This window comes from Mycobacterium sp. UM_WGJ, from assembly GCF_000455125.1.
Lineage (GTDB): Bacteria > Actinomycetota > Actinomycetes > Mycobacteriales > Mycobacteriaceae > Mycobacterium.
The window spans coordinates 57,672-111,709 of record NZ_AUWR01000018.1; the positions used below are offsets into that span (position 1 = coordinate 57,672).

The following is a 54,038-nucleotide window of genomic DNA, read 5'->3' on the forward strand; positions in this document are numbered from 1 at the left end:
CGCGACGGTTGAAGTCGGGATCTTTGCCGGCGATCTTCTGGCATTCGTCCCAGATCAGCGAATGCACACCCAGCTTTGGCTTCCAGTGGAACTTCACGAACGTCCCCTCGCCGCTTGAATTCACGAAACGGAAGGTGTGCACGCCGAAGCCCTGCATCATCCGGTAGCTGCGCGGCAGGGCGCGGTCCGACATCAGCCACATAATGGCGTGCAGCGTCTCGGGCTGCAATGAGACAAAGTCCCACAGCGTGTCGTGCGCGGACTGGGCCTGCGGAATCTCGTTGTCCGGCTCGGGTTTCACCGCATGCACGAAATCCGGGAACTTGATGCCGTCCTGGATGAAGAACACCGGAAAGTTGTTGCCCACCAGATCGTAGTTGCCCGCCTCGGTGTAGAACTTGGTGGCGAATCCGCGGACGTCGCGCACGGTGTCGGCCGAACCGCGGGAGCCGGCCACCGTGGAGAACCGCACGAACACCGGCGTCTTGATGCCCGGCGTGGTCAGAAACCGTGCCGCGGTGTACTGCGCGAGCGAGTCGTCATAGGGCTCGAAGTAGCCGTAGGCGCCCGACCCCCGGGCGTGCACCACCCGCTCGGGAATCCGCTCATGGTCGAAGTGGGTGATCTTCTCCCGGGCGTGAAAGTCCTCCAGCAGAGTCGGCCCGCGCTCACCGACAGTCAGCGCGTCGTCGGTGTGGTCGACGCGCACCCCCTGCTGGGTCGTGAGGTATCCGGACTGCCGGTCGACCCGGTAATCGTCGAGTTGTCGCTGCTTGCCGTCACGGTCCTCGTTAGCCACCGCTTTTCCTCTCGTCAGTATTCGGGAAGTCCCTGGGTGGGTATCCCAGCCGGGTCATCCGCAAACGGCCAGGACCACCCACGAGCGAGAGGAGACGAGCGTGAGCGCCCAATCGGCTGTGTTGTTCGACGTTGACGGCACCCTGGTCGACTCCAACTATCTGCACGTACACGCCTGGCGGCGTGCGTTCGACGAGCTACACTTCGAGGTGGAGTCGTGGCGCATTCACCGGGCCATCGGAATGGACGGGTCCGCGCTGGTGCGCCTGCTCTCCGACGACGCTCCCGAGGACGTCCGAAGCCGTCTCAAAGACCTGCACTCGCAGTTCTACCTACAGTCATCGGCGCTGCTGTCGCCGCTACCGGGTGCCCGGAAGCTGCTGGAACACATAGCGGCCCTTGGTCTTCCGGTGGTGCTGGCTACCTCGGCCCCCGAGGACGAGTTGGCGGTGCTGCGCAAGGTGCTTGGCTGCGACGACCTTGTCGCAGCGGTCACCTCGTCGGCTGACGTCGACATCGCGAAGCCGAATCCGGACATCATCGAGATTGCACTGGACCGGGTCGGTGCAGCGGCGGAGCGCGCCGTCTTTGTGGGCGACGCGGTTTGGGATGCCCACGCATGCGTGCGCGCGGGAGTGCCCAGCATCGGTCTGCTCAGTGGCGGCGTCTCCCGCGACGAACTGGAAACGGCCGGTGCGGCCGCGGTTTTCGACAACGCCGCGGATCTGCTGGAGCACCTCGATCAGTCGCCGATCGCCGGCTTGGCTGAGGGGCGAGACGACCATGGATGAATCCACGTTCCTGACCACCCTGACCCGGGCAGTCGGGGCGCTGCATCGAGCCGATGTACCGTTCGCCCTGGCCGGCGGCGCGGCGGTATACGCCCGCGGCGGTCCGCACTCCCACCACGACATCGACCTGCTGGTCGAACCGTCCGAAGCCGAGCGTGCGGCGATAGTGCTCGCCGAGGCCGGTATGTCACGGGTTCAGCCGCCGGAAGACTGGCTGCTCAAGGTCTTCGACGGCGAGGTGCTGGTGGACCTGATCCATCACCTCGGCGAGACCCCGATCAGCGCCGACACCATCTCCAACGCCCCGCCGATTCAGGTCGGGTCGGTGATCGTCCGGGTCATCACCGCCACCGAACTGATGGTGCAGAAGCTCGCGGTGCTGGACTGTCACCGTTGCGATTTCGCCGAGCTTCTCATTGTCGCGCGAGTCCTGCGTGAACAGGTGGATTGGCCGCAAGTGCGCCGGCGGCTGCGGAATTCCCCGTTCGCCGAGGCCTTCTGCCACCTGCTGCGTGGGCTGTCCATCGTTGACGACGACAACATCGAGCGGCCGCAGCCACCCGCCCATCTGGTCGCCGTCGTACGGCGGAGGCTCGCCGAAGACCCCGCGATCGGCGAGCTGGGGATCGGCATCGAGATCAACGACGACTCGGTGCGCCTGACCGGATCGGTCAACGGGCCGCAGCGCCGAGCGGCGATCGAATCGGCTGTTCGGCGCATCGTGGGTGCGCGAAATGTGGTGAACGAGATCGAAGTGGTGCAGCTGTTCGAACCCGCAGAGCAGGTGACCGGGTGATTCGGGTAGCAGCCGTGGGTGACATTCATCTGGGTGAGGACTCGCGCGGCACCATGCACTGGCACGACATCGACGCCCGTGCCGACATGCTGCTGGTCGCCGGCGACCTGACCCGCCACGGGACCACCGCCGAGGGCCAGGTGGTCGCCGACGAACTGCGGGGCTGCCCGGTGCCGGTGGTGTGCGTGCTCGGCAACCACGACTACCACCAGAATCAGCAGAACGAGATCACCGCGGCACTGCGCGACGCCGGGATCGCCGTCCTGGAAGGCGAGACCCACACCATCGAGGTGCACCGGCAGCGGGTCGGCGTGGCCGGAGTGAAAGGGTTCGGTGGCGGCTTCGCCGGCAGATGCGCGACAGCCTTCGGGGAGCCCGAGATGAAGGCGTTCGTCGGCGCCACGCAGACCGCTTCCGATCAGCTGCGTGACGGTCTGCGCGCACTGCGCACGGACTATCGGATCGCACTGCTGCACTACTCTCCCGTCGCCGACACGCTGCACGGCGAGCCACCGGAGATCTATCCATTTCTGGGCTCGTGTCTGCTGGCCGAGGCCATCGACGAATCCGGAGCCGACCTGGCGGTGCACGGTCACGCCCACGCCGGAACCGAGAAGGGCCGCACCGCCGGTGGCGTCGCGGTACGCAATGTGGCCCGACCACTGCTCCGCGCGCCTTACAGCGTGTATCAGGTCAGCGGCAATCCGATAGCGGCGGCCAGCGCTGCCAGCGCGGCGAACATCCACGCGACGTAGTCCCCGACGTGCCCGGAGTGTGCGGCGCGCAACGCACTGAGCGCTGGTGCGGCAACAGCGGTGGCAGCCCGACGCACCGCTGGAGTCCAGCGGTACAGCCCGGCGGCCGCCACTCCCGCCGCCGCGAGCGCGCCAAGGGCGCTCATACCGGCCCCGGCCACCGACCAGCCCGGACCCGACGCAGCGGCCACCGCGCCCGCTTCGACGAAACGTGCCGCGGCGCTCTGCGCTCCGCGCGCGACCCCGGGCAGCAGGCCGGCAGCCAGGCAGCCGGCCAGCAGCAACCCGATCGCCACATACATGCTCAGCGGTGTTCGCCGCAGCCAGGTGTCGGGTTCCTCATCGCCGCGGGTGCGGCGCCCGGAGGCCACGTCGTCGGACGGCTCGGTTCGTCCGCCGATACCGGTGAAACAACGGATGCCGGCCCGCAGCACGGCGCCGCCCGTCAGTGCCGAAACCCCCAGGAACAGTGCCGATCCCCACCCGCTGCCGACGGCCTCCTCGCAGAGGGTCTTGCCGAGTGCCGTGCCGAACGGAGGCAGGCCCGCCAGGGCGACGGCCGCGGTGCCGAAGCAGGCCGCCAGCAGCGGCTGGCCCCGGCCGCGTCCCGCCAACTCCCATTCGTCGACGCTGTGGTGACGGTCCAGCAACACCCCCACGATCAGGAACAGCGCCGACTTAGCCCCGGCGTGGCCGACCAGGTAGACCGCCGCACCGGCCACCCCGTGGGCGCTCAAGGTCGCGGTGGCCACCAGCGACAACCCCATGTGGCCGATGGTGGAATAGGCCAGCAGCCGCTTGAGGTGGCGCTGCAGCAGGCACATCACCGCGCCGACGGCTGCGGTCAGCGCACCCGCCACCACGAAGACCCGGCTGATCACCGAAGGCGGCAGCACACCGGCGAACACCTCCCAATACGCCCGCCACAGCCCGTAGAGGCCCAGCTCGACCATGACCCCGGAGAACAACACGCACACGCCGGCCGGGGCGACCGCGTGCGCGTCGGCCAGCCAGAAGTGCAGCGGCACAATGGCGGCCTTGACCAGCAGTGCCGCCGACACCAGTACGAAGGCGGCCACCACCAGGGCGTCGGGCGGGCCTCCCGCGGACGTCGAGCGCAGTGCCGCACCCAGCTGGGCCATCCCCAACTGGCCGCCACGGGCGTAGAGCAAGGTGATGCCGATCAGGGTCACACACGCGCTCAGCGACTGAATGATCCCGAAGTTGAGTGCCCCCTGGATCGCCGAGCGATCCTCGATCTTGATGCCGGTCAGGGCGTAGCCGACCGCACCCATCAACTCGAGGAACACGAACAGGTTGAACAGGTCGGATGCCAGCACGAAGCCGTTCATCGCCGCCAGGAAGATCAACAGCAGCGCGCCGAAGCGCGTGCCGGCCTCGTCGAGACCGCGGCGACTGTAGAGCGCCGCGCACACGGTCAGGGAGCCGGCCAGCACCGCCAGTCCCGCCGAGAGTGGATCGGCGGCCATGGCGATGCCGACCGCCAGGCCGGAATGCGGGGGCCAGTCACCAACCCAGGCCACCACCGTGCGGCCCGACGCCGCTACCAACGCGCAGCCGGCACCCGCAGTGCAGGCCGCCGCGACCGCCAGCACCAACGTATTGGCCACCGACCGAGTCACCCTGCCGCTCAGCGCCAGCAACAGACATGCCGCCAGGATCGGCACCGCGACCAGCAGTGGCAACAAAGCGGCGTTGGCGGCCGGCACGGTGATTCAGCCCCGCAATGCCGACAGCTGATCCGGATCCAAGGTGTGGTGGCGCTTGTGGACCTGAATGGCCAGTGCCAGAAGCAATGCGGTGACGGTGGCCTGAATGACGATGTCGGTGAGTGTCATCGCCTGGACCACGGGGTCGACCACAGCAGTCGGCCCGGGAGAATCGACGAAGATCGGCGGCGCCGCGCCGTGCTGGTAGCCGACGGTCAACAGCAACAGGTAGGTGCCCGCCTGCGCCACCGACAGGCATACCACTGCGTGAATCAGGTTGTGGCTGCGCATGATTCCGAAGGCTCCGACCAGTACCAGCCAGCCCGCCACGCCGTATATGTAGCTGCTCACGATCCCTCCCGTCGCGGTGCGACAGTGATCTCCTGGGCCAGGAACTGCGCCAGCAGTACGGTCATGCCGCACGCCACCGCGATACCGACCGCGGCGTTGAGCAGCGGTACCGTCCCCGCGGACAGCAACTGGCCTCGGGTGCCGGTCGGCAATACGTTGAGCAGGAATGCTCCGCCGGCGACCAGGGCGGTGACGCCGATCGCGGCGAACGCTGCTGCGCCCAGCGCCTCCCCGACGTCGAAGACGTTGACCGGCCGCAGCCGATCCAGCGCCCGGAAGCTTCCGGTGATGTAGAGCAGGTGCAGACCGGAAGCCAGCAGTACGCCGCCCTGGAAACCCCCACCCGGGGTCAGATGCCCGTGCACCACAACGTCGACACCCACCGCCAGGGTCACCGGCAGCAGGAGATATCCGACGAACCGGGTGGCCTCCAGGGCAGTCCGGCGACCTGAGTTGTGATACTCGCGCTCCTCGACGGCCGGCCGCAGCAGGGCCATCACACCGGTCACCGAGGCGACCAGAATGGTCTCCTCACCGAGCGTGTCCAGCGCGCGCTGGTCGAAGTTCACCGATGCCACCACGTTGGCGGTGGCGTGCGAAAACGCTGCCCGCACCGCAAGATCGCGGTAAACGTGATGCGCCTGCCCGAACGCGGGCAGGTCGGCGAATCCCAGCGCCAGCAGAATCCCCAGTCCGGCCGCCCCGGCCAGGAACAGCGCTGTGCGCCCAGCGTGGCTCACCGGCCGATCTCCCGGTGCCGGCGCTGCACCGTACGCACGGTGAGCATCACCATCAACGGCACCACCACACCGCCGATCAGCAACTGGGACAACGCCACGTCGGGCGCCTGCAGCAGCACGAACAAGACCGTGAGGGCCAAGCCGAAGACCGACAACATGATCGCCTGCCGCTGCGGCTCGCCGGTCAGCGCGACGATGGTCCCGATGATGCCGACCGTCGTGAGCGAGAACAGGACCAGGGTGGTCATGACGGCGAGTCGGCTTCCACCACACCGGCTTCGTGGGCGGTCAGCCGGGCGGTGGCCGCCGACATCACCGGCGCGGTCAGCAACACCAGCGCGGTGATCAGCAAGACCATCACCGACGCTTCGGAGAGGCCGCGTTGCACGATCAGCCCCAGCCCGGTCAGCGGGAAGCCGACAGACGTGGCGACGCTGAGCAGGTGCAGCCGGTCCAACACCGCACCGAGCGCCGCTGCCCCCACCGCGCAGCTCGCCATGACCGAGATGCCACCGAAGATCAACACCCAGGCGATCATGGCTTGCTCGCCAGCAGCCGGGTGTAGACCAAGGTTCCGGGAAAGGTGATCAGCACCAACACCAGTGGAACGATCAGGGTCCAGTCCTGGTGCCACGAGGCGGCCAGCACCATCAAGGTGGCAATGGCGCCGACACCGGCGAATTCCAGCCCGACCAAGCGCCGCCGGGGTGCACCTCGCGAGGCCATCCACACTCCCGGCATGAACACCCCGGCCTGCAGCGCCAGTGCGGCCAGCTCGCCCGGGCTCACCGCTGCACCACCCTCTCCAGCGCGCCCGGTCGCTGCCCGACCCGGTGTACCCGCACCGAGTGCGCAGCCGCGTCGAGCACCACTGTTCCCGGGGTGGTGGCCAGCGTCATGGTTGCGGCAGCACTGCGGGCGGCCGCCACCGCTGCCGGCTCCCGGGGCAATGTCACCGAGCCGACCGTCGACCGGGGACGCCGTGACGGGATCAGGACGTAGGCCCACACCTGGGCCGGTTGTGCCAGCAGCTCACTGGCAACAGCAGGCGCCCAGCGCAGCCATGCCGGTCGAAACCGCCAGTTGCCGCCGTTGGCCCGCCGTGCGGCGCGGGCAGCCACCGCACACGGCAGCGTGCACACGGCCGCGGCGACCAACTCTTGGGTGGTCCGCGCTGTCAGCGTCACCACCCACACCGCGCCGGTGGCCAGCCACCACAGCAGCGTTTCGCCTAAAACTCCCGTCAGCGGGCTATTTACCGCGGACACGGCGGTTGTGCTTCTTGATCGCCGTGACCAGTTCGGATTTCCGCATCGTCGATCGTCCGTGAATGTCCAGCCGGCGGGCGACGTCCAGCAGATGCTGCTTGCTGGCGTTTGCGTCGACGCCCTCCGCGGACGGTCCGGAGTTGTTCGGGCCGCCTCCGGCCGCGCGCTTATCCGACGGGCCGCGCTTCTTTTTGGGCTCCCAATGGTCCCCGACCTTTTCGAAACTGTGCTTGAGCGCCGCATAGGCGACCCGGTGCGCGCGCTGCTCGCTGCCGTACTCCTTGGCGGCGGCGTCGTGCGCTTTGGCGAAGGTGCGTTGCGCCTTGGCGCCGGAGCGCTGCAGCGTGCTGGGCAACTCGCCGCGCTTGACGGTGCCGCTCTTCGTCGTCTTGGGCATGAGACCTCCAATCACCGACTGCGATCGGAGTTGGTTACCCCCTGCCACGGCTGAGCAACCATTTCGGGGGCGTCCACATTCGTCGGCACGACGATCAGGCAAGCCGAATAATCGTGAATGCTGAACGCTTGGGTCAATTGCTCACCGGCAGTGCCCCATTCATCTCGGTGTACTTCGCGGGTATGCGCGGGGCCGACCGTCACCAGCCCGTCGGATCGACCTGTCCCGCGGCATCTGAGGCGGCCGAGGGCTGCTGCAGCGCCAAGTCGTCCTCGTCCAGTACGGTCAGTGGGCAGTGGCAGCGTGACGTCAGCTCCGCGCCGACCGAGCCGAACAGCAGATGCCACAACCGCCAACGGCCGCTCGATCCGACAACGACCAGATCAGCTCGCCGGGACAAATCCTCCAGCGCGTCAACCGGATCGGTGAACTCCACTTGGGTGTTCAGCTGCGCGGGCGCGCCGTCCGAAGCGCTGTCCGTGGCGACACCGACGGCGTCATCGACAATCCGTTGGACGCGCCGGTGCGGCAATTCATGCTGGCCGAACACCGCCCATCGGGCCATCAGAGGCGACAACCGGGTGGAGGCGGCGTGCACCAGGGTCAGCGGTAGCGCACGGCGTTCGGCCTCCTGCGCTCCCCACCGCACGGCGGCCCGCGATGCCGCGGACCCATCCACTCCGACGACTATTCCGGCACCTGCTGTATTCGAAGACATAGTGGGCGCTGATTAGCCATCGCGCCTTTGCGTCAAACCCCTACGCGTCATCGTTTCTGGCTTGGTATCAACGTGCCGCTGGGCCGCGCCGGTCAGCCGGCCGAACTGGCGTCCGCCTACGTGCTGCTTGCCTCGGACGACGCCAGCTACATCTCCGGGGCCCGTATTGCTGTCACTGGCGGCAAGCCCATCCTGTGAGGCAGCTCAACGCGGGCGCCGCGCGGCCAGTACGCCGGCTCCGGCCATCCCCAGCGCGGTCGCGGCGACCAGACCCGGGTGCCGGGCCGCCCAGATCTGCGGGCTGTGCGCGTGTGAGGAGTCGTCGAACTCCCCGCGCGCCCCATGGTCGGTGGCGGCGTCCACCGGCTCCCACAGGTTGTGCGTCGCCTCGCCGTCGATGTATTCGCTGGTCTGTTGCGAGTCGTAGCCGGTGCGGGCCAGGTAGCGGTCGAGCAGCGGCGCGGCGAACTTCTGCGCCAGCAGCGTGGCCACGGTGCTGTCGCCCACCCAGTACTGCTTGTGACGCGGACGCGCGGCGGCTCGCAGCACGGTCCGAGCCACCAGCTCTGGTTGGTAGATCGGCGGCACCGGCTGCGGGTGCCGGGGCAGTCGGGAGAGCACCCAGGAGAACTGCGGGGTATTGACCGCCGGCATCTGCACGATAGTGATGTTCACCCGGGACCCGTCGTGTAGCAGTTCAGACCGCACTGACTCGGTGAATCCGTTGATCGCGTGTTTGGCTCCGCAGTACGCCGATTGCAGCGGGATGGATCGCTCCCCCAGCGCGGAACCGACCTGCACGATGGTGCCGTGATCGCGGGGCTTCATCTTCGCCAGCGCCACCATGGTGCCGTAGACGAAGCCGAGATAGCAGACCTCGGTCACCCGTTTGAACTCCTCGGGCCCGATCTCGGTGAACGGGGCGAACACCGAAGTGAAGGCGACGTTGATCCAGGTGTCGATCGGACCGAACTCGGCTTCGACGCGATCGCCGGCGGCTTCGACGGCCGAATAGTCGGCGACGTCGGTCGGAATGGCCAGCGCAGCGCCGCCGGCCTGTTCGACATCGCTTGCCGCGCCGCGCAATCCCGCCTCGCCGCGAGCGAGTAACGCCACCTTGGCTCCGCGCTCGCCGTACAGCTGCGCGACGGCGCGACCGATGCCGGCGCTGGCTCCGGTGATGACGACGGTCTGAGTCATCGAACCCCCTTGTGTGTCGGTTTCTTCCCGGCCAGACGCTCGGCGAGCCGGGAGGCCAGTGCCATGATCGTCAACGCCGGGTTGGCCGAGCCCTGGGTCGGACACACCGAGCCGTCTGCGATGAACAGATTGGGCACCTCCCAGACCCGGTGGTCGGCGTCGACGACAGAATTCTCCGGTGCGGTCCCCATCCGGGCGCCGCCGATCAGGTGGGCGTAGCGCTGAATGGTCAGCACGTCCTGCGCCCCGGCCGCGTGCAGGATGTCGGTGATCACTTTGGTGGAGTACTCCATGTTCGCCTTGTCGTTGTCACACCGGGTGTAGTCCATTCGGGCCACCGGGATGCCGTAGCTGTCGGTTTCATCGGCCAGCGTGATCCGGTTGTCCGGCAGTGGCAGTAGCTCGTTCAGCACCCCGATCGTGCTCCAGTGGTTGTAGTCGCGCATGTATTCGCGCAGCGCCCGACCCCAGTGTCCGTCGGCAAGCACATGTTCGGCCCATCCGATGGGCAGTGGTGACACCGTCTGGATGGAGAATCCGCGGGCGAACCCCCGGGCGGCGTCGGTCTCGTAGAACTGTTCGCTGGACACCTCCGGCGGAGGTGCCTTGTACATCCGCAGCTCCTGCGACCAGCGGCCCGCGGTCTGGGCGGCGCCCTGCACCATGACGTAGCGCCCCACCATGTCGGTGTTGTTTCCCAACCCGTGCGGAAACCGAGGGCTGATCGAATTGAGCAGCAGCCGCGGGGTTTCGATCGAGTAGCAGGCGACCGCGACCACTTTGGCGCGTTGCAGGTGCTCGGTGCCGTGACGGTCGTAGTAGACGACACCGCGAGCTGCCCCGGTGTCGTCGAGCTCCACCCGGCAAGCCATGCACTCCGCGCGGATCTCTACCCCGTGGGCCAGCGCATCGGGCAGGTGGGTGACATAGGGGCTGGCCTTGGCGTTGACCTTGCAGCCCTGCAGACAGTATCCGCGATAGATGCAGTGCGGCCGGTTTCCGAAGGTGCCGTTGACGATTCCGACCGGGCCCACTCGCATCTCGATGCCCAGATTGCGCGCGCCCTCCCAGAGCTTTGACGCGGCCCCGGAGACCGGGTGCGGCGACGCCGGGTAGCGGTGGGGATAGCCCCAGGGCCAGTTCTGTCCTGCCACCGGCAGTTCGGCCTCCAGCACCTCGTAGTGCCGGCGGATGTCCTCGTAGTCGATGGGCCAGTCCACCCCGACCCCATCGAGGCTGCGGGTGCGCAGATCGCTGGGGTGGAACCGAGGGCAGTACCCGGCGTAGTGCACCATCGAACCGCCGACTCCGCGACCAGAGTTGTTCTTGCCCAACTCGATCGGGTCGGCCCCGCCGATGATGCGCTTCTGGGTCCAGTACAGCGCGTGGGAGCCGGCTTCATCGGAGACCCAGTCGGTGTCGGGATGCCAGAACGGGCCCGCTTCGATGATCACCACGCGCCAGCCCGCCCGTGCCAGGCGCTGCGCCAGCACCGATCCGCCGGCCCCGGCACCGACGACTACCAGATCGACTTCGTCGTCTGTTGCATAGCGGCGCATGGTCTTCTCGCCGGGCAGTTGGCGCGACTGCACGTCCAGCAAGAACCGTGAGTCGTTGTCGGGAGGGCCCAGCGACCCCTTGAGCAGGCCCCGCCAGAAATCGCCCACTACGATTCCTCTTCTTGCACCAGTTCCACCGGGTCTTTGGCGACGGCACCGCGGGTTTCGAACGGTTCCCGCACCGCCGACGGTCCGCTCGGACCGCCTAAACGCATGAAGCCGCGCGGGTAGGCCGGCCCCCCGAAACCGATCTCGTTCCACGCCCATGGATGGGAGTAGAACCCCGTCAGCATCATCCGCATGCACACCGACCAGGCTCGGTTCACGTTGAGCTGTGACCAACTTCCGCCCTGCAGTTGGCCACGGGAGAACTGCCCCACCAGCGCCAGTTGGCTGGGCACGTCGGCCAGTGCCAGCGACGCCTTGTCGTACTGCGCGCTGGCGGCCTCGTCCAAGCCGCGGAGCACCAGATGCCAGGTGTCGCGATCATCAGGCATGTCCGCGTACTGATATCCGTCGAGTTGCCCGTCGGCGAGTTTGGCGTCGACGAACTCGGCCACCGGAACGCGAGGTTCGCTGTCTTGCGCCAGCACAATGTCGCAGAACGCCCGCAGCGTGGGTTCCTCCTCGGCGGTGAAGAATCGCAGCGGGCCGGGCGGATCCAGCCGGGCCAGCACTACCTTCCGGGTGGCCGCATCCCAGCTGTCTTGCGTCTCGAGCACGTCGAAGTCGGGGTAGCGGCCGATCATCTGCGGTGTGGTTCCGCGGCGTTGCTTGGGCAGCCACGACGGGTGCGGAGGTTGGCGATCTGCCCGCCGATTCGGCAGGTGATCGGGTCGCGAGGTGTCCGCCATGGGCACCTCAGCGTTCGCGGCGCAGCACCGCGGCCAATAGGCCCATCCCGCCGACCATGGCCATCAGGCCGGGCGCTGCGATCGGCGGCCCCATCGGGACGTTGTAGGACGCCATCTTCCAGCCGCCGGGCTTGCGAGCCACCCCGCGAGCATGCAGGTACTCACCCAGCAGGCCGTTGGCGGCGTACACCCCTGCGGTCAACGGCAGCCAGCGCTTGGCCCAGCGGCGCGAGGACACGCCACCGATCCCGGCGACCACCACCGGCGGCGTGACCAGAACCGGGCTCCACATCCACTTGTTGCCGAACCCGGCCTTGTAATGCTCAAGATAGATTTCCGCGGTCGTGACCATCGCGGCGACCGCCGTCAGCGCCGACAAAGACCTTTCGAAGCGGCCATGCGCGACATTGCGCAACATCCGATCGACGATATCGCCAGCTTCGCCGATCCATTCCTCGTGGCTACCCACCCGCACACCGGACTCGCCTGTTTCCAGCAACATCATCTGCGCACCCCCGTTCCGTTCGCCGATGTACCGCTGAACCCGGCGATACCCCGGCCCCGTGGCGACCAAACATCGTCCGGACTGATTTCCAGGTTTGGACAACCGTCGAACGGGGAACTGATCGGGTACAGATGAATGGAGGACGGATGCGATTCGGTGGACTGGCCGGGGCAGTTGTGCTGATCTGGCTGCTAATCGGCGTGTTTGCGGCATGGCAGCGCGACTACTTCCACGGGAGCCAAACCAGTTGTGCTAATGCCGGAACGATCGCTGTCACGACGTTGGCAGGTCCTTTGAACTACCTCGGGTTCAACCCGGTGGTGTCCGACTGTCATTTGCCGCAACCCTCATCGTTGGGTGCGGTCGGTTTGATTGTTTAAGAAAGGGATTGGTGATGATTGTCCTCGGAGTGATCCTGCTCATTCTGGCGCTCATTTTCAAGATCAACATCCTGTGGACGATCGGCGTCATTCTGCTGGTTGTCGGCGCGGCACTGTGGATTCTGGGGGCGGTCGGTCGCCCGGTCGCGGGTCGGCGTTACTGGTATTGAGCCGACCGCGGCGTGCCCACACCCAGTCGGGCGTGCTTCGAACAGTAGGCCTGGGGTGGCTCTGCGGCCCGTTCACGTCGGATGACAGGGGCACATGCGATGACTGTCGGTGCCGGCACTGATCGCGGTGTGTTCCGTCATATCGCGCTGTTGTACCGGTCACCGCAGGAGTATCTGGACTACCTGGTGGCCTACGTCACCGACAGCGTGGCCGCCGGAATTCCGGTCTTGGTGGCGGTGCCAGAACCCAACCTGTCGCTGCTTCGTGACGCCCTGCCCGCCGGAGCAGTCGAGTCGGTGAGCCTGTCCGATATGGCCCAGGTCGGGCGTAACCCCAGTCACATACTGGGCGGTGTCATGGAGGCGTTCGCCGCCCGACACCCGTCGGGACCGGTACGGATGGTCGGCGAGCCGGTCTGGAGCGGTCGGTCGAAGCTGGAGTATCCGGCCTGCGTGCAGCATGAGGCGCTGGTCAACGAGGCGTTCGCCGGCCGGGATATCACCGTGCTCTGCCCGTACGACGCAGCAAGTCTGGACGCCGACATTCTCGTCGACGCTGAGATCACCCATCCAAGGCTGGGCCGTTTCGGACACCCGGAGCGCAACAGCGCCGGCTTCGCGCCCGAGGCCGCGTGGACGCGCTATAACGAGCCGCTGCCCGGCAGCCCCATGGCGGCGAGCTATACCCTGCACCGGCTCACCGACCTGGCCGGCGCCCGCAAATTCTCCGCCAAGTACGCCCGCTGGTTCGGATTCTCGACCGCCGACATCGCAGACCTGCAGCTGATCGTCAACGAGCTGGCATCCAACAGCCTGCAACACGGACTAGGCCCCTGCACTCTGTTGCTGTGGGCGGCGGACGACCAATTGATCTGTCAGGCACGCGATGCCGGCCGCATGACCGACCGGCTGGCCGGCCGGCGGGCGATCGTCAACGACTACGACCACGGATGCGGACTGTTCGTGGTCAATGCAACCGCGGACCTGGTACGTATCCACACCGCGGCGAGCGGTACCACGGTGCAGGCGCATCTACGAATGAGGAAGTTGGCGTGATGGGGGCGTATCGGGCGGACCGGACGGGCGAGTACGGCCATATCGGTTGGGAATACCAGGACCATGCTGATTTCCTGCACCGCGCGGCAGAGTATGTCGCGGACGGTCTGAACCTCGACCAGCGAGTCGCCTACGTCGGCGCGGACGATCCGGCCACCATGCGAGCCGCCTTGGCCGCCGCCGGGCTGGGAAGTGGCTCGCGAGAGGTACACGTAAAGACCGTGCCGGAGCACTACCTGTTCCGCGGTGATGTCGTCGACGCTGAGCGCATGACCGAACGCTATGCGGCGGCAGCGGTCGCCGCAGTCGCTGCCGGCTACAGCGGCCTTCGGCTCGTCATCGATGTCACGCCCGTGGTGCGCACACCCGCACAACGCGACGCCCAAGCGGCCCTGGAATTCCTTGGAGACCGGCGAATCTCCACCCTGCCGGTCGCGGCGATGTGCGGTTACAACGTCGCTGAACTCGGTGATGCCGCGGCCGGGCTGTTGTGTCTGCACCCGGCGGCCGGCCCGAGCGCGGTGCCGTTCCAGTTGTATGCCCAGCCCGCTGGGCGCAACGCCATCGCACTAGCCGGCACACTCGACGCCGCCAGCGAGCCGCTGTTCCTCACCACCTTGCAGCGGGTCCTGCCGCTGCTGTCCCAGGACGTCCTCGAGATCGACGCGCGGGAACTGGAATTCGTCGGGCACCGGCAACTCTGCCTGCTCGACCGCTACTGCGCCGCCCACGGCCGAACAGCGCTACTGCGCAGCGATCGGGCAGTCGTGCACCGGCTGGTCAGCCTCCTGGACTTCGCCAACGTTCGCATCGAGACGACGGCGTGACGCTTATCGCCCAGTGGTACCTGATCGGCCTCTCGGCCGGCGAGGCCCGCTGCCGGGGAGAGCACTGACGGCAGCGGGGCCTCGTCGAGCCCTGCGGTGACATCGCTTGCAGCTCAGCGTACTTCGCTGCCACATCGGTGGCTATGCGCACGCAGGCCCCGGTCTGCGTCGAACGCACTCACAATAGTCGGATAGCTGTGAGCGACGCACGTGTCACCGCCCGCTGTTGATCGCCTAATACCATCACCTCCCTTTCCGACAACCATTTGACGAAGGCCGTCGCCCGGCCCCTCTCGATCAGACGTCAATGGCCCGCTCGCCGTGGCCACTCGCGATCTTGATCCGCCGGGGCTTCGCCTTCTCGGCGACCGGAATTGTCAACCTCAGCACGCCGTCTTGATAGCTGGCCTGGATCTGGCTGGCGTCCAGATTGTCGCCGAGGAACAGTTGGCGGCTGAACACACCGCGTGGCCGTTCCGCGGACACCATCTCGCGGCTCTGGTCCAGCCCAGGACGCTCGGCATGCACCGTCAGCACGTTGCGTTCGACATCGAGATCGAGGGAATCCTCTGCCACCCCAGGCAGGTCGAACTCGACGATGAACTGGTCACCGTCACGCCAGGCATCCATCGGCATGACCGCCGGCCGTGCCGCGGTGCCCAGCACCTGCTGGGTCCAGCGGTCGAGATCACGGAACGGGTCGGTACGCATCAACATCATCTCCACCTCCTTGAACTGCGGCAGATCATCTATGTCCACCGACATAGATTTTTATATAGCAGCTGTGGTAGCTTTGCGCAAGCGGAGTCCGAAGATTTTCCTACGAGTGGAAGCGACGAGCAGTGGCCGACGCGATGAATGCCCGGTCCGGGCTTGGGGTGTACGGCATCTCGGTGGCAGCTGAGTTGTCCGGAATCGGTCCGCAGACCTTGCGGCTCTACGAGAGCCGCGGCCTGCTGACCCCGGCGCGCACCGCGGGCGGGACGCGTCGCTACAGCGATGACGATATTGCGCGGCTTCGACGGATCACGGAGCTGGTAGACATCGGCATCAACGTGGCGGGTATCGGGCAGATCCTGGGCCTAGAAGCACGTAACGCCCGGTTGGAGTCCGACAACAGCAGACTGGAATCCGACAACACCCGGCTCAAATCGGACAATTCCCAACTGAAAACGGACTATGCACTGCTCGCCGCCCAACGCGCGGACCCACCCCGAATGCGGAAACGAAAGGGTCATGATGACCAACCCTGAACGGCTACCAGCGACCGAAGAAGTCCCGGAAGCAGATCTCGCCGAACAGCGCATCGCCGTCGACGCCAGCGACGACGACCGACTGGATCCGACCGTCCTAGCTAACGCCGGCGACACCGACGCCAATCCGGCGGACGTGATCGATCAGGCCATCAGCGTTCCGCTGCCCGAGGAAGACTACGACGCCGACCGGTAAGTCGGCCCGCCCGGCAGCTATTCGGCCTTGACGACCTCGGCCTCGGCACGGCGAGAGGACCGGTTCCGGCGGCGATGACTGGTGTCACATAACGGGTAGTTGCCGCTGCGCCCGCACGTGCAGATGGCCACCATGAACCGATCCGATTCGACCACTCCATCGGGCGTCTCGATGCGCACCGGCCCCGACACCAGCACCGGGCCGTTGCGGACCGGCTTCACCAGGCGCGTACCGTCGCCGCTCACGGCTTGTCCGCCCGGATCACCACCAGCTGCTCTTCCCGGCAGCCGCGGGGCATTCGCCCGGTTCGTTCCAGCCAGTCGGCGCGCGATGAGAGCACTGGGCCGAACGGAATCCATTGGGACGCCACCACCTTGGCATCCATACCGCTTTCTCGTAACACCTTCAGCGACCGGCCGGCGTCTGCCAGTGCGGACTGTACAAGCAGCACCGAACCGCCGCTGCGTAGCAGCGTGGTGGCCGCGCGGCACAGCGGGTCGAGGATGACCCGGCCATCGATGCCGCCGTTCCACGACCACTCCGGGCCGCCCGCGGCGGGGATTTGGCCGCTGTGGCGCGGGCTGGGCACATAGGGCGGGTTGGACACGACCAAGTCGAAGGGTTCGCAGGCCAGCGCGCCGGTCCACGGGCCGTGCCGGATATCCACCTCGACTCCCGCGGCACGAGCGTTGTCCCGCGAACAGCGCACGGCGCGCGGGCAGATGTCGTACGCGGTGACGCTGTCGGCGCCCAGTTCAGCAGCCGCGATCGCCACCACCCCGGACCCGGTGCACAGATCGAGTACCCTGCTCCGCCGGGCCAGGCCCGAGGATTCCATCGTGTCGATCAGCAGGTGCGAATCCTGCTGCGGGGCATAGACGCCCGTATGGGTCAGCAACTGAGGCCTGCTAGGGCAGGTAGCGGTGATGGGGTTCACTTAGCCGGTTTACCCGGCCACAGCGGCGGACAAACGCCGATGATGATCACGCGCGGACTGCAGGCACTGCTCAGTCCACGTTCGCGGGCATACCCGATCCGCGTCGCGGGTAGTCATCATCGATGACCTTGCGCGCAGCTTCCGCGATCCCGATCGAGTCCGTGAACGTCTCGGCCTACGCGATCCCCACCGACGCCCCGGAGTCCGACGGTACGCTGAGCTGGGACTCCACCACCTTTGTGCTGGTCAGCGTCCGCGCCGGCGGGCTCGTCGGAACCGGCTACACCTACGGCGGAACGGCGGTGGCCACCGTGGTGGAAGCCAAGCTGGCCGGCGTTATTACCGGCGAGGACGCGTTGCAACCGCCGGCCCGGTGGGCCGCGATGCAGCACGCGGTGCGCAACCTGGGCAAACCGGGCGTGGTCGCCGAGGCGATCTCGGCGGTTGACATCGCACTGTGGGATCTACGGGCCCGCCTGCTCGATGAGCCGCTGGTCATCACCCTCGGCGCCGTCCACGACACCACCCCGATCTACGGCAGCGGCGGATTCACCTCCTATGCCAACGACATCTTGTGCGAGCAGTTGTGCGGCTGGGCAGACGCCGGCATCCCCCGGGTCAAGATGAAGGTGGGTCGCGACCCGGATGCCGACGCCAACCGGGTGTCGGCGGCGCGCGCCGCGATCGGCGACGGGATCGAGTTGTTCGTCGACGCCAACGGCGCCTACCACCGCAAGCAGGCCCTGTGGTGGGCTCATCGCTTCGCCGATTTCGACGTGCGGTGGTTCGAGGAACCGGTCAGCTCTGATGATCTTGAGGGCCTGCACCAGCTGAGTCGCAACGGGCCGCCCGGGATGGACATCACCGCCGGAGAATACGGTTACCACCTGCCATATTTCGAGCTGATGCTGGCCGCCGGCGCGGTGGACTGCCTGCAGGCCGACGTCACCCGTGCGCTCGGTATCACCGGTGTGCTCAAAGTCGGTGCGCTCTGCGACGCCCGCGGCGTCGACCTGTCGCTGCACTGCGCGCCGCAGATCAGCGCTCAGGTCGGCACGGCACTGTGGCATCTGCGCCATCTGGAGTACTTCCACGACCATGTCCGGATCGAAGGGCTGGCCTTCGACGGTGTGATCACCCCCGAGCCCGGCGGGGTGCTACGCCCGGACCGCACCTCCCCCGGACACGGGCTGAGCGTCAAACAGGTCGACCTCGACGAGTTCCGCGTCGCCTGAATCCGAAGGCAGCGGCTGCTATCCCAGCCGCGAGGCGCAATTGCTTTTCCAGCCCGATCACGTTGACCCGGTCTACCGCCGCCATCCCCGCTACGAACCGGGTGTCCGGCCGGGCGGGAACCTGCCCGGTATGGCGATGTTTGAGCAAACTCATTAGTCGTCCGTGTCGCGCAGATCGCGCACCGCCTGCCTGGCCGACTCGGTGAACTCGTGGATCTTCTGCTTGGCGTTCTTGGTGGCGATGTTGACGCGGTCCGGGTCTTTGATCATCGCCTTAGCGGTGTTCTTCGCGATGTCCATCCGGATCTGCGGCGGCACCGGTGCGATATCCGGGTCGACGACCACCTCCAGCACCACCGGGCTCGAGGCGGCCAGCGCCTGATCCCAGGCATGCCCGATGTCCTTCGGGTCATCGCAGCGGATGCCGGTCAGCCCCAGCAGCTTGGCAAACTCGGCGTACGGCACATCCGGAATGCTTTGTGACCCTTCGAATTTCTTCTCCCCGCCCATCGCCCGCTGCTCGAAGGTGACCTGGTTGAGGTCCTGGTTGTTGAACACACAGAAGATCAGCGGGCCTTTGGACAGCCGCTCTTTATACCGCTTGACGGTGATCATCTCGGCCATGCCGTTCATCTGGAAGACCCCGTCGCCGACCAGGGCGATCACCGGCCGGCCCGGGTGCGCCAGCTTGGCGGCGATCGCATACGGCGTGCCGGGTCCCATGGTGGCGAGATTGCCGGCCAGCGACGCGGCCATTCCCGGCCGCAGCCGCAGATGCCGAGCCCACCAGTTGGCCACCGAGCCGGCATCGGTGGTGATGACGGAGTTGTCGGGCAGCCGCTTGGACAGCTCATGCACCACCAGCTCGGGGTTGAGCGGGCTGGCCTTGTCGTGGGCCCGCTTGTCGAGCACCCGCCACCACTCCTGCACTTCGCCTTCGATCTTCTTCCGCCAGGACCGGTCGTCTTTGCGCTTGAGCAGTGGAATCAGCTCTTGAAGGGTGTCTTTGGAGTCGCCGATCAGATTGGCATCCATCGGATACCGGACTCCGATCATCCGGCCGTCGTGATTGATCTCCACACCCCGGCACTGGCCCTCCTTGGGAAGCCATTCGGAATAGGGGAAGCTGGAACCGATCATGAACAGGGTGTCGGCGCCCGACATCATCGCTTCGCTGGCCGTGGATCCCAGCAGCCCGATCGGACCGGTCACATAGGGCAGATCATCGGGCAGCGAGGCCCGCCCCAGCGAGGTTTTGGCGACCCCGGCGCCAAGCAGCTCGGCCACCTGCACCACTTCGTCCGACGCGTCGGCCGCGCCGGCCCCGATCAGAATCGCCACCTTCTCGGCGTCATTGAGGATGTCGGCGGCCTTCTGCAACTCCGGTTGCGCCGGAAGCATCCGTGACCGAGACCAACCGACACTGCTGAACACCGCGCCGTGCATCCGTGGCGGCGACGGCACCGCGTCCTCTTCGGCGACGTCCTCGGGCAGGATGATGGTGGCGACCGTCCGATTGGTCAGCGCCACCTTGCAGGCCCGGTCTACCAGGTGGCGCGCCTGTACCGGCGCCATGCAGGTTTGGATGAAGTCCGACGAGACGTCTTTGAACAACGACATCGGGTCGATCTCCTGCTGGAAAGCCGCACCCAGCGACATCCGCTTCTGCTGGCCGACGATCGCGACCACCGGCTGGTGGTCGAGTTTGGCGTCATAGAGCCCGTTGAGCAGGTGGATCGCGCCACCACCGGACGTGGCGAGACAGCAGGCGAGTTCGCCGGTGAACTTGGCATGGCCGGTGGCCATGAACGCACCCATCTCCTCATGGCGGGGCTGGATCAGCTCCGGGTCCCCGTTGGCGCGATCCAAGGCGCCCAGCATCGAGAGGATGCCGTCACCGGGATACCCGAAGATCCGGTGCACCCCCCACTGACGGAGCCTGTCGAGGATGAAATCCGCGGTTTTCGGCATTGGTCGCTCCCTTCAACACGAAACGGTTACCCGCCCCTTGTTTTGTCAAACGGCGGGGTGCACCAGCGGTGTCCCACCTCTGGTCACGGCGTCGCGGGCCACCCGCAGGTCATCGACGAACGCTTGGTAAGCCTGTGCATGCTGGTCGCTGCGGTCGCGCAGCACCGCCGAGGGATGAACGGTCGCCAGGACCCTGGGCCGACCGTTGGAACCCGCCAGACCAGGCAGGCACCGCAGCTCACCGCGCCCGGTCGAGACACGGAACGACGCACCCAGCAGCGACTGCGCCGCCGTGGCGCCCAGGCAGATCACCACTTCTGGCCGCACCGAGTCGATCTCAGCGATCAACCACGGCCGGCACGCCACCACCTCGGTGCGGCCGGGCTTCTGGTGGATCCGGCGTTTGCCCTCGCGGCGAGTGAACTTGAAGTGCTTGACCGCGTTGGTCACATACATTTGCGCCGGGTCAATGCCCGCGTCGCGCACCGCACGGTCCAACAACCGCCCGGCCGGGCCGACGAAAGGGTGACCCTCGAGATCTTCGTGATCGCCCGGTTGCTCACCGACCAGCATCAGCGGCGCACCCCGGCGCCCCTCACCGAACACGGTTTGGGTCGCGTCACGGTAGAGCGTGCAACCGCGGCACTGGGCAGCCGCCTGACGCAGCGCGCCCAGCGTCCGCCGCTCCGGTAGGTAGCGCTGCGCCCCAGTCTCTTTCGTCGCTACCATTACGCCGACTCCGCGAGCTCGGGCGCGATCTCGGATTCCCAGAAGGCGAAGAAGCTCTCCTGGTCCGCTCCGATCTGCTGAACGTATACTTCGTCGAAACCGGCGTCGACGAACTCGCGGATTCGGTCCAGATACGGCTTCGCTTCCGGCCCAGCAGGAACTGATCGTTCCACTGCCTCGGCGGTCACCAGGCTCGACGCCTGCTCGAAATGCGCTGGTGTGGGCAGGTTCTGACCTAGTTCGCCGGGAAGCTGCTCAATCGGCCAGGTGGCGTGCGCGGTACGCACCGCATCCTCTTTCGATGCTCCGTAACAGACTTTGAACCCCGCTTGAGCGGGCTTGCCCACACCGCCGGCGTGATGGAACTCCGAAACCAGCTCCGCCGCCGGCATGCTGCACTGGTAGCCGTCGCCGATCCGGCCCGCCAGCCGCGCCGAGTGCGGACCGTAGCCCGAAACATAGATGGGAGTCGGCCGTGGCGGCAGTGTGTAGAGCCGGGCGTTCTCCACGGTGTAGTAACGCCCGTGGTGGTTGACCTGCGCGCCGGTGAACAGTTCACGGATCACCGCGACCGCCTCGTCGAGCATGCCGCGCCGGATGGCGGCCGTGGGCCAGCGGCGACCGGTGATGTGTTCGTTCAACGCCTCGCCGGTACCGACGCCCAAGGTGAAGCGGCCGTCGAGTAATGCGGCACTGGTCGCTGCCGCCTGCGCGATGACCACCGGATGGGTCCGCACGATCGGGCAGGTGACCGCGGTGGTGATCGGCAGCGTGCACGCCTGCGACAGCGCGCCGATGACCGACCACACGAACGGACTGTTGCCCTGCCGGTCGTTCCAGGGATGGAAGTGATCGGAGATCCACAGCGCCTCGAAGCCCGCCTGCTGCGCCCGGACAGCTTGGCGAACCAGCTCGTTGGGAGGGAACTCCTCGCACGACAACGCATAACCCAGAGTCGTCATGAGTCATGACATACCCGTCGTGGCGGGGGCTAATCGTGGTCAGCGGTTCGGAATCATCTTCGCGCGTCCAGAGCGCGAGCCTGAGCATCAACATCGCCGGCGTACCTGCCGCGCTCAGATCCGTTGCCCACGCAGGCCATTCCGGCGCCACCGACCGGGACTGTGGATTTCACCGCGCCCGCAGACCCGGGTGGCAGCGTGTCGGCGAGCCGAGCCAACGCACGTTCCACGGCACACAGGTCAGCGCCGCCGTCTTCGCACGCAAGGTCGCTATCGGCAATCGCAGATAGTCCGGCGGCGAAGCGGCGGGGCCAGATGGAAGACGGCTTCCCACCGGCCCGAACCGGGCCGGGTCGGCAAAGAGCAGCCGCGCACACAGCCGACTGCCGAGAAACCCGGCACCGCCGGTGATCAGTACCCGCCTCAGCGCTCGCATGGCAACCACATCCGGATGGGCCCGACCCCCCGATCGGGCCCATCTCGGGTCGGCGTCAGGCCTTGCTGGTCCAGATCAGCACGTCCTGCACACCGTCGTTGTAGACCACTCCGTCCGGCGGTGGGCCGGTGACATCGAAGTAGATCTTGCCGTTGGCGGCAGCCCCCTGACCGATCGGCCCGGGATTGATGCCCCCGGGCGTCGGCACCGTGTTGATCACGCGGTAGGTCTCACTGTTGGCCGCCCTGGCGTTGAAGTCCGAGACGACGGGGGTCACCGTTCCGCGGTCGGCACGCGCCGTCACGTCGGCTTGATACAGCTTGCCTCGGGGTTGGTAGCCCGGAATGGTGATGTTGGCCGGCCCCAGGTTGCTGACCGTGTAGGACGTTGCCATCGCCCCATCGTTGAGCTGTTCGGGCGTGCCGAACGGTTGGATCGCCGGCTCGGCCATGGCGGTGGTCGCGGAGAAAACACTCACCGCGGCGATTCCTGCCGCGCCGGCGGCCGTCTTGGCTGCAGTCTTGGAGAGCTTCACTTCTGACTCCTTCCATCGAGTCGATATTTCAGTGGCGGTCCGCTTTGCTGGAACACACCTGCCGCAACGCGTACCCTGCCCGGCCGACGGGGAAACCCGGTGGTAGTTGCGCAGCGTCTGGAAATTGTGGATAGTTACGTCGCTCGGGCGTTCAGGATGCAGCGCCGGTCTGGATCGTCCGTGCGCTCATTCCTGCGATTCCAGGCTGCGGTTTGCCCGCCGGCCGTTGGAATCAGCTCATACTGTTGGAGTACGAGAAGGCGGGTATGCGGTGGTCGGGGATGTCAACGCGTCGTTCACGACGCCAATGGGCGATGACTCCGAGATCCACAGTGATCTCGACCTGGTAGTCGGCCACGGCGAGCCGCAGCGGGTCGGCCGGTTCCATTACTGGCTTGGCGAGCAGCGCTGGGAGTGGTCGGATACGGTCGCCCGCATGCACGGCTACGAGCCGGGCACGGTGACACCCAGCACGGAGTTGCTGCTGCAACACAAACATCCCGAGGACCGCGCCGAGGTGGCCGCGGTGCTCGAGCGTGTCGTGCAGGGCGAGCCGTTCAGCAGCCGGCACCGGATTATCGACACCGCTGGGCAGGTGCACTGGGTGATCGTGGTCGGGGATCGCATGCTCGACGACCACGACAGGGTGACCGGCACGGCCGGCTTCTATGTGGACGTCACCGATGTGTTGCAGGCCGACGTCAGCGCTGCGGTCTCCGAGGTCGCCCAGTCACGTGCGGTGATCGAGCAGGCCAAGGGCGTGCTGATGGTGGCGTACGGGATCTCCGCCGAGCGCGCGTTCGACATTCTGGTGTGGCGCTCTCAGGAGACCAACGTCAAGGTGCGCGACCTGGCAGCCCGCTTCCTGGCTGCTTACACCGGCAGGCTGCCGGCCGCTGCGCTCTCCGATCTGGACCACACTCTGTTGACCGTTACCTGAGCAACGCGCGAAGACTACGCTGAACAGCACCGCCCGCTGAGGTTGCCTATGCAGCCGGAGTGGGTAGCCACCTGAAGGTGGAGAGTGCGATGGCAGGGAACACCGGTCCCCTCAACGTTGTCGGCGTAGGCGCGTCGGCCGGCGGGGTGGAGGCGCTGAAGAGCTTCGCGGCAGCGTTGCCCCAGAGTTTGCCCTGCGCCGTCCTGGTCGTCCTGCACATTCCACCGGGAGCGCCCAGTGTGCTCGCCCGAATCCTGGACCGGGCCGGCCCGCTGGCGGCAGAGACCGCGAACCCGGGGACCCCGATGGAGCACGGCAAGATCTACGCCGCCGCGCCCGGCCACCACCTCCTGGCCGACGACGGGCGGATGGCACCGTCGGAAGGTCCCACCGAGAACGGGCACCGCCCCGCCATCAACGCGCTGTTTCGATCGATCGCGCTGGCCCATGGCCGGCGTGCTATCGGAGTGCTGTTGTCCGGAGTACTGGACGACGGTGTGGTGGGGTTGGCCGCCATCCGATCGCGCGGCGGGGCGACGATCGCCCAATCCCCCACCGATGCAATGTTCCCGGCCATGCCGAACAACGCGATCAACGCAGGCGTGGTCGACCATCAGGCGCCGGCGGCAGAGATCGGCGACCTGCTGGAGAAGCTGGCTGATCGAGAGCTTGAGGAAACCGAGATGGAGCCCGACATCAGAATGGAGCTGGAGAACCGCATCGCGATGGCCCGGCCCTTCGCGACCGATTTCGACACCGAGCAACTCGGTCCGCCGTCCGGCTACATCTGCCCCGACTGCAACGGTGCGTTGATCACAGTGAGCGACGGAAACTATCGCTGCCACGTCGGTCATGCCTGGACCGGCGACGCGCTGCTGCGGGCCCGCGACAGTGAGGTCGAAAGCGCGCTGTGGGTAGCGGTTCGCAGCCTGCAGGAGAAGGCCAAACTGTCGCGCCGGCTCGCCGATCAGGTCCGCCCCGGCATCTTGAGCGACCACTACGAGGTACTGGCCCGGGAGGCCGAACACGCTACCTCAGTCCTCGGCCGGCGGTTGGCCGCCGTCTACGGTGCGCAGGAGGACGGCCCTGAGTAGCGCACCGAGTCAGCTGACGGTGACATTGGCCACCGTCGCAGGGGTGTGTCTGTTGACTGCTACCGGGACATTGGACAGCAGCACCTACCTCGAGCTGCGCGACAGCGTGATCAAGGCGGCTCTCGACGAACCCCCCGCCGTGCTGGTCGACGTCAGCCGGCTCGATGTCCCGGCGCCCTCGGCGTGGTCGGTGTTCACCAGCGCTCGCTGGCATGTCAGCACCTGGCCCGATATTCCGATCCTGCTGGTCTGTCCGCGACCGAACGTGGCCGCCCGGATCTCGAGCACCGGCGTGACCCGCTACGTCGCGGTGCACGCCGATGTCGAGTCCGCGGTGGCGTCGCTGGCGGATGGCCCGTATCCACGGCGCCGGGCCCGTATCGCCCTTTCGCATTCGCTGAGCAGTCTGCGCGGTTCCCGCGACTTCGTGGCCGAGTGGCTGACCCACTGGTCGCAGACCCCGCTGATCCCCACCGCGAAAGTGGTCGTCGATGTGTTGGTGGAGAACGTGCTGTGCCACACCGACAGTCCGCCCGTGCTATTGCTGGAATACGCCGGCTCCACAGTCACTATCGCGGTCCAGGACACCAATTCCAGCCCGGCGATGCTCCGCGAAGGCGTCGACGGCGGCCCCGAGTGGTCCTCCGGCCTGGCGGTGCTCAGTGCCCTGTGCAGCGCCTGGGGCAGCAGCCCCACTCCGAACGGCAAGACGGTGTGGGCGGTACTGGGCCCGGAGGACCGGCTTTGACCTTCACCGACCCGGACCCTCGCGCGAGTAGTGTTTGCGGTCGCGGGAATTCTCCGAGCGGACGGGGCGAGATGGACGGGCAGAACGAAGGGCCGGACGAGGCGTTCGAGGCCCTGTTGCGATACCTGCGGGACTCCCGGGGCTTCGACTTCACCGGCTATAAACGCGCTTCGCTGATGCGCCGGGTACGCCACCGGATGAGCCAGGCCGGATACGACACCTTCGAACAGTATCTCGACGTCCTGCAGGCCAGTTCCGACGAGTTCGCGGCGCTGTTCAACACCATCTTGATCAATGTGACGGCGTTCTTCCGAGACCCCGACACCTGGGAATACATCAGCACCGACATCATCCCGCGGATCGTGGCCGAGCGGGGTCCCGACGACCCGATCCGGGTCTGGAGCGCCGGTTGCGCCTCCGGCCAGGAGGCCTACACCCTGGCGATTCTGCTGGCCGAAGCACTCGGCACCGAGGAGTTCCGGCAGCGGGTGAAGATCTACGCCACCGACGTCGACGAAGACGCCCTCAGTGAGGCCCGGGCGGCCACCTACGACGCCAAAGCCGTCGAATCGGTGCCGCCGCAGTACCTGGACCGCTACTTCGAACAGGTCAACGGACGGTACGTCTTTCACAAAGACTTGCGCCGCGGGGTGATCTTGCGGTCGCAACGACCTGGTCAGGGACGCGCCGATCTCGCGGGTGGACCTGCTGGTGTGCCGCAACACCTTGATGTACATGAACGCCGAGACGCAACGCAATGTGTTGGGCCGCTTGCATTTTGCATTGTCAGCGCAGGGAACCCTGTTTCTCGGCCACGCCGAGATGCTGCTGAGCCACAGCGATCGCTTCAGCCCCCTGAGCCTCAAGCATCGGATCTTCCGCAAGGCGGCCGGCTCGCACAGCGGCCTGGATCGCTACGACCCGGCGGCGTCGATGTACGAGCGGCACGGTGAGCTTGCCGGTCTGGTGACGGTGCGCGAAATGGCATTTCGGGCAAGCCCGGTGGCGCAGATCGTGGTGACCGGCGAAGACACCGTGGCGATGATCAACCAGCAGGCCGAGACGATGTTCGGACTGTCCGCCCGCGATATCGGGCGACTGCTGCGCGACTTGGAGGTTTCCTACCGCCCGGTGGAGCTGCGTGCCTATCTGGAGCAGGCCAAGGTGGACCGGCGTTCGGCCCGTGTCCAGGACGTCAGCTGGCAGCGCCCCGGCCTTGACACCATCTGGTTCGAGATCCATATCAACCCCCTGGTGGACGCCGAGAACGGCCTGCTGGGCGTCTCGATCGTGTTTTTCGACGTGACCGCGACTCGGGCATTGGTCGACAAGGTGGTCGCGACCAACCGGCAACTCGAGGCGGCCTATGAGGAGTTGCAATCCACCAACGAAGAGCTCGAGACGACCAACGAAGAGCTGCAGTCGACGGTAGAAGAACTGGAAACCACGAACGAGGAATTGCAGTCCACCAACGAAGAGCTCGAAACCATGAACGAGGAGCTGCAATCGACCAACGACGAGTTGCACACCATCAACGACGCGCTGCGGGAACGCAGCATCGAACTGGACGACGCACGCAACTTCCTCGATTCACTGGTCAATTCGGTGCATCTCGGCATGGTGGTGGTGGACCGGGAGATGCGGGTGGTGGTGTGGAACCGCGGCTGTGAGGAACTGTGGGGCCTGCGGTCTGACGAGACGGTCGGTTCGGTGCTGACCAGCCTCGATATCGGGCTTCCGATGGACAACGTCCGACCGTTGATCGGCAACGCATTCGTCGATCCGGACAATCCGGGTGAGACGCACGTCGAGGCCGTCAATCGCCGTGGCCGCTCGACAAAAGTCCGGGTGACGTGTGCCGGGTTCCAGGCGCCTTCGGAGGGTGGGGTGAATGGGGCGTTACTGCTGATGGAGGTCCAGGCCTGAGCAGATCGGCCCCTCGAGTCTGCTCGGCAGCGGCATGCTCGTGCTCCTGGGCCGCCTGACGGTGAGCTTCGGCAGCGTCCAGGTGTGAGTCGCTGTCGCCCTTGCCGGCAAACAATGCGGCCTGCTCATGCGCGGCAGCTGCCTTCAGGTGCGCCGCGACCGCATCCCGGTGCCTGGCAGCGGCGTCGCGGTGCGCCCGCTCGGCTCGCTCCCGTGACTCGTCGGCGTGCAGGCGGGCAACACCCACATTGTTCGGGGTCACCGTTTTGCCCGCAGCCAACTCGGCGCGTCGTAGCTGCAGCTCCTCGGCCCGAAGCCGCGCCAGCTCGCCGCGTGCAGCCGCCGCCGACGGGCTCATCGATGGCTCACCACCTGCTGTGCCACGCCGGCCAACGGGGTGTTGGAGTTCTGCGACAGTCGCTTGAGCAGCTCGAAGGCCTGCAACGCATCGATGCCGAACCGCTCCATCAGCATGCCTTTCGCCTGACCGATGACGTCACGAGAGGCCAGCGCACTGCGGAACTGTTCGTCGCGGCGAACCATGTGCCAGGCCAGCGCGGCGTGGGTCGCCAGGATCAAACCCAACTCCACCGCGTCATCGTCGAAAGCGTTGTCGGTCTGAGAGTAGAAGTTCAGCGCGCCGGTGCTGCCTTCACCGGTGAACAGTTCGAACGCCAGGATGGACCGAATCGGTGTCGTGGCCGCGACCTCCCGGCAGTACGACGGCCAGCGCTCCTCGGAGCAGACGTCATCCAGGCGAACCACATGCTGTTTCCAGGCCGCGGCCAGACACGGCCCCTCGCGCTGCTTGCGCTGAATGTCGTCAAGGACCGCCGGGTACGGGTCGGTGGCCGACAGGGTCTGCACATCACCGGTCGACGTGGTGAGCGTGACACCGGCATGCTGAGCAGAGGGCATGTGTGCCAGCAGGTTCACCAGCAGCTCATCGAGCGCGCCCTCGGGTTCGACGCCCGAGCGCTGATTCAAGGTGTGCACCAGGTCCGCCACGTCGCGCATCATGTCGTTGCGGCTCGTCACCGCCATGTCGTCGCTCCGCCCATCTTCCCCACTAGATGGATCCATGTTCCTCCGATCATCCAGTCGCAGCAACCACTTCAAACGTTGCGTACGCCGATCCGGGCCGGAACCAAGGGCTTGCCAGATAACGCTCAGGTGTTACACGGGGCGGGGGCCGTCACCGCGCCCCGGACGCCCGGGCCGCGATGCGCCCCGGCCCTGCTGCCGGCAGTAGGCGGTCGTACACCCGCAGCGTGTCGGTGGCGATCCGCTCCCAGGAGTACCTCGAACGGGCCCGGTCTCGCCCGGCCTTGCCGAAGCCGGAGGCGGCGCGCCGATCCCGCAGGATGGCGGTGATGGCATTGGCACAGGCCCGCGGCTCCTTCGGCGGTATCAGCAGGCCCGTCACATCGTGGACGACCGTATCGAGCATGCCTCCCACCGCCGACGCCACCACCGGTACCCCGCACGCCATCGCCTCCAGTGGCACGATGCCGAAGGGCTCGTACCAGGGCGTGCAGGCAACGACATCGGCAGACCGCAGCAGCGCCGGCATCTCGGCGCGGGCGACGGAGCCGTACAGCGACACCCGTTCTGCGACACCGAGGTCGGCGGCCAGCTTGAGCAGCCGGCAGGCTTCCGGCACGGTGTCGAGTTCGGCCCGTGGGGGTCCGCCGGCGATCACCAACTCGGCGCTGGGCACCGTGGTCAGTGCCTCTATCACCGTGTCGAATCCTTTGCGGGGGACGAACCGGCCGACCGCCACGATGCGCGGCCGACCCGTGTGGGCCGCGGTCGGACCGTGCGGGCAGAACCGCTCCACGTCGACACCGCACGGGACCACCGAGATCCGCAACCGGTCGCGCCCGAGCCGCATCAACTCGAAAACCTCATCACTACAGCCGGCGGTCACCCATGTCGCCTCGTGGGCGACGCGGGTCTCGAGCCGCAGCCGTTCGGCGGGGCTGGTGTCGCGGTGCCCCTGGTGGCGTTGCTTGACCACGCCTAACGCATGAAAGGTCTGAACCGTGGGCACCCGGCGGCGCTTGGCGGCCAGCTGGGCGGCGATCCCGGACATCCAGAAATGTGCGTGCGCGATGTCGGGCCGCTCGCGGTCCCACTGGGCGTCCAAGTACCGCCCGAAGGCGACCATGTACTGCAACAGTTCATCTTTGGGCACCTGGCGAGGCGGTCCCACCGGCAGTGGACCACCGTGTAGCCCTGCTCGGTGCGCACCCGCTCGGGCAGATCAGGATTATCGCGACGAGTGTAGACGTCAACCTGGTGGCCGCGGCGGGCCAACGCCGCCGACAGCTCGGCGACGTGGACGTTCTGGCCACCGGCGTCGGCACCGCCAAGCGCAGCCAACGGACTGGCATGTTCGGAAATCATTGCGATCTTCACGGCAGTACTCCCCCGCTACTCCCGGCGCGCCATTGCGCCTCGATGACCTCGTCCCACTGCCGCAGGAAGCGGTCGAGACCGAAGTGCTCCATGGCGTAGTTGCGGGCCGCCTTGCCCACCACCTCGGCCAGGTAGCGGTCGGCGACCAGCCCACTGAGGGCAGCCCGCAAGGTGTCGATGTCCGCACTGACGACACCCGCCTCCGGGGGCACCACCATCGGCGCCATCGTGGCCGCCACCGCCACCACCGGCATCCCCAGGAACATGGCCTCCAGCAGCGACAGACCCAGCGACGTCCAGCGCGCGGTGTGCAGGTAGACCCGGCGGTGTGCCAGTTCCTTCATCAGCTGGTTGGTGCGCAGGTCCCCGTGGCCGACGACACCTGCGCACCGCTGCGCCGGGTCGTTGAGGTCCTCGCTTCCGATCCCCCACACGTCGACCGGCACAGACTGCCCCAAGGCGCCCAGCAGGTCCGCGCCGACGGTGCGCCACCGCCGCAGCGGTTCGTTGATCAGGGCACCGGCCGCCGCGATGTCCCCGGTGTACAGATGGCCAGGGTCGGCGATCCCATGATCGATGACCATGGTCGGCGCCCGGCCGTTGTCCCACATCAGCTGGTTGAAGGCGGTGACGTGGACCAACGGGATGTCATCGCGGTCGGCGATCGGGTGCAGGCTCTCCACCACGAACGGCCGCGGGGTGTTGTGCTCGACGTACACGGCAGGAACGTCGATCCCGAGCCGGCGGCCCAGCAGCCGCGCCGCCAATTCCAGCTCATGCGGTCGCTGCAGCACCACCAGATCGATCTCTTGGTCACGCAATTCCGTCAGCGGCACCTCCCGCGCCTGCGGCCAGTCGCGACCGCACAGTCCGCGCCCGTCCGGATCGCCCGGGGCGTTGACCGGAATGAGGTAGCGGTGCCCGCCGGCGACGAAGGATTCCATCCACGAGCCGTGCACGTGCCAGACGAGCACCGAACGCCGGGTGATCTGCGGAAATGCCACAATCGGTTGTTACCCCAGACGCCGGGGTCTAAACGTGGAAATGGCCACCGAAGCGTTTTGCTGCAAGGGAATTCGCGGACGGTCGGCAAATGCTTCGTTACCGAACCGTTGCACAGTGACGAGGATCGGCGTAGGTTCGTTAGCAGGTTGAGTTCACAGCCACCCGGAAAGACGCGTCACCCACGCTAGCCGGGGGCTTGCTCCCGGCATCTGATCCGTGAAGGTGTAACTCGCATCGACGCGATCCACAGTACGAGTTTCGACTGATGGAGTAATTCAATGCCCGCTTTAAAGACCGCCGGTTCGGTGTCCCCGGCGAACCGAATAAATTCCCTTCCACCCTCTGATACCTGGGCGAGCCGCACCGCGCGTTCGGTCACCCGGTGGGGCCGCTCCGGCGCGGTTATAAGTGTGGGCGGTGAGCTTGACGCCGCCAATGCCAGCCAGCTGGCCGATTACGTGCAACGCTGCGCGGGCTACTGCGAGTGGGTGGTACTGGACCTCAATGACCTGGAATTCATTGGCACCGCCGGCTTTTCGGCACTGAAGGCCATTTGCGACCGGTGCGCCGAAACCATGGTCTACTGCACCACGGTGCCCGGCGTCGCGGTAGCGCGATTGTTGCGAATCTGCGACCCCGGTAACGCTCTGCCGACGACCTCGTCAGTGGCCGACGCGCTGGCCGGCGTCGAGGGTTTCCGGCACATCCGCTAACCCTCACGTCCCCCGGCGAGTTGGCGTGCCCGCGCCTCACTCTCCACAGCCGGCCCTGAGCCGGGCAGTCGCCTTCCCGCGACTTCGGGAGTGAAGACCAGCGCGAGCGCCCCGATGGCTCCGGCGGCTACCAGCAGGTAGGCCGGGGCCATCGGATTACCGGTGCGTGCGACCAGCGTCTCGGCTATCAGCGGCGTGGTGCCGCCGAACGCCGAGACCGACAGGTTGAAGCCGATGGCCAGCGCCCCGTAGCGCACCCGGGTGGGAAACAGGGCGGGCAGCGTCCCCGGCAGTGTCGCATCGAAGCACAGCAGCATCAGCCCGACCAGCAGAACCCCGGCGAACGCAGTTGGATAGTTGTGGGCGGAGCGGATCAGGCCGAATGCCGGAACCGAAAGAGCCAGCAGCATGGCACATCCCGTCCACAGCACCGGTTTGACCCCGACGCGATCGGACAACCGGGCCACCAAGACCACGGTGGCCATCAGAACCAGCAGCGTCAGCACGATCAGCAACAGGCCGGCGGTGTCTGGAATCTCCGCGGTGGTCTGCAGGTAGGTGGGCAGATAGCCGGTGAGCAGATAGTCGGTGACGTTGTAAGTCAAGACCAGTGCGACACACAGCAGCAGGGGCCGCCACTGCTTGGCGGTGCGCCGCAGCTGCCTCGCGGCGGAGTCGTCGGGCTCATCGCGCCGACCGCCCGCCTGCTGATAAGCCGGTGATTCGTCCAGATGCAACCGGAGGTAGAGAGCGGCCAGCCCGAGCGGAGCGCTGAGCAACAACGGAATTCGCCACCCCCAACTGACCATTGCCTCGTCACTCAGCCGACTCTGCAGTGCGGTGACCAGCAGACCCGCGACGACGTAGCCGGCCTGCGAACTCAGCGGAAGAAATCCGGCCATCATGCCGCGCTTGTTGTCGGGGGCCTGTTCGCCGACGTAGACCATCGCGCCGACGTATTCACCGCCGGCGGAGAAGCCCTGCATCATTCGCGTCGCGACGAGCAGCACGGGGGCCGCGACGCCGATAGCGCTATAGCTCGGAAGCAGCCCGGTGGCGGTGGTGCCGAGCGTCATCAGCAGCAGGGTGGTGACCAGCACCGGTTTACGTCCGATCCGATCGCCGAGCGGGCCGAAGACCAATCCGCCGATCGGGCGCACCGCGAACGCTGCGGCCAGGGTGCCGAACGCGCCGATCAGGCTGCCGGCGCCGTTGCCCGGGTAGAACACCCGCGCGATAGTGGTGGCCAGATAGCCGTAGACACCGAAGTCGTACCACTCCATGAAGTTGCCGATGGCGGTGCCGCGGATCGAGCGCCGGACTTGGTCGGGATCGGCGACCCGGATCTGCTCGCGCCGCCAGCGTCCTCGGCGGTTCCTGCGGCCGGCCAGTGGGCTATCCCACGCGGCCCTGGAGCAGCTGACGAGCGGCGAAGTCGGCTCCCTGCTGAACCATCGTCGCGTCGTCGCCGGCGTAGCTGTCGTGCGCCGCGAAGTTCATGCCGTCGGAGCACACCGCGTCCTCTACCGCGCAGACCTGCAGGGTCTTTGCCTGATACAGGGGTCCGATCGCAATCGTCGGCTCGTTGAGAAAATTCATCGCGCGCTCGTTGGGCATGGCGAACAACACCACCGCGGCGACATGATCGGCAACGTCCGGGTCGAGCGGTTTGGGTACCGTTGCCGGATCTACCCCGTCGGGTACCTGGGCAGAGGTGACGAAACCCATCACCGCGGCGCCTTGGGAGTAGCCACCCAGCACCATCTTTGTGTTGGGGCAATTGGTCGCTCGGGAGACGACGTGCGCCCCCGCGTCCCGTACGCCATCGACTCCGGTGTCCCACTGATCGGTGGCCGGATAGTTGACCGCATACACGGCCGGACTGTAGCCCAGGCGTGCGTTCAGCGCGTTGAGGAACGCCTGCCCCGTCGGTCCTACGCCGGTCGGCTCACCGGTTCCGCGCGCGAAGACCACTTCGGTGTTGGGACAGGGTGCAGCCCGCGCGGCGGGAACGCCGGGGGCGAAAAGCATTGTGGCACCGGCGGCCGACGCAGCGATCGCCAGAGCGCCAAGGAAGGAGGTGGGGTCAAGCTCGGACATGTCGGTGTAGGTGCCCGCCGTGGCGCCGCCTCAAACAGCATGCACGGAAATTTTTTTCGGTAGTGCTATGACGAACGCTCTGGACAACGTTCCCCCACTTTGTTAAGACAAGTAGGTCCGATATCTGTCTTCAGACTGCAGGGCAGCCATCCGCGGTATCTAGCAATGCCGACGGGCGGACCCAAAGCCTCCGGGCCCTGTGTCGATCTCTCCCCTCTCGCACACCCGGCCGACGGGCGTTGGCGCTCTGGTCTGCGCGAAAGGGGAGAACGATGTGGAATGACGTAACGCGCCGGGTCGGCGTGGTCGCAACCGCGGCGGCGTTGCTGCCGGCATTGATCGGCTTAGGCGCATCGGCCCCGCCCGCCGGCGCCGCCGGGCCAGAGTTCCTGTCTGTGCCCTCGCCGAGCATGGGCCACAACATCACGGTGGAGTTTCAGGGTGGCGGGGCGCCGGCTGTCTACCTGCTGGACGGGCTGCGTGCCCGTGACGATCGCAGCGGCTGGGACATCGAGACACCGGCATTCAGTGAGTACGCCGGTTCCGGGATATCGGTGGTGGCACCGGTCGGCGGACGCTCCAGCTTCTACACCGACTGGTATGGGTCGGCCAACGGGCAGACCTACAAATGGGAGACGTTTCTGACCAGTGAGCTGCCGAATTTCCTTACCGGAAAGGGCGTGCGATCCACCCGAAACGCTGTGGTGGGCATCTCCATGTCCGGGTCGTCGGCCCTCATCCTGGCGGCCTACCATCCGCAGCAATTCGCTTATGCCGCATCTCTTTCGGCATTGTTGACACCGTCCAGCGGCAACGGGCCCACGCTGATCGGAATGGCGATGAATGACGAGGGCGGTTTCAACCCCCAGGACATGTGGGGCCCCTCCGGGAGCGCCGGATGGCAGCGCAACGACCCCACGGTCCAAGCCGGGCGCCTGGCCGGCAACGGCACCCGGCTGTGGATCTACAGCGGCAACGGCACCCCGTCGGAGATCGGCGAGGGAAGCCTGCCCGGCCAGGTGATCGAGCAGGTCGTCATGCAGAGCAACGTCGCCTTCCGCGACGCCTACACCGGGGCGGGCGGTCACAATGCGACCTTCAACATCGACGCTGCCGGAGTGCACAGTTGGGGCTACTGGAACGCCCAGCTGGTGGCGATGAAGCCCGATATGCAGGGCACGCTGGGAGCGGGAGGCCGAGTCTGACCGTCTGACAGGCGACCTGGCTCAGGACGGCCCGGCCCGCAACGCCGCCTGCACCGCCGATGCCACGCCGTCGAGCCAGGGTTCGCCGTGTCCGGGAAGTACGGTTTTTGCGCCCGTGTCGGCCAGCGCGGTCAATGAGGCCAGCGCTTCGCTGCTGTCCGCCGTCGCGGCACCCGAGACGATCTGCGGGCCCGCAACGCCGGTGTAGGGATCCAGAGTGACCAGCGCGTCCCCGGAGATGAGGGTGTTGCGGTCTGCCAGGTGCAATCCGCAGTGCCCCAGCGTATGACCGGGACTGAACACCACCCGCGGCCGGCCGGGTACATCGAGCACGCTGCCCGCGCCATAGCAGGTGGTGTCGGTGATGCCCCGCACCAACAGAGCGCCGGAAGCGGCCATCTTCGCCTGGTAGCGAATCGATCTCGGATAGCGCAGCGGATAGATCAAGCGGCTGCGTTCGTGAGCATATCGATAGGGATGCGCGGCAAGGTACTGATCCGCAGCGTGCACCCACACCGGCACCTGCCACCGCTGACGCGCCCGCCGGGCCGAGCCGACATGGTCGAAATGCGCGTGGGTCAACACCACAGCTGCCACATCTTCGGCGGAGCGCCCGAGTTGACCCAGGGCCGATTCGATGTGCCTGAAGGTGGCCGGTAAACCGGTGTCGACAACGGTGACACCGCTGTCATCTTCGATCAGATAGACGTTGACCGCCGCATGTGCCAGCCGGTGGACTCCGTCGGCGACATTGCGCTCAAACACGGCCGGCACGGTGGATCAGTACCAGTAGCGTCTGCCGCCAACCGGGCGCCCGACCGCTCCCAGCAGCCAGAACACCGCTCCGACGACCAGCAGGACGATCCCGATCGCCCACAGGACGTAGACGTTGAAGACCAGCCCCAGGATCAGCAGCAACAACCCGAGGCCGATCACGAGTCATACCCCAGGATCGCGTCACGGGCCCGGTCAATCATCGAGGCAAAGGGCCCCACCAGCGCATTGGCCAGCGCGCTCTCGACCCCCGCGCGCGGCCTGGTCGGCGCGATCGCCTCAGCGAGCTTGACCGCCCGCTGCAGCCGCTGCAGCTCATCGTCGCTGAGTTCGGCCTGCAACTCGGAGAATTCCTCGTGTTCCTCGTGTTCGGCGTGGTCGATCACGTCGTCGCGCAGTTCCCGCAGCTTCTCGGTGAAGAACTCCGAATCGACGTCGACGTCCTCCAGCTGGGCCAGCATCGTCTTGGCCTGCTTCTCCTCTTCCAGCCGCGCGCTGATCACCTCACGGCCGTGGTCGAGTTCGCGGGCGGCCCGGGGATGCACGATCCCCTCTTCGGCTGTTTCATGCACCGCCAACAGCCGGCGCAGCCGGATGAAGGACTCCTCGCGTTCGTCCCCGGCCGCCAACAGTGTCTCGTCGAACAGCGTCTTGATGCGCTGGTGCTGCTCGGTGAGGAAATCGACTACGTCACTCCTGCTGTGCAATGTCGTCTGTGCCATGGCTTTGGGCTACCCCGACCAGATGGGGGCAAAACCCGCGCCGGGCCTTATGCCACCACCCGGATGTGTTCCAACGACGAATCGGCGGCGTCGGGCAATGTCATCCCGGCCGTCAGCCCGGACCGCAGATAGTCGATGACCGCGCTGTTGAGGCGCTCGCCGGGCACCACCGCCGGCACGCCGGGCGGGTACGGCGTGATCTGTTCGGCCGCGATACGTCCGGCGGCCTGCGACGCGGCGACCATCTCGGTGGGGCCGAAGAACGCGTCGCGGGGTAGCTGCACGGTCTCCAGTTGAATCTCTTGCGGCGAAGGCAGACGGATCGGCGGCGGTGGTTCGAAAGCAGTTGCGGCGCTGCGCCAACCGGTGAGCGCATCAAGCAGCCGGTCGGTGGTTCCGCGGTCATCGGCAAAGGACAGGGTGGCCAGGATGCGCCGGTGATCGGCCAAACCCACATCGAGGCAGCGTTGTTCGCGCAGCCAGTCGCGGGCTTGATAGCCCGACGTCCCGGTCGCCGACACATCCACCAGCACCTGCAGCCGATCCAGATCGTGGGATGCCTCCGTGCCCAACAGGACGTCCTCGAGCACCTCGACATCGGGAATCTCCGCGATACGCCGGCGCACGTCACGCGCCCGCTTGCACGCGGCGTCCAGCAGTTCGTGGCCGTGCCGCACCATCTGGCGCCGCCAACCGTCCAGCGCCGCGTAGATCGGCACACTGGGGCTGGTGGTCATCAACAGATCCGCGCATGCCGTCAGTCTTGCCCGATCGATGAGATCACCCTGGAGGTGGTAGACGGAGCCCTGCTCGAATCCGGCGCCCATCTTGTGCACGCTGACCACGCAAACGTCCGCACCGGCGTCCATCGCCCAGGTCGGCAGGTCCTCGTGAAAAGGCAGGTGCGCTCCCCAGGCTTCGTCGACGATCAGCGGTTTGCCGCGCTGATGACAGATCTCGGCGATGGCAGCCAGGTCCGCGCAAGTGCCGTACGGCGAGGGACTGACGATCAGCGCGCCCGCGGCATCGGGATTCTCCTCCCAGGCACCGGCGACCCGTTCGGGTAACGGCGGGTGGCACAGATGCCGTTCGGCGTCCCAGCGCGGCGTGATCCAGCGCGGCTGGATTCCGGAGAAGATCAGCCCGCCAACAATCGATTTGTGGCTGTCACGAGGCAGCAGCAGACCCCCGGAAGCTCCCCCGGCGACCGCCATCATGGCCGCGCGAACCGACAGTGAACTGCCGCAGGTGGAGAAGAACGCCGTTTCGGCACCGACCGCGTCGGCCATCAACTGCTCGGCGTCGGTCAGAACGTTCCCGCGCGCCTCCCAGTCGTCCAAACCGCCAGCGGGCGAGCACGTCGGCGCGAAAGAGATCGCGCCCCAACGTGTCGCGCACCGACTGGTCGGCACCCCGGCCCTGGCGGTGTCCCGGCGGGCTGAAGCCGTACCGATCCTTGCGTTGGTAATCGGCCAGGGCTTCCAGCACAGGTGCTCGGCGCTGATCCATCGGCGGGCCGCCTGCCCGTCAGCGCCGGAAGGCGATCATCAGCGCCAACAGATCGATCCCCAAAAGCGCCCACCCGGCCACCGGCACCAGGAACCCGCGCCGGCGGCCCGCCGTGACGAACGAAGCCAGGATGGTCAGTGCGGCGATGGCCGGAGCGCCGTAGTACAGCAGGCCGAAGACCACGCCGCTGGGCCCCAGGTCGGGGCAGTCGGCGGTGCTGCAGGCGGCGGTACTCATCACCGCACCCATTGCGACCACCATCACCAACGCGGCTCCCGCGGCGGTCAAGAGCGCCGACACCCAGTTGACCCAGAGCCGCGCACGACGGTTGTCGGTCTTGACCGGCACCGGCATCGGCTCTGCCATCACAGCGTCGCCCCGCGTACCGCGAGCTCCTCCACCAGGGCATCGCAAAAGGCCGGCAGGTCATCGGGTTTACGGCTCGACAACAGGATCGACGGCCCGCAGTCGCAGCGCACCAACTCCTCATCGACCCAATCGCCGCCCGCATTGATGATGTCGGTACGCACACTCGGCCACGAGGTGATGCGCCGGCCGGCAACAACACCGGCTTCCACCAGCGTCCACGGACCGTGGCAGATAACAGCGACCGGTTTACCGGCCTCGAAGAATTCCCGGACGAACGACACCGCGCGTTCATCGGTGCGCAACTGGTCAGGGTTGGCCACCCCGCCCGGCAGGACCAGCGCATCGAAGTCGTCCGCCGAGACATCCTTGACTTGTCGATCGACGCCGAATTTGTCGGCAGGATCCAGATGGTTGAAGGCCTGAACGGGCCCCTCGGCTGTCGACACCAGCATGGGATGTGCACCGGCTTCCGCCGTGGCACGCCACGGTTCAGTCAGCTCTACCTGTTCGACGCCCTCGGGCGCCACCAGAAACGCGACCCGTCGTCCTTCCAGCGATCCGGACATGACCTCTCCTTTCCATGCTGCGGACAGCGCGCCCAACACCGACCGGCATACCCGGCCCCCCTGGCCCACAAACGAAGCGGTGTAGGAGTGCGCGTGTGGGGGTACCCGGCGGTCATGAATTGGCGGGCCGAGTTCGGGACGGCAGTGGTCGGCATACTGGCGTGTGCCGGCTGCGCAGCACCGGGCTCGCAGAGCGCACCGCCAGCCGTTTCAGTGCAGGTGCAGATGCCGCTACACGCACCGGTGTGGTCCTATGCGACTGGGGCGCTGCTCGCCCTCACCGACGACGGGCGAGTGGCGGCAGTCGATCACCCCGCCAACCCCGACACGGTGGAAACCCGGTGGTCGGATCCACTGGACGCCGGACGAAACATGCAAATCAGTCGCGCCGATGATCGGACCGTGTTCGTGCCGCAGCCGGCGCGCAACCGAGTAGCAGAGGTCGAGTTGACCGGCCTGCGCCAAGTCGGCGACATCGACGCCGGGCCCGCTCCCGCCTACCTGTCCGAAGATGCCGGGATGCGGGTGCTGCTCGCGTTGTCCGCCGACGGCGCGACGGTGACCCCGGTGGACGAGTTGGGTCTACGGAAGCTGCCGAGCGCGCAGGTGTCGGCGGGCGGCACCGGTGTGATCGACGGCGCCAATCGCGGCCGCGCGATCGAATTCCACGTTTACGGCCCCGACGGCGTCTCCTACTTCAAGGGGCCGTCCTCACCACCGGAGCCGCGCGGCCACTACGACACAACCGTTTTCGCCGCCGCGGGTGACGGTACGGCGGCCGGCCGGGTGTATCTGGCAGACGTCCGGCGCGACACGCTGTACGCCGTCGAGGCCTCACGCGGCGGGGACGGCTTGGAACAGATCGGCCGGACTCCGGTCTCCTCGCCGATCCGCTACCTCGGCTCCGACGACACCCGGGTGTATGCCGCCACCGACACCGGCGTAGCGGTCTTCGAGTCGGCAGCCTTCACCGGCTATCCCCACGCCAGCATCCCGGTGCTGCGCGTCATTGACTACCGGGCCGGTCTACCGTCCGGGCCGGCCCGGTCCGCCCCTCTGTCCGGCATGGCGATCGGCCCTGACCGGATATATCTGACCCTGCGGGGCCAGCCGGTCGTGGCCAGCGTCGCCAAACCGCGGCTATGAGCACCATCGACATCGACGATGACGTCGCGGTGCTCACCGAGCAGCTGCGCGCGCTTCAGGATCTGGGGCAGCACAGCGAAATCGACGACGAACAGGTCTACGACCTGAGCATCCGGTGGGGCACCGCGATGGCCGGGCGGCTTCGCCGACTAGTGTATTGCCACAGCCGTGGTCTGCTCGACGACGACGCCGAGCGCCGCTTTGCGCTGGTCTGCGAGGAGCTACGCGATGTGGCGGATCTGGTGAAGCGATTCGATCTGGCCCGCCCCGACCTACCCCGCTGAATGACTTTGCGCCCACGGCGCAGGAGTGCGACTTCACCCCGCCGTGGGCGCAGGGCCGACGCCGGGCAGCTAGCCGAGGAATTCCTGGTATCGCAGCCGAATCGCGGCTCGCGGTTGCGGGCAGGAGGGGTTACGGCAGGTCAGCGCAATGAGGTAGGCGTCATGCTCTTCATCGAGGAACAGGAAACCCAGGTACAGCGCGCGCCCCACCGCGAAGTCGGTTCCACCACAGCCCGCACAGTGCCCGCCACGCACCATGACCAGTTCCGATACCCGATCACGGGCGGCCTGGCCCACCTCGATCAGTTCCGGGCGGGCCTCTTCCAGTGCTGTCATGTCAGATCTCCCCGTCCATGCCGTAGTAGACCTTGTCCTCGCGCCAGCCACCGCGTCCCTTCCCGATGTGGGCGTAGTCGTCGACGAACTCGATCTGATTGATCCACTTGACCATTTTGAAGCCGACCTGGGTCTCGGCTCGTAGCCGCAACGGCGCACCGTGCTTGATCGGCAGCGGCTTTCCGTTCATCGCGTACGCCAGCAGCATCTGCGGCTTATGGGCCAGTTGGAGATCGAAGACCTCGTAGAACTGGCCCCCGCCCTCCGCGCTCGGCTCGTCGGTGCTGTTGTCCTGCATGCTCATAAAGCAGATATAGCGGGCCTGCGGCATCGGCCGCACCAGATCGACCAGGGCGCCCAGCGGAAGACCGGTCCATTCGCCGATGGATGTCCAGCCCTGCACACAATTGTGCAGCACCCGCTGGGTCTGCGGCTCCGCCAGGGCGCGCAGTGCGGTCAGATCCAGTGTCACCGGTCGCTCTACCAATCCCCCGACCCGCAGGCGCCAGTCGACGAAGTTGTGCACCGCCATCACCTTGTAGTGCTCGGAGGTCGGCGGCTTGCCGTTGACCCGGTGCTCGGCGGACAACATTCGCGCCGGGTAGTTCTGCCGGGAGTCCAAGCGGCGCAACAGGCCCTTGCGCGGCACGGCGATCAGGGCCCCGAGCACGCGGCGCACCGACGGCGGGTTGCGCCGACTCCAGACCGTCGCCGCGACGTGGATGGCGACGATCGCCGCCACGATGAGCAACGACAGCGCGGTCGCCAGATACACGTTGCGGACCGACCCGAAGATCATCAAGGCGGTCAGTCGGCCCCAGCCCCAGAAGAACAGCATCGACAGGTGGATCGCGATGAACACCATAAACGCCGCCAGGCCGAGGAAATGCAGGCTGCGGGCGGCCTGCCGGCCGCCGAACATCCGCACGTATCGCGGGAACCGTGCCTCGATCGCCGGTGACTGCGCGGCACCGGTGAGTATCTGAAATGGCGCCAGGCCGAAGATCACACCGGCGTAGGTCAGCTTCTGAATGGCGTCCAGCGGTTCGCCCGGCAACAGCGGCGGCAGGTTGAAACTGGCGTAGGTGACGATGTCGTTCCACGCCTCGGAGAAGATCGACCAGGAATACGGCCAGTACCGGTGCCACTGCCCGGTCACGAAAAGCAGGATGTAATAAGACACTCCGACCAGAATCCAGCCGATGACCGCGGCGAAGTGCCAGTGCCGGCCCATCCCCAGCTCTTTGTGGCCGGGCAGTGCGATCAGCGGGTGGTAGTCCTCCTCCTCGTCCAGGGTGTCGTAAAGCCGGTCGGTGGGCATCGTCTTGCGGGTGAACCGGGCCCATTCCGTTCCGGGCGCGCTGTCGGCGTGCCAGTACAGCTTCGGATGGGTGGACAGAATCTCGATGCCGCTACGCAACAGCAGCGTCAGGAATAAGACGTTGAGCCAGTGGTCGATTCGTAACCAGGCCGGGAAGTCGAGCGTCATCAGTCGTACCAGTCTGTGCGCTGCCCGAACGCCACGTTGACCCCGGACAGCACCGTCAGATACAGCCCCAGGAAGCCCCCGGCGCATGCCAACGCGAGGTTTCCTGGGGCCAGGTCCCAGCGCCCTGTCAGCGCCGGCAGGCCCGGCAGGCTCACCAGGCGGCTGATCGGATAGCCGATCACGAATGCGGTGCACAGGGCGCCGCCGGCCCACCATCCCACGGTCGGCACGATGTCGTTGATGTCGATCCAGGTGAGGCCGGTGGTGACGAGGCAGCCGGCGATCAGCGCGACGCAGTAGGCCTGGAAATAGCCGGGAGCACCGATGGCGGTGGCCAACAGGTAGGCGTGTACACCCGCCATGCCCAGCAGCGCGGCGTCAGCGGCCAGCGTGACAGTGCGCGGCAGGTTGAACGCGATGCTTCTCATTGCGGGTCTACCCTGCAAACTTCGATCCGGCCGCCGACTTCCCGGCATTGCAGGGCCGGCTGGCGTCCGGTGGCCGGCCCGCGCAGCAGCGCACCGTCGCAGACGTCGAAGCGTGAGCCATCGCACGCGCCACCCACATGTCCAGGCAGAACGGGCAGGTCAACAGCTCCCCCAGGCTGTGACGCCACCCGCTGGAGTGTCTGGTCTGCTCCATCACCTCGGCGGGGCCGCCGGTGCCGGTGTACTCGGTGAAGGGCGCGCGTAGCGGGCTGGTCACCGCATCCTTGGCTAACGTGCGAGACAGCTTGTGGGTCCCCAGCGTCACCGTCAGCAGGTCGGCGGCCGACCAGCCCGGCGGCAGGCGGCGGCCGGTGGCCGCGGCGGCCACGGTTACCGCCGCGACCAACCCGCCATAGACCAGCAGCACCATCACGTATCCCCCCAGCGGACGCGGGTTGTCGCCGCGGTACGCGTCGGCCTCCCGCTTGGCCGCGTCCGCAAGGGTGCTGCCGGCCCCGGTCGATTGAGTCACCGCTCAGTACTTGTCACAAGTCTTGGCGATGGGCCCGACGAGGTTGACGTACTGCGCCGCCTCCGGCACCGCCTGGGCCTGCTCAAGCATCTGCTCACGCTGCGGCGGCGGTGAGGCGAGGAAGTTCTGCAGAAACGACTGCGCCATCGGTGCCGCATTGAATTGTGCTGCGGCATCAGGTGATTGAGCATTCATTGCCGCTACCACCTGGGAATAGCTGCATGTCGTGTTCACCGCAGGGTTCTGCGACCATTGGCTTGGCTGGCCCGGTTGGCCCGGTTGGACCGGCTGTCCGGGTTGGGCCGGTTGAGTCGGCTGCCCCGGCTGGGCCGGCTGGGTCGGCTGGGTCGGCGCGGCGTTTGCCAGTCCGGTGCCGCTCGCCAACGCCAGCGCCATGCCGCCGGCGGCGGCAAGCCTGGTCAAAGACGTTGTGATCATTGGATTCTCCCCTTCAATCCTGCAATTCATGTTTGCCACATGTTCCGTCGACGACGGCACCGAACTAGGCTTGCCGTTTTCGCCCGGGCTAAACCACGGTTTGCCCCTCGGTTGTATTGGGTATCGAACGAATTGCTGTGATTACTCGGATTCTCACCGTGGCGATGCTGTCTGGCTGGACGCTGTTGTCTTCGCCGGCCGGCGGCGAAGCGGTCGCCGCCGGCTGCCCGGACGTCCAGGTGGTGTTCGCGCGCGGCACCGGCGAACCGCCTGGCGTCGGATGGATAGGCCAGCAGTTCATCGACGCACTGCGGTGGCGCACCTGGGGTCGCCAAGTCGACGTCTACCCGGTCAACTTTCCGGCCGTACCCGATTTCGGCCCGTCCGCCGCCGGAGTCACCGACGCGGCCGGCCACATCCGCGACATGGCAGCGGGTTGTCCGAGTACCCAGCTGGTCCTTGGCGGGTACTCGCGTGGCGCTGCGCTGATCGGGTACGTCACCGAACCGACGGCCGGTGGGCTCGCGGACCCACTGCCGCCCGAGGCGGCGGACCACGTCGCCGCCGTGGCGCTGCTGGGAAGGCCGTCGGAGGCCTTCCTGAACTCCATCGGTGCGCCACCGGTGACGGTGGGGCCGGGCTACGCGGCCAAGACGATCGATCTGTGCGCGCTCGGCGATCCGGTCTGCTCGGCGGGCGGCGATGGCGCGGCCCACGCGGCATACGCGGCTAACGGCATGACAGCGCAAGCGGCCGACTTCGTCGTCGAGCACCTGGTGCAGCCGGGAAGCAATCCAGGTCAGTCGCTTTGACCGTCAAGCCGGGCCGCGCGGCGCGCCGGCCCTGGCGGGCACCGCAACCTGCATGACCATCGGTGACTAGCCGCCCCCGGCAGCGGGTATGCCCCGGCCATGGACGAGGGATCTCCGCTGCTCGAACATTTCCCGCCGCAGGTATTGCGCCAGTATGCGTTGATCGCAGACGGTGAGCGCGGGATCCTGGTCGGGCCACGAGGCGACTTCTGCTGGATGTGCCTGCCCCGATGGGACAGTCCGGCCGTGTTCAGTTCGCTCCTCGGTGGGCCGGGGGTCTATGCCGTCACCCCGGAGTTGCGCTACGTCTGGGGCGGCCGATACGAGGAGCGATCGCTGATCTGGCGTTCTCGCTGGGTCACCACCGATGGGATCGTGGAATGCCGCGAGGCCCTGGCCTTCCCCGGGGACATGCACACGGCCGTGGTGTTACGCCGCATCCAGGCACTCGACCGGCCGATGCGAATGCAGGTCGCGCTCGACGTTCGCGCCGAGTTCGGCGCCACCGCGATGTCGGAACTGTCCTGCGAAGGGGGGCTCTGGACCGGGCGGTCGGGGCCGCACCGTTTCCGGTGGACGGGCGGCGCCGAGGCCCGTCGCGCCGCCGACGGGTCGCTGCGCATGGTGCTCGACGTCGCGCCCGGACGCGATCACGACCTGGTGCTGGAGTTGTCCGATCGCGAACTGCCGGCGCAACCGGTGAGCGCAGACCTGGCCTGGGACGGCACCGAAAACGCCTGGCAACAAGCTGTTCCGGAGATCACCGGCACCCTGGCCGACGTCGATGCGCAACTCTCCTATGCGGTATTGCGGGGCTTGACCAGCACTGGCGGCGGAATGGTCGCGGCCGCCACGATGTCGCTGCCGGAGCGGGCCAGTGAAGGGCGCAACTACGACTATCGCTACTGCTGGATTCGCGACCAGTGTTACACCGGACAGGCGATCGCCGCCGCGGGCCCGCACCCGCTGCTCGACGACGCCGTCCGGTTCGTCACCGAGCGCGTCCTAGACGACGGACCTGACCTGCGACCGGCCTACTGCGTCGACGCCACGATGGCGCCGCCGGAACACGATCTGCCACTGCCCGGCTACCCGGGCGCGGTCGTCAAAACCGGCAATTGGGTCGGCGACCAGTTCCAGCTCGACAACTTCGGCGAGGCACTGCTGCTGCTGGCCGCCGCAGGACGCCTGGACCGGCTCGACAGCACCCATTGGCGTGCGGTGCACGTCTTGGTGGACGCAATCGAAAAGCGTTGCGCCGAGCCAGACGCCGGAATCTGGGAACTGGACGACCAACGCTGGGCCCACTCCCGGCTGATGTGCGCCGCCGGACTGCGCCGAATAGCCGGCGTGGCGTCATTGGCCGAAGGTGCCCGCTGGCAGCAGCTGGCCGACAAGCTGGTCAGCGATACCAGCACGGACTGCCTGCACCGCGACGGCAGGTGGCAACGCGCGCCGCAGGATTCCGGAGTCGACGCGGCCCTGCTGCTTCCGGCCCTACGCGGAGCCGTCCCTGCCGACGATGCCCGCACCCTGGCGACGCTGGCCGCGGTGCGCGACGAGCTCACCCAGGATGGCTTCGTCTACCGCTACCGGCCCGACCAGCGCGGCCTCGGGGAGGCCGAAGGGGCGTTCCTGTTGTGCAACTTCGTGATGGCGCTGGCAGATCATCAGCAGGGCAACAACCTTGCCGCACTGCAGTGGTTCGAACGGGGCCGTACCGCGTGCGGCCCGTCCGGACTGCTCGCCGAGGAGTATGACGTCGGGCAACGTCAGTTGCGCGGCAACCTGCCGCAGGCGTTCGCGCACGCCTTGCTGTTCGAGTCCGCGCACGTGTTGGGCAACTCCATCACGGCTCATCTCATGGCTTGAGCACGACCTTCACCGCGCCGTCGCGTTTCTCCTGAAACATCTGGTAAGCCTGTGGCGCCTGCTCCAGTGGCAGTTCGTGGGTAGCGAAGGTGTCGACACCCAACGGGTCGTCGTCGGTCAACAGCGGCATCAGCGCGTCCACGCGCGGCTTGACGTTGGCCTGCCCCATCCGCACCGTGATCTGCTTGTCGAACAAGGTGAACATCGGCAACGGGTCGAGTTTGCCGCCATACACACCGACGATCGAGAGGGTGCCGCCGCGGCGCACAATATCGATCGCGGCGTACAGCGCGGCGAGCCGGTCGATACCGGCCTTGTTGATCAACGGTCCGGCCACGGCGTCCGGCAGCAGCGAGCTGAGCTGCTGCACGGCCTTGGCGCCGGCGGAGCCGTGCGCCTCCATACCGACAGCATCGATCACCGCATCGGTGCCGCGGCCGTCCGTGCGGTCACGAATCACCTCACCGATATCGGATACCTCACTCAGGTCGACGATTTCGATCCCCCGCCTTGCCAGCCGGCCCAGCCGCTCAGGCACCAGATCCACGCCGATCACCCGGGCCCCCTGATGGGTGGCGATGCGGGCCGCCATGTCGCCGATCGGTCCGAGTCCCAGCACCGTCACGGAGCCGCCGTCGGGTATCGCCGCGTAGTCAACCGCCTGCATCGCGGTCGGCAGCACATCGGACAGATACACGAAACGCGAATCCGGCGGCCCGTCGGGAACTTTGATGTGGGTGTATTGCGCCTGCGGCACGCGCAGGTACTGTGCCTGCGCGCCCGGAACCTGCCCGTAGAGCTTGGAGTAACCGAACAGGGCAGCGCCGGTGTCCTGCTCGCGGACCCGGGTGGTGTCGCATTGGGTCGGCAGACCGCGTTTGCACATGCAGCAATGCCCACAGGCGATCTGAAACGGGATGACCACCCGGTCACCGGGTTTGAGATTGCTGACCTCACCACCGACCTCGGTCACGATGCCGATCGGCTCATGGCCCAGGATGTCGCCGGGATCCATGAACGGACCGAGCACCTCATAGAGATGCAGATCCGACCCGCAGATGTTGGTCGTCGTCACTTCGATGACGGCGTCGGTCGGCTTCTCGATCACCGGGTCGGGGACCGTGTCGACCTGTACTTTGCGCTTGCCCTGCCATGTGACTGCCCGCATCGGGTCGCCTCCGTCGTATCGCGCGAACACCGACGGGCTACCCGCCCGCAGCGCGGCGCAAACACGCGTCGACTGGGTCCGAGTCGCACGTTTAGCCGGGGTGCCCACGGGTACGCAGCCGTCATCGATTCAGCACCGCTATTAGGGAGCCAACATGTTCGTGCACAACAAGGAGATGCAGTTCGAGGTCCGGGTCGAACGGCCCGATCCACGGTTCGCCAACCTGTTGCAGGAGCAGTTCGGTGGTGAGAACGGTGAGCTCAAGGCGGCGATGCAATACTTCACCCAGGCGTTCCTGCTGCGTCGCAAAAACCCGAAGATGTATGACCTGTTCATGGATATCGCCACCGAGGAGCTCAGCCACCTTGAGATGGTCGGCTCGCTGATCACCATGCTGCTCGACGGCCTCAACGACGATCTGAAGAACGCCAACGAGCGCTGCGATTGGATGCCCGCGGTGGCCGGCCGCGACGGTCGCGAGCAGATCATCCACCAGGTTGCGCTCAATCCGCTGCACTTCGTGGAGACCGGCGGCGGCCCGCACGTCAGCAATGCAATGGGCACACCCTTCACCGGGGCGTACATCAACGCCAATGGCGACCCGTCGGTGGACCTGCGCAGCAACCTCGGGGCCGAATCACGGGCCAAGGTGGTCTACGAATACCTCAAGCAGTTCACCGATGACCCCGGCGTTCAGGACACTCTGACCTTCCTGATGACCCGTGAGGTCACCCACTTCCAGCAATTCACCGCCGCGCTCAACGAGCTGCCGGTCAACTTCCCGCCCGGCCAGGCGCCCGGCGACGAGCGCTTTCAGAACGTGGCATTCAACATGTCCGAAGGCGAGACCAGCCGGGGACCGTGGAACCAAGGCCAGGGCCCGTGGCCCAATGGCATGGAGTGGGACTACGTCAAGCGCCCGTCCCGGGATTGGCTCGGTGGTTCTGTACGGAAAAACCTTGGGCCGCAGGATAACCCGGAGGGCAGTCCCGCTGTGCACGCCGACAAGCCCTTCGCGCACCAACAGCACACCGCCACCGCGTAGCCCAGCCTGCCGGCGTCGCGGCCGCACATGGGAGCCACATCTATGACATACCGTCCTGACGAACAGCCCAAGAACAAGACGTCCTCGGAGAGCACCGTCGATCGCCTCGAGAAGAAGGTCGCCGAAGAATACGGAACCGAATCCAGGGCACGCGAAACGCCCAAACGTGGCGTCCCGGACGAGCCGCCCGATTAGGCGCCCTCGTCAGCTCTTAGGCGTCAACTCTTAGGCGCATCGGGCGGATTGTCCGCCACCCGCCCGCTCAACTGGTCGCGCAGATGGTCGACAACGGCAGCGGCCATTCCCACGGTGTTCTGAGCCAAGCCGCCCGACGGGGCATTGGGATGTGGCCGGGTCGCCGCGATCTTCTTGGCGGTTTGCAGCTTGTCACCCAGCTGCTCAAGATCGTCTGCACTGACCGCCCCTCTGAACCGCGGCCACACCACATTCTCTTCGTAACTGATGTGCTCCCTTGCCACCGTGACGAATTCGCTCAGCGCCCGGTGATACTCGAGCTCACCCGGCTGACCGTCCTCAAGCTCCTGCAGCAGCACCTTGCCCGCTTCCTCCTGGGCGATGGCGTGGTCCGCCAAATCATCGCCATCTTCGAGGGCCGCGCGGACCGCCGGCCAGAACAGCTGTTCCTCGATGGACTCGTGCTGGGACTCGGCGATCACCAAGTTGGTGACCATGGTCGCCAACCCGCTCTGCTGCGCCCCGTCGCCCTGCGGCGCGCCGTCGAGTACCTGCAACATGCCCAACACGCTCTCGTGGTCGGCGCGAAGAAAGCTCAATGCGTCCACGGGTTTCCTCCCCTCGCTGGCGGGTCCGGATCCGAACCCGCCTGGTCGCATACCCGCCGGGATGGGACCGAAACCCGCGCTCCTTGGCACCCGCACGTTTCACCACCGCCTCGCGGGGTACTGATCGACCATGACCTCGTTGTGGCTCGCCGACCGGATCGAGACATCACCGGCTTCGGGCACCGCCGAAGATGTGCCCGGTGTCGCCGACGTGGTGGTGGCGGGCGCCGGTATCACCGGTTTGATGACCGCGGTGCTGCTGGCGCGCGCCGGCCGCCACGTGCTGGTGCTGGAGGCCAGGACGGTCGGAGCCTGCGCGACCGGCAACACCACCGCCAAGATCAGCCTGCTGCAGGGCACCCAGCTGTCGACGATCTCGGCGAAACAGGGCAAAAGCCTGGCCGCTGCCTACCTGGACGGCAACCGCGCCGGACAGGACTGGCTGCTGTCGTTCTGCGCGGCTGCCGGGGTGCCGATCCAGCGGGAGGACGCTTACAGTTTCGCCCAGTCCGAGCGTGGGGTGGCGGCGGCGCGGGCCGAGTTCGAGGCCTGCCGCGCATTGGGTCTGCCGGCGACATGGGAGGCGCACGCTGACGTACCGTTCGACTACCACGGCGGTGTCCGCCTGATCGCACAGGCACAGTTCGACCCCATGCCGTTCCTCGATGCGCTGCGCGCCGAGCTGCTCGCCCACGGTGGCCAACTTCTGGAACACACCCGGGTACAGCAGGTTTCGAGCAACCGTCACGGAGTTCGACTCGAAGTCGACGGCCCGCACAGGCGCGCCGAACTGCAGGCCACTCAACTGGTGCTGGCCACCGGAATCCCGATCCTGGACCGCGGCGGATACTTTGCCCGCGTCAAACCCAGCCGGTCATACTGCATGGCGTTCGACGTGCCCGGCGAGGTCACCCGCCCCATGATGATCTCCACCGATTCGCCGACCCGGTCGCTGCGCTACGCCCCGGTCAACGGCTCGGAACTGCTCCTGGTCGGCGGGGCGGGCCACACCGTCGGCCGCGAAAAGCACCCGACGGATGCGCTGGCCGAACTCGAGTCGTGGGCGGTCCGGCATTACCCGGGCGCCATCCGCACGCACCTGTGGTCCGCGCAGGACTACGCACCCGTCGATGAGCTGCCCTACGTCGGCCCCATTCTTCCGGAGAACGAAACCATCTACGTGGCAACCGGGTTCAACAAATGGGGCATGACCAACGGGGCGGCCGCCGCGCTGGCGTTGTCGGGCCGACTGCTCGGCAAACGACCGAAGTGGGACCGAGCGTTCGCCAGCTGGAGAACCAGCGAGCTACGCGGCCTGCCGACGGCCCTGGCAGCCAATCTCTCGGTCGGCCTCAATCTGGCGAAGGGCTGGATCACGCCGACGGCCCACATCGGCCAGCAATGCCTGGGCACCGACTCGGGCGTGGTCAGCGGACCCCCGTGGCGACTGCAGGCCAAGTGCCGGGTGGACGGCGTTGAACACCGCCTCTCCCCGGTCTGCCCCCACCTGGGTGGCATCGTCACCTGGAACGACGCCGACCGGGCCTGGGAGTGCCCGCTGCACGGGTCGCGCTTCGCTCCCGACGGGACCCTGCTGGAAGGCCCGGCCACCCGCGGCCTGACCGCCGGCAGCTGAGCAGCCGCCGACGAGCAGGCCTATTGCAGCTGATCGCGCAGCTTAGCCAGCGATTTGGCCAGCAGGCGCGACACGTGCATCTGCGAAATGCCGACCCGCTCGGCGATCTGGGTCTGGGTCATCGATTCGAAGAACCGCAGCACCAGCACCGTGCGTTCGCGCTCCGGCAGGGCATCCAGCAAGGGCCGCAACGCCTCCCGATCCTCGATGCGGTCCATCCGGGCGTCGACGTCGCCGAGGGTGTCGGCGATCGAGCGGACGTCGTCCTCGTCCGAGCTGCCGCCGCCGTCGATCGACAGCGTGTTGTACGAGCTGCCCGCGACCAGTCCTTCGACCACCTCGTCGCGGCTCAACTCAAGCTCGCCCGCCAGCTCGGAGGGGGTCGGCGCCCGCCCCAGGCGTTGCGACAGCTCAGCTGTGGCGACGCCCAACCGAAGATGCAGCTCTTTGAGCCGGCGGGGCACTTTGACCGACCAGCTGTTGTCGCGGAAGTGCCGGCGGACCTCGCCCATGATCGTCGGAACCGCGAACGAGACGAAATCCGAGCCGGTTTCGACGTCGAAGCGCGTCACGGCGTTGACCAGACCCACCCGCGCTACTTGAACCAGGTCGTCCCGCAGCTCTCCGCGCCCCTCGAACCGGCGAGCGATGTGGTCCGCCAGCGGCAGACACCGTTCCACGATCTTGTCTTTGCGGTTCCGGAAGTCGGGCGAGTCGGCGTCATATTGGGCGAGCTCGCGAAACATGTCGCCGACGTCGGCGTATTCCGATCCGGACTGTGAGCCGCTGCCGGCGGCACGCGGGCTCACCGCCCGGAGTCCGCCCGGCGGGTTGTCAACGTGACACCGAATACCTCACCCGCACCGTTGGAGTCGTGCCCGTCCCGGAATGCCTCGACGTCATCGACCAGCGAGGTGAGCACGTGCCAGCTGAAGCTTCCCGGGGTCAGTACGCCGGCCCCGTCACCGGCTGCCGACGCCTGGACCGTCACATGGTCGTCGTGTGGGTCGATGACGACAGACAGCATCGCGCCGGGGGCGGCGCTCCGGATCAGCTGGGTGCACAGCTCGTCGATCGCCAGCCGCAGATCAGCGACGGTGTCGACGTCAAGATCCTCGTAGGTGGCGATCGCACCGACCAGCATGCGCACCACCGCCAGACTTTCCAGCCTGGGCTTTACCCGCAGTTCGACGGCCCGTTCACTGCAAGAACGCTGAGTCCGGTCACTGTCAATGTCGGTCATGAGGCCTCCCGGCGAAATCGGACCGAGACTACTGCTGCGTGTCAATCGACTGCTCACCACCCTCGCCTGCAGGCACCCTCGCGTATTCCGCCTTCAGCCGACATCGTCAGCACCCAACGCCGGCTGCCCGGAGATCAGTCATGGGATGTCTGTACCCGATCACCGGGGAACTCAATCATCGATTTCGCACATCGGCCACAGCGCGGACCGGCCGGAATACCGGCCGGGCCGACTTGACCCCCTCGGGTTAACTCGTGGAGGGCTGCTGACGCAGCTCGGCGTGCGCCAAGTGCCACTGGTGGTTCACCCTGCCGATCCGGCGATGCTCGAGCAGCAGCCACACCGTGCCCAGCGCGGCGGCGAGCACCGCGATGACCGCGACCTCCACACCCTGCCGGTCGTGTCCGGTCCCGAATGCGGCGAGGCAACCGATACCGGCCACCATGCCCACCACCAGCAGGGAGTAGCCCGGCCAACCCAAGACGTCGATCATGGCGCGGCCCGCGTGGGGCCGCGTCGTCCGGACATGGTCGACGGGGTCATGAAACGTGTCGCCCATTGCAATTCCTCCTCCTGGACAGCAACCCGGAGCCGCCCCAGAAGTCAACCCGTGTGACGTGACCCGTCCGCGACCCGAAACTATCGTATGCCGATACATTGGGCGGCGCCCGGTTTGCAGGATGTTCACAGTCATGCAACAGCGATGCCGATGCCAATGCTCGGATCAGTCCACCCCCATGATCGGCACCGCGCTGACCAGCAAGACGACCAGCATCAACGTCAATAGGAACCATCCGGCGCCCTGCCAGCCCCACCAGGTACCCCGCGCGCGCCACACCCGGTAGGTGCGCACAAACGCACGCAACCCACCGGCGGCCAGAATCACCGGGGCGCCGACGGCGAGAACGGTCCGGTAGGGCCGTCCGCACCCCGCCGTGACCGAGTGCGGTTCGCAGGTGCCCACCCACAGCACCGCTATCACGACAAACGCCAGCGCGGTGGCGGTGATCATTCCGGCGAATCGAGCGGCCGCGCGGACCTCCTGGTCCTCCTGGCCCAGTCGGTCGCCACCGGGCGTGGAGCGCGGCGGTGTGCGCGGTGTCACATCTCCTACCGTCCGCGCTGATCAACTCTGCGTCAAGGCGATTCATTCGCCTGGGTCCACGTTTGGGCGCACGGCTGCCCGGGAAGCCTTGCCGTTGTGGCGGGCCTCTACACCGCGGGGGCTGTCACAGAATACGAAGGGAGCACCTATGTCGGACGACAAGAACAGCGCTACCGAGGACGGCATCCGCGGCGCCGTGGAGGGCGTCAAGGGCAAGGCCAAGGAAGCACTAGGGGCCGTGACCGGCAACGACGAGCTGGCCCGCGAGGGCCGGGCGCAGCAGGACAAGGGCGAAGCGCAGCGCGACGCCGCCAAACACCAAGCCGAGGCCGAATCGGCCCGGGCGGGTGCCAAGGCAGCCGAGGCGCGCGAGCAGTCGCACCAGTAGCCCGAGGGGAAGGCAGGCCCGGTCCGCCTGGCGGGCCGGGCCTGTCGCCGCGTGAAGGGGTTACTTCTTGGG

General features: G+C 66.9%; 64 protein-coding genes and 4 pseudogenes (1 of these 68 only partly in view). 25 read left to right on the forward strand and 43 right to left on the reverse strand.

All coding sequences use genetic code 11. The annotated features are described in order from the left end of the window. Positions 1-799 carry the start of a catalase gene (locus tag N416_RS0107435; protein WP_024441489.1) on the reverse strand. 1,328 nt of this gene lie to the left of the window's left edge, so 799 of the gene's 2,127 nt are visible here — the first part of the coding sequence; its start codon is at positions 797-799; its stop codon lies off the left edge, out of view. Positions 800-899: 100 nt separating this feature from the next. Between N416_RS0107435 and N416_RS0107440 the strand changes: the two genes are divergently transcribed. From N416_RS0107440 to N416_RS0107450, 3 genes are read left to right on the forward strand one after another with little or no spacing between them, the layout of a single operon-like run. Further along, complete coding sequence (locus N416_RS0107440; protein ID WP_024441490.1) at positions 900-1,589, forward strand: HAD family hydrolase; 690 nt, start codon at positions 900-902, stop codon at positions 1,587-1,589. Continuing rightward, entirely contained in the window at positions 1,582-2,385 is an 804-nt protein-coding gene (locus N416_RS0107445) for a BON domain-containing protein (protein WP_024441491.1), read from the forward strand. Before N416_RS0107440 ends, N416_RS0107445 begins: the two co-directional genes overlap by 8 nt. Further along, positions 2,382-3,140, forward strand: a complete 759-nt coding sequence (locus N416_RS0107450) for a metallophosphoesterase (RefSeq protein WP_024441492.1) — start codon at positions 2,382-2,384, stop codon at positions 3,138-3,140. Before N416_RS0107445 ends, N416_RS0107450 begins: the two co-directional genes overlap by 4 nt. Here N416_RS0107450 and N416_RS0107455 read toward each other — a convergent pair. The 9 genes from N416_RS0107455 to N416_RS21405 form a co-directional block, all read right to left on the reverse strand. Then, complete coding sequence (locus N416_RS0107455; RefSeq protein ID WP_024441493.1) at positions 3,074-4,870, reverse strand: complex I subunit 5 family protein; 1,797 nt, start codon at positions 4,868-4,870, stop codon at positions 3,074-3,076. The genes N416_RS0107450 and N416_RS0107455 overlap by 67 nt on opposite strands. Before the next feature lie 6 nt (positions 4,871-4,876). After that, positions 4,877-5,221 (reverse strand): sodium:proton antiporter, encoded by a 345-nt coding sequence (locus N416_RS0107460; RefSeq protein ID WP_024441494.1) that lies wholly within the window; start codon positions 5,219-5,221, stop codon positions 4,877-4,879. After that, positions 5,218-5,961, reverse strand: coding sequence for an MnhB domain-containing protein (locus tag N416_RS0107465; RefSeq protein WP_024441495.1), 744 nt, complete (start codon positions 5,959-5,961; stop codon positions 5,218-5,220). The genes N416_RS0107460 and N416_RS0107465 overlap by 4 nt, the downstream gene beginning before the upstream one ends. Then, positions 5,958-6,209, reverse strand: coding sequence for a hydrogenase subunit MbhD domain-containing protein (locus N416_RS0107470; protein WP_024441496.1), 252 nt, complete (start codon positions 6,207-6,209; stop codon positions 5,958-5,960). The genes N416_RS0107465 and N416_RS0107470 overlap by 4 nt, the downstream gene beginning before the upstream one ends. After that, a complete protein-coding gene (locus tag N416_RS0107475) occupies positions 6,206-6,499 on the reverse strand; it encodes a monovalent cation/H(+) antiporter subunit G (protein WP_024441497.1) in 294 nt (97 codons plus the stop codon). The genes N416_RS0107470 and N416_RS0107475 overlap by 4 nt, the downstream gene beginning before the upstream one ends. Continuing rightward, a complete protein-coding gene (locus N416_RS0107480) occupies positions 6,496-6,750 on the reverse strand; it encodes a monovalent cation/H+ antiporter complex subunit F (protein WP_024441498.1) in 255 nt (84 codons plus the stop codon). Before N416_RS0107480 ends, N416_RS0107475 begins: the two co-directional genes overlap by 4 nt. After that, positions 6,747-7,229 (reverse strand): Na+/H+ antiporter subunit E, encoded by a 483-nt coding sequence (locus N416_RS0107485; protein ID WP_196805111.1) that lies wholly within the window; start codon positions 7,227-7,229, stop codon positions 6,747-6,749. Before N416_RS0107485 ends, N416_RS0107480 begins: the two co-directional genes overlap by 4 nt. Beyond that, on the reverse strand, positions 7,213-7,626 hold the full coding sequence (locus tag N416_RS0107490; protein ID WP_024441500.1) for a ChaB family protein: 414 nt from the start codon (positions 7,624-7,626) through the stop codon (positions 7,213-7,215). Before N416_RS0107490 ends, N416_RS0107485 begins: the two co-directional genes overlap by 17 nt. Positions 7,627-7,825: 199 nt before the next feature. Next, positions 7,826-8,305 carry a universal stress protein gene (locus N416_RS21405; protein ID WP_051190207.1) on the reverse strand — a complete coding sequence of 160 codons (480 nt, stop codon included), beginning with the start codon at positions 8,303-8,305 and terminating at the stop codon, positions 7,826-7,828. A gap of 102 nt (positions 8,306-8,407) precedes the next feature. Between N416_RS21405 and N416_RS23165 the strand changes: the two are divergent. Further along, positions 8,408-8,542 (forward strand): annotated as a pseudogene (locus tag N416_RS23165) (SDR family oxidoreductase); the annotation flags it as partial. Positions 8,543-8,548: 6 nt separating this feature from the next. Here the strand turns inward: N416_RS23165 and N416_RS0107505 are convergent. From N416_RS0107505 to N416_RS0107520, 4 genes are read right to left on the reverse strand one after another with little or no spacing between them, the layout of a single operon-like run. Continuing rightward, positions 8,549-9,544: an SDR family oxidoreductase gene (locus tag N416_RS0107505; RefSeq protein WP_024441502.1), complete on the reverse strand. Its 996-nt coding sequence runs from the start codon at positions 9,542-9,544 to the stop codon at positions 8,549-8,551. Continuing rightward, complete coding sequence (locus N416_RS0107510) at positions 9,541-11,211, reverse strand: GMC family oxidoreductase (RefSeq protein WP_024441503.1); 1,671 nt, start codon at positions 11,209-11,211, stop codon at positions 9,541-9,543. The genes N416_RS0107505 and N416_RS0107510 overlap by 4 nt, the downstream gene beginning before the upstream one ends. Continuing rightward, positions 11,211-11,957 (reverse strand): gluconate 2-dehydrogenase subunit 3 family protein, encoded by a 747-nt coding sequence (locus tag N416_RS0107515; protein ID WP_024441504.1) that lies wholly within the window; start codon positions 11,955-11,957, stop codon positions 11,211-11,213. Before N416_RS0107515 ends, N416_RS0107510 begins: the two co-directional genes overlap by 1 nt. A 7-nt stretch (positions 11,958-11,964) precedes the next feature. Further along, on the reverse strand, positions 11,965-12,375 hold the full coding sequence (locus N416_RS0107520) for a hypothetical protein (RefSeq protein WP_369797585.1): 411 nt from the start codon (positions 12,373-12,375) through the stop codon (positions 11,965-11,967). Between the two features lie 233 nt (positions 12,376-12,608). On the opposite strand from N416_RS0107520, the gene N416_RS0107525 reads away from it, so the two are divergent. The 4 genes from N416_RS0107525 to N416_RS22095 all read left to right on the forward strand — a co-directional run bounded on the left by N416_RS0107525 (position 12,609) and on the right by N416_RS22095 (position 14,895). Then, entirely contained in the window at positions 12,609-12,842 is a 234-nt protein-coding gene (locus tag N416_RS0107525) for a hypothetical protein (RefSeq protein WP_081654490.1), read from the forward strand. Between the two features lie 14 nt (positions 12,843-12,856). Beyond that, the gene (locus N416_RS23475; RefSeq protein WP_196805112.1) at positions 12,857-13,012 is read left to right on the forward strand and encodes a DUF6131 family protein; all 156 of its coding nucleotides are present in this window, start codon (positions 12,857-12,859) and stop codon (positions 13,010-13,012) included. Between the two features lie 99 nt (positions 13,013-13,111). Next, positions 13,112-14,068, forward strand: coding sequence for a sensor histidine kinase (locus tag N416_RS0107535; protein WP_024441507.1), 957 nt, complete (start codon positions 13,112-13,114; stop codon positions 14,066-14,068). Continuing rightward, positions 14,068-14,895 carry an MEDS domain-containing protein gene (locus N416_RS22095; protein WP_024441508.1) on the forward strand — a complete coding sequence of 276 codons (828 nt, stop codon included), beginning with the start codon at positions 14,068-14,070 and terminating at the stop codon, positions 14,893-14,895. The genes N416_RS0107535 and N416_RS22095 overlap by 1 nt, the downstream gene beginning before the upstream one ends. A gap of 297 nt (positions 14,896-15,192) precedes the next feature. On the opposite strand, the gene N416_RS0107545 is transcribed toward N416_RS22095, so the two are convergent. Beyond that, a complete protein-coding gene (locus tag N416_RS0107545; protein WP_024441509.1) occupies positions 15,193-15,615 on the reverse strand; it encodes an Hsp20/alpha crystallin family protein in 423 nt (140 codons plus the stop codon). Between the two features lie 134 nt (positions 15,616-15,749). On the opposite strand from N416_RS0107545, the gene N416_RS0107550 reads away from it, so the two are divergent. After that, entirely contained in the window at positions 15,750-16,148 is a 399-nt protein-coding gene (locus N416_RS0107550) for a helix-turn-helix transcriptional regulator (protein ID WP_036457530.1), read from the forward strand. Then, positions 16,132-16,344 (forward strand): hypothetical protein, encoded by a 213-nt coding sequence (locus N416_RS0107555; protein WP_024441511.1) that lies wholly within the window; start codon positions 16,132-16,134, stop codon positions 16,342-16,344. Before N416_RS0107550 ends, N416_RS0107555 begins: the two co-directional genes overlap by 17 nt. A 17-nt stretch (positions 16,345-16,361) precedes the next feature. On the opposite strand, the gene N416_RS0107560 is transcribed toward N416_RS0107555, so the two are convergent. Further along, positions 16,362-16,589 carry a CDGSH iron-sulfur domain-containing protein gene (locus tag N416_RS0107560; RefSeq protein WP_024441512.1) on the reverse strand — a complete coding sequence of 76 codons (228 nt, stop codon included), beginning with the start codon at positions 16,587-16,589 and terminating at the stop codon, positions 16,362-16,364. Further along, complete coding sequence (locus N416_RS0107565) at positions 16,586-17,272, reverse strand: HemK2/MTQ2 family protein methyltransferase (RefSeq protein WP_024441513.1); 687 nt, start codon at positions 17,270-17,272, stop codon at positions 16,586-16,588. Before N416_RS0107565 ends, N416_RS0107560 begins: the two co-directional genes overlap by 4 nt. 131 nt (positions 17,273-17,403) lie before the next feature. On the opposite strand from N416_RS0107565, the gene N416_RS0107570 reads away from it, so the two are divergent. Beyond that, a complete protein-coding gene (locus N416_RS0107570) occupies positions 17,404-18,516 on the forward strand; it encodes an enolase C-terminal domain-like protein (protein ID WP_024441514.1) in 1,113 nt (370 codons plus the stop codon). 153 nt (positions 18,517-18,669) lie between these two features. On the opposite strand, the gene N416_RS0107575 is transcribed toward N416_RS0107570, so the two are convergent. The 4 genes from N416_RS0107575 to N416_RS0107590 all read right to left on the reverse strand — a co-directional run bounded on the left by N416_RS0107575 (position 18,670) and on the right by N416_RS0107590 (position 23,149). Further along, positions 18,670-20,487 (reverse strand): thiamine pyrophosphate-requiring protein, encoded by a 1,818-nt coding sequence (locus tag N416_RS0107575; protein ID WP_024441515.1) that lies wholly within the window; start codon positions 20,485-20,487, stop codon positions 18,670-18,672. A 45-nt stretch (positions 20,488-20,532) separates the two neighbouring features. Then, a complete protein-coding gene (locus tag N416_RS0107580; protein ID WP_024441516.1) occupies positions 20,533-21,216 on the reverse strand; it encodes a UdgX family uracil-DNA binding protein in 684 nt (227 codons plus the stop codon). Next, positions 21,216-22,178 (reverse strand): TIGR03557 family F420-dependent LLM class oxidoreductase, encoded by a 963-nt coding sequence (locus N416_RS0107585; protein ID WP_024441517.1) that lies wholly within the window; start codon positions 22,176-22,178, stop codon positions 21,216-21,218. The genes N416_RS0107580 and N416_RS0107585 overlap by 1 nt, the downstream gene beginning before the upstream one ends. A 491-nt stretch (positions 22,179-22,669) precedes the next feature. Further along, complete coding sequence (locus tag N416_RS0107590; RefSeq protein ID WP_024441518.1) at positions 22,670-23,149, reverse strand: MPT63 family protein; 480 nt, start codon at positions 23,147-23,149, stop codon at positions 22,670-22,672. Positions 23,150-23,456: 307 nt separating this feature from the next. On the opposite strand from N416_RS0107590, the gene N416_RS0107595 reads away from it, so the two are divergent. The 4 genes and pseudogenes from N416_RS0107595 to N416_RS21415 all read left to right on the forward strand — a co-directional run bounded on the left by N416_RS0107595 (position 23,457) and on the right by N416_RS21415 (position 27,857). Continuing rightward, the gene (locus N416_RS0107595) at positions 23,457-24,089 is read left to right on the forward strand and encodes a PAS and ANTAR domain-containing protein (RefSeq protein ID WP_036457514.1); all 633 of its coding nucleotides are present in this window, start codon (positions 23,457-23,459) and stop codon (positions 24,087-24,089) included. Between the two features lie 89 nt (positions 24,090-24,178). Further along, on the forward strand, positions 24,179-25,183 hold the full coding sequence (locus N416_RS0107600) for a chemotaxis protein CheB (protein WP_036457531.1): 1,005 nt from the start codon (positions 24,179-24,181) through the stop codon (positions 25,181-25,183). 19 nt (positions 25,184-25,202) lie between these two features. Further along, on the forward strand, positions 25,203-25,931 hold the full coding sequence (locus N416_RS0107605) for an STAS domain-containing protein (protein ID WP_024441521.1): 729 nt from the start codon (positions 25,203-25,205) through the stop codon (positions 25,929-25,931). Between the two features lie 71 nt (positions 25,932-26,002). Then, positions 26,003-27,857 (forward strand): annotated as a pseudogene (locus N416_RS21415) (CheR family methyltransferase). A gap of 354 nt (positions 27,858-28,211) precedes the next feature. Here N416_RS21415 and N416_RS0107615 read toward each other — a convergent pair. From N416_RS0107615 to N416_RS0107625, 3 genes and pseudogenes are all read right to left on the reverse strand, one after another. Continuing rightward, entirely contained in the window at positions 28,212-28,901 is a 690-nt protein-coding gene (locus N416_RS0107615) for a GAF and ANTAR domain-containing protein (protein WP_024441522.1), read from the reverse strand. Between the two features lie 151 nt (positions 28,902-29,052). Continuing rightward, positions 29,053-30,266 (reverse strand): annotated as a pseudogene (locus tag N416_RS21420) (glycosyltransferase). 8 nt (positions 30,267-30,274) lie between these two features. Next, positions 30,275-31,222, reverse strand: a complete 948-nt coding sequence (locus tag N416_RS0107625; protein ID WP_051190210.1) for a glycosyltransferase — start codon at positions 31,220-31,222, stop codon at positions 30,275-30,277. A gap of 471 nt (positions 31,223-31,693) precedes the next feature. Here N416_RS0107625 and N416_RS0107630 point away from each other — a divergent pair, with 471 nt between their 5' ends. Next, complete coding sequence (locus tag N416_RS0107630; RefSeq protein WP_196805113.1) at positions 31,694-31,996, forward strand: STAS domain-containing protein; 303 nt, start codon at positions 31,694-31,696, stop codon at positions 31,994-31,996. On the opposite strand, the gene N416_RS0107635 is transcribed toward N416_RS0107630, so the two are convergent. Together N416_RS0107635 and N416_RS0107640 are read right to left on the reverse strand one after the other, a co-directional pair. After that, positions 31,993-33,342, reverse strand: coding sequence for an MFS transporter (locus N416_RS0107635; RefSeq protein WP_036457515.1), 1,350 nt, complete (start codon positions 33,340-33,342; stop codon positions 31,993-31,995). The two genes, N416_RS0107630 and N416_RS0107635, sit on opposite strands and share 4 nt — an antisense overlap. Positions 33,343-33,391: 49 nt before the next feature. Further along, positions 33,392-34,096: a cutinase family protein gene (locus N416_RS0107640; RefSeq protein WP_081654495.1), complete on the reverse strand. Its 705-nt coding sequence runs from the start codon at positions 34,094-34,096 to the stop codon at positions 33,392-33,394. 272 nt (positions 34,097-34,368) lie between these two features. Here N416_RS0107640 and N416_RS0107645 point away from each other — a divergent pair, with 272 nt between their 5' ends. Continuing rightward, a complete protein-coding gene (locus N416_RS0107645) occupies positions 34,369-35,301 on the forward strand; it encodes an esterase family protein (protein ID WP_036457516.1) in 933 nt (310 codons plus the stop codon). A 21-nt stretch (positions 35,302-35,322) separates the two neighbouring features. On the opposite strand, the gene N416_RS0107650 is transcribed toward N416_RS0107645, so the two are convergent. From N416_RS0107650 to N416_RS0107675, 6 genes and pseudogenes are all read right to left on the reverse strand, one after another. Continuing rightward, positions 35,323-36,066, reverse strand: coding sequence for an MBL fold metallo-hydrolase (locus N416_RS0107650; RefSeq protein ID WP_024441528.1), 744 nt, complete (start codon positions 36,064-36,066; stop codon positions 35,323-35,325). Positions 36,067-36,081: 15 nt separating this feature from the next. Continuing rightward, on the reverse strand, positions 36,082-36,237 hold the full coding sequence (locus tag N416_RS23480; RefSeq protein ID WP_164517841.1) for a hypothetical protein: 156 nt from the start codon (positions 36,235-36,237) through the stop codon (positions 36,082-36,084). Beyond that, positions 36,234-36,797: a hemerythrin domain-containing protein gene (locus N416_RS0107660; RefSeq protein WP_024441529.1), complete on the reverse strand. Its 564-nt coding sequence runs from the start codon at positions 36,795-36,797 to the stop codon at positions 36,234-36,236. The genes N416_RS23480 and N416_RS0107660 overlap by 4 nt, the downstream gene beginning before the upstream one ends. Before the next feature lie 47 nt (positions 36,798-36,844). Next, positions 36,845-38,306 (reverse strand): annotated as a pseudogene (locus N416_RS21425) (aminotransferase class I/II-fold pyridoxal phosphate-dependent enzyme). Between the two features lie 18 nt (positions 38,307-38,324). Then, complete coding sequence (locus N416_RS0107670) at positions 38,325-38,672, reverse strand: hypothetical protein (RefSeq protein WP_024441530.1); 348 nt, start codon at positions 38,670-38,672, stop codon at positions 38,325-38,327. Continuing rightward, positions 38,672-39,241, reverse strand: coding sequence for a type 1 glutamine amidotransferase domain-containing protein (locus N416_RS0107675; protein WP_024441531.1), 570 nt, complete (start codon positions 39,239-39,241; stop codon positions 38,672-38,674). The genes N416_RS0107670 and N416_RS0107675 overlap by 1 nt, the downstream gene beginning before the upstream one ends. A 114-nt stretch (positions 39,242-39,355) precedes the next feature. Between N416_RS0107675 and N416_RS0107680 the strand changes: the two genes are divergently transcribed. Both N416_RS0107680 and N416_RS0107685 read left to right on the forward strand, forming a co-directional pair. Further along, positions 39,356-40,387 carry a hypothetical protein gene (locus tag N416_RS0107680; RefSeq protein WP_024441532.1) on the forward strand — a complete coding sequence of 344 codons (1,032 nt, stop codon included), beginning with the start codon at positions 39,356-39,358 and terminating at the stop codon, positions 40,385-40,387. Then, positions 40,384-40,671 (forward strand): hypothetical protein, encoded by a 288-nt coding sequence (locus N416_RS0107685; RefSeq protein WP_024441533.1) that lies wholly within the window; start codon positions 40,384-40,386, stop codon positions 40,669-40,671. Before N416_RS0107680 ends, N416_RS0107685 begins: the two co-directional genes overlap by 4 nt. A gap of 69 nt (positions 40,672-40,740) precedes the next feature. On the opposite strand, the gene N416_RS0107690 is transcribed toward N416_RS0107685, so the two are convergent. From N416_RS0107690 to N416_RS24350, 5 genes are read right to left on the reverse strand one after another with little or no spacing between them, the layout of a single operon-like run. Next, positions 40,741-41,007 carry a hypothetical protein gene (locus tag N416_RS0107690; protein WP_024441534.1) on the reverse strand — a complete coding sequence of 89 codons (267 nt, stop codon included), beginning with the start codon at positions 41,005-41,007 and terminating at the stop codon, positions 40,741-40,743. 1 nt (position 41,008) lies between these two features. Further along, positions 41,009-42,499: a molybdopterin-dependent oxidoreductase gene (locus tag N416_RS0107695; protein ID WP_024441535.1), complete on the reverse strand. Its 1,491-nt coding sequence runs from the start codon at positions 42,497-42,499 to the stop codon at positions 41,009-41,011. Next, entirely contained in the window at positions 42,496-42,924 is a 429-nt protein-coding gene (locus N416_RS0107700) for a hypothetical protein (protein WP_024441536.1), read from the reverse strand. Before N416_RS0107700 ends, N416_RS0107695 begins: the two co-directional genes overlap by 4 nt. Before the next feature lie 7 nt (positions 42,925-42,931). Further along, positions 42,932-43,456, reverse strand: coding sequence for a DUF1360 domain-containing protein (locus N416_RS21430; RefSeq protein ID WP_024441537.1), 525 nt, complete (start codon positions 43,454-43,456; stop codon positions 42,932-42,934). 3 nt (positions 43,457-43,459) lie between these two features. Next, a complete protein-coding gene (locus N416_RS24350; RefSeq protein ID WP_369797579.1) occupies positions 43,460-43,954 on the reverse strand; it encodes a hemophore-related protein in 495 nt (164 codons plus the stop codon). A gap of 104 nt (positions 43,955-44,058) precedes the next feature. On the opposite strand from N416_RS24350, the gene N416_RS0107715 reads away from it, so the two are divergent. Both N416_RS0107715 and N416_RS0107720 read left to right on the forward strand, forming a co-directional pair. Further along, positions 44,059-44,706: a cutinase family protein gene (locus N416_RS0107715; RefSeq protein WP_024441539.1), complete on the forward strand. Its 648-nt coding sequence runs from the start codon at positions 44,059-44,061 to the stop codon at positions 44,704-44,706. 99 nt (positions 44,707-44,805) lie between these two features. Continuing rightward, positions 44,806-46,578 (forward strand): glycoside hydrolase family 15 protein, encoded by a 1,773-nt coding sequence (locus N416_RS0107720; RefSeq protein ID WP_024441540.1) that lies wholly within the window; start codon positions 44,806-44,808, stop codon positions 46,576-46,578. Here the strand turns inward: N416_RS0107720 and N416_RS0107725 are convergent. Beyond that, a complete protein-coding gene (locus N416_RS0107725) occupies positions 46,568-47,746 on the reverse strand; it encodes a Zn-dependent alcohol dehydrogenase (RefSeq protein WP_024441541.1) in 1,179 nt (392 codons plus the stop codon). The two genes, N416_RS0107720 and N416_RS0107725, sit on opposite strands and share 11 nt — an antisense overlap. A 154-nt stretch (positions 47,747-47,900) precedes the next feature. On the opposite strand from N416_RS0107725, the gene N416_RS0107730 reads away from it, so the two are divergent. Continuing rightward, positions 47,901-48,791, forward strand: a complete 891-nt coding sequence (locus N416_RS0107730) for a manganese catalase family protein (RefSeq protein ID WP_024441542.1) — start codon at positions 47,901-47,903, stop codon at positions 48,789-48,791. A 42-nt stretch (positions 48,792-48,833) separates the two neighbouring features. Then, positions 48,834-48,986: a hypothetical protein gene (locus N416_RS23490; RefSeq protein ID WP_164517840.1), complete on the forward strand. Its 153-nt coding sequence runs from the start codon at positions 48,834-48,836 to the stop codon at positions 48,984-48,986. 23 nt (positions 48,987-49,009) lie between these two features. Here the strand turns inward: N416_RS23490 and N416_RS0107735 are convergent, their stop codons facing one another. Beyond that, on the reverse strand, positions 49,010-49,594 hold the full coding sequence (locus N416_RS0107735) for a hemerythrin domain-containing protein (protein WP_024441543.1): 585 nt from the start codon (positions 49,592-49,594) through the stop codon (positions 49,010-49,012). A gap of 130 nt (positions 49,595-49,724) precedes the next feature. Between N416_RS0107735 and N416_RS0107740 the strand changes: the two genes are divergently transcribed. Next, entirely contained in the window at positions 49,725-51,230 is a 1,506-nt protein-coding gene (locus N416_RS0107740; protein WP_024441544.1) for an FAD-dependent oxidoreductase, read from the forward strand. A 20-nt stretch (positions 51,231-51,250) separates the two neighbouring features. Here N416_RS0107740 and N416_RS0107745 read toward each other — a convergent pair whose 3' ends face one another. The 4 genes from N416_RS0107745 to N416_RS0107760 all read right to left on the reverse strand — a co-directional run bounded on the left by N416_RS0107745 (position 51,251) and on the right by N416_RS0107760 (position 53,578). Beyond that, complete coding sequence (locus N416_RS0107745) at positions 51,251-52,039, reverse strand: RNA polymerase sigma factor SigF (protein WP_024441545.1); 789 nt, start codon at positions 52,037-52,039, stop codon at positions 51,251-51,253. Then, positions 52,036-52,473, reverse strand: a complete 438-nt coding sequence (locus tag N416_RS0107750; RefSeq protein WP_024441546.1) for an anti-sigma factor — start codon at positions 52,471-52,473, stop codon at positions 52,036-52,038. The genes N416_RS0107745 and N416_RS0107750 overlap by 4 nt, the downstream gene beginning before the upstream one ends. A 247-nt stretch (positions 52,474-52,720) precedes the next feature. After that, positions 52,721-53,032, reverse strand: coding sequence for a protein UsfY (usfY, locus tag N416_RS0107755; protein ID WP_024441547.1), 312 nt, complete (start codon positions 53,030-53,032; stop codon positions 52,721-52,723). A gap of 165 nt (positions 53,033-53,197) precedes the next feature. After that, entirely contained in the window at positions 53,198-53,578 is a 381-nt protein-coding gene (locus tag N416_RS0107760; RefSeq protein WP_024441548.1) for a hypothetical protein, read from the reverse strand. A gap of 148 nt (positions 53,579-53,726) precedes the next feature. Here N416_RS0107760 and N416_RS0107765 point away from each other — a divergent pair, with 148 nt between their 5' ends. Then, a complete protein-coding gene (locus N416_RS0107765) occupies positions 53,727-53,966 on the forward strand; it encodes a CsbD family protein (protein WP_024441549.1) in 240 nt (79 codons plus the stop codon). Positions 53,967-54,038: the final 72 nt, after the last annotated feature.

What these genes read in the sequence shown, in the direction of transcription:
- N416_RS23475 (WP_196805112.1), top strand. Translation starts at nt 12,857, where the DNA reads ATGATTGTCCTCGGAGTGATCCTGCTCATTCTGGCGCTCATTTTCAAG.
- N416_RS23490 (WP_164517840.1), top strand. Translation starts at nt 48,834, where the DNA reads ATGACATACCGTCCTGACGAACAGCCCAAGAACAAGACGTCCTCGGAG.
- N416_RS0107470 (WP_024441496.1), bottom strand. Translation starts at nt 6,209, where the DNA reads ATGACCACCCTGGTCCTGTTCTCGCTCACGACGGTCGGCATCATCGGG.
- N416_RS0107580 (WP_024441516.1), bottom strand. Translation starts at nt 21,216, where the DNA reads ATGGTAGCGACGAAAGAGACTGGGGCGCAGCGCTACCTACCGGAGCGG.
- N416_RS0107505 (WP_024441502.1), bottom strand. Translation starts at nt 9,544, where the DNA reads ATGACTCAGACCGTCGTCATCACCGGAGCCAGCGCCGGCATCGGTCGC.
- N416_RS0107615 (WP_024441522.1), bottom strand. Translation starts at nt 28,901, where the DNA reads ATGGCGGTGACGAGCCGCAACGACATGATGCGCGACGTGGCGGACCTG.
- N416_RS0107545 (WP_024441509.1), bottom strand. Translation starts at nt 15,615, where the DNA reads ATGATGTTGATGCGTACCGACCCGTTCCGTGATCTCGACCGCTGGACC.
- N416_RS0107750 (WP_024441546.1), bottom strand. Translation starts at nt 52,473, where the DNA reads ATGACCGACATTGACAGTGACCGGACTCAGCGTTCTTGCAGTGAACGG.
- N416_RS0107575 (WP_024441515.1), bottom strand. Translation starts at nt 20,487, where the DNA reads ATGCCGAAAACCGCGGATTTCATCCTCGACAGGCTCCGTCAGTGGGGG.
- N416_RS0107445 (WP_024441491.1), top strand. Translation starts at nt 1,582, where the DNA reads ATGGATGAATCCACGTTCCTGACCACCCTGACCCGGGCAGTCGGGGCG.
- N416_RS22095 (WP_024441508.1), top strand. Translation starts at nt 14,068, where the DNA reads ATGGGGGCGTATCGGGCGGACCGGACGGGCGAGTACGGCCATATCGGT.
- N416_RS0107515 (WP_024441504.1), bottom strand. Translation starts at nt 11,957, where the DNA reads ATGGCGGACACCTCGCGACCCGATCACCTGCCGAATCGGCGGGCAGAT.
- N416_RS0107490 (WP_024441500.1), bottom strand. Translation starts at nt 7,626, where the DNA reads ATGCCCAAGACGACGAAGAGCGGCACCGTCAAGCGCGGCGAGTTGCCC.
- N416_RS0107685 (WP_024441533.1), top strand. Translation starts at nt 40,384, where the DNA reads ATGAGCACCATCGACATCGACGATGACGTCGCGGTGCTCACCGAGCAG.
- N416_RS0107600 (WP_036457531.1), top strand. Translation starts at nt 24,179, where the DNA reads ATGGCAGGGAACACCGGTCCCCTCAACGTTGTCGGCGTAGGCGCGTCG.
- N416_RS0107595 (WP_036457514.1), top strand. Translation starts at nt 23,457, where the DNA reads ATGGGCGATGACTCCGAGATCCACAGTGATCTCGACCTGGTAGTCGGC.
- N416_RS0107680 (WP_024441532.1), top strand. Translation starts at nt 39,356, where the DNA reads ATGAATTGGCGGGCCGAGTTCGGGACGGCAGTGGTCGGCATACTGGCG.
- N416_RS0107765 (WP_024441549.1), top strand. Translation starts at nt 53,727, where the DNA reads ATGTCGGACGACAAGAACAGCGCTACCGAGGACGGCATCCGCGGCGCC.
- N416_RS0107700 (WP_024441536.1), bottom strand. Translation starts at nt 42,924, where the DNA reads ATGAGAAGCATCGCGTTCAACCTGCCGCGCACTGTCACGCTGGCCGCT.
- N416_RS0107550 (WP_036457530.1), top strand. Translation starts at nt 15,750, where the DNA reads ATGAATGCCCGGTCCGGGCTTGGGGTGTACGGCATCTCGGTGGCAGCT.
- N416_RS0107730 (WP_024441542.1), top strand. Translation starts at nt 47,901, where the DNA reads ATGTTCGTGCACAACAAGGAGATGCAGTTCGAGGTCCGGGTCGAACGG.
- N416_RS0107475 (WP_024441497.1), bottom strand. Translation starts at nt 6,499, where the DNA reads ATGATCGCCTGGGTGTTGATCTTCGGTGGCATCTCGGTCATGGCGAGC.
- N416_RS0107520 (WP_369797585.1), bottom strand. Translation starts at nt 12,375, where the DNA reads ATGTTGCGCAATGTCGCGCATGGCCGCTTCGAAAGGTCTTTGTCGGCG.
- N416_RS0107720 (WP_024441540.1), top strand. Translation starts at nt 44,806, where the DNA reads ATGGACGAGGGATCTCCGCTGCTCGAACATTTCCCGCCGCAGGTATTG.
- N416_RS0107625 (WP_051190210.1), bottom strand. Translation starts at nt 31,222, where the DNA reads ATGGAATCCTTCGTCGCCGGCGGGCACCGCTACCTCATTCCGGTCAAC.
- usfY (WP_024441547.1), bottom strand. Translation starts at nt 53,032, where the DNA reads ATGGGCGACACGTTTCATGACCCCGTCGACCATGTCCGGACGACGCGG.
- N416_RS0107585 (WP_024441517.1), bottom strand. Translation starts at nt 22,178, where the DNA reads ATGACGACTCTGGGTTATGCGTTGTCGTGCGAGGAGTTCCCTCCCAAC.
- N416_RS0107525 (WP_081654490.1), top strand. Translation starts at nt 12,609, where the DNA reads ATGCGATTCGGTGGACTGGCCGGGGCAGTTGTGCTGATCTGGCTGCTA.
- N416_RS0107555 (WP_024441511.1), top strand. Translation starts at nt 16,132, where the DNA reads ATGATGACCAACCCTGAACGGCTACCAGCGACCGAAGAAGTCCCGGAA.
- N416_RS0107690 (WP_024441534.1), bottom strand. Translation starts at nt 41,007, where the DNA reads ATGACAGCACTGGAAGAGGCCCGCCCGGAACTGATCGAGGTGGGCCAG.
- N416_RS0107535 (WP_024441507.1), top strand. Translation starts at nt 13,112, where the DNA reads ATGACTGTCGGTGCCGGCACTGATCGCGGTGTGTTCCGTCATATCGCG.
- N416_RS0107660 (WP_024441529.1), bottom strand. Translation starts at nt 36,797, where the DNA reads ATGGCACAGACGACATTGCACAGCAGGAGTGACGTAGTCGATTTCCTC.
- N416_RS0107640 (WP_081654495.1), bottom strand. Translation starts at nt 34,096, where the DNA reads ATGTCCGAGCTTGACCCCACCTCCTTCCTTGGCGCTCTGGCGATCGCT.
- N416_RS0107570 (WP_024441514.1), top strand. Translation starts at nt 17,404, where the DNA reads ATGACCTTGCGCGCAGCTTCCGCGATCCCGATCGAGTCCGTGAACGTC.
- N416_RS0107725 (WP_024441541.1), bottom strand. Translation starts at nt 47,746, where the DNA reads ATGCGGGCAGTCACATGGCAGGGCAAGCGCAAAGTACAGGTCGACACG.
- N416_RS0107670 (WP_024441530.1), bottom strand. Translation starts at nt 38,672, where the DNA reads ATGGCAGAGCCGATGCCGGTGCCGGTCAAGACCGACAACCGTCGTGCG.
- N416_RS0107675 (WP_024441531.1), bottom strand. Translation starts at nt 39,241, where the DNA reads ATGTCCGGATCGCTGGAAGGACGACGGGTCGCGTTTCTGGTGGCGCCC.
- N416_RS0107715 (WP_024441539.1), top strand. Translation starts at nt 44,059, where the DNA reads ATGCTGTCTGGCTGGACGCTGTTGTCTTCGCCGGCCGGCGGCGAAGCG.
- N416_RS0107645 (WP_036457516.1), top strand. Translation starts at nt 34,369, where the DNA reads ATGTGGAATGACGTAACGCGCCGGGTCGGCGTGGTCGCAACCGCGGCG.
- N416_RS0107740 (WP_024441544.1), top strand. Translation starts at nt 49,725, where the DNA reads ATGACCTCGTTGTGGCTCGCCGACCGGATCGAGACATCACCGGCTTCG.